The organism is Streptococcus sp. A69, assembly GCF_058556195.1.
On sequence record NZ_JBZUJU010000004.1, the window covers coordinates 1 to 57,671 of the forward strand.

Genomic DNA, 57,671 nt, shown 5'->3' on the forward strand with positions numbered 1-57,671 from the left:
TGGAAGGTGGTTAAGATCAGTCTTAAATTTGAATTTATGTAACTGACGAATGACTGTCGAAGTGGAGACAGATAAACTTTCGGAGATAGCTGTCATAGGGACTTTCTCAATCAATTTTTGAGTGATTTTCTGTTTGACGATGGTTGCGATCTGGTGATTCTTCTTGACTAAGGAAGTCTCCGCGACGGCTATTTTTCCACAGTCTTTACAGCGGAAACGGCGTTTTCTCAATCGAATGAGAGTCTTGTAGCCAGCACATTCGAGGTAGGGGATTTTGGATTCTATTTGAAAGTCATATTTAGCCATTTGTCCTTGACAGTTGAGACATTTAGAGGCAGGATAATCGAGCTTAGCAATGACTTCTTTATTCGTTCCAGTATCAAGATAATCTAAGATAATAATATTTTTGTCATTAATTCCAAGTATGTTTGTGATAAAATTTAATTGTTCCATAAGATTCTTTCTAATGAGGGTTTGGTCACTTTTTCATTATAGGTCTTATGGGCCTTTTTTCTACAACAAAATAGACTCCATAATTCCTACAGTGGTTTTACCCACTACAGAAATTATAGAGCCTAAATTTAGAGAGGTTCGACCTCTATTTTTTTGTTCTAAAGTGATGGCTACCGAGCGAATGTCTTGATAGTCGACCCTCCTCGAACGGGATTAGATGACAAGTTATTAGATGCCATCCTAACCTATGTACCGGAAAAAATGGTTTATGTTTCTTGCAATGTTTCGACCTTGGCGCGAGATTTGGTTAAACTGGTAAAAGTTTATGATCTCCAGTATATCCAGTCAGTTGATATGTTTCCCCACACTGCACGGACAGAAGCAGTCGTGAAGTTGATTAAGAAGAGTGTAAAATAAGGTATCCGGTTATAAAAGATAGATGCTAAAATAAAAAAATGAAGCTATTCTCAAAAAGTTCTTGACAAAGGGGAAAAAGTAGGTATAATAGAAAGAGTTGAAAAGCTCAGGTCCGTTGGTCAAGGGGTTAAGACACCGCCTTTTCACGGCGGTAACACGGGTTCGAATCCCGTACGGACTATGAGTGTATCACAGGGACGAAAAAAGTAAAAAAGTTTCAAAAAAAGTGTTGACATAGGTTAGCAGCTGTGATATACTAATATAGTTGTCGCTTGAGAGAGATTGAGTGACAAAGACCTTTGAAAACTGAACAAGACGAACCAATGTGCAGGGCACTACAACTAATGTTGTAGTACTGAACAATGAAAAAAACAATAAATCTGTCAGTGACAGAAATGAGTGAGAACTCAAACTTTTAATGAGAGTTTGATCCTGGCTCAGGACGAACGCTGGCGGCGTGCCTAATACATGCAAGTAGAACGCTGAAGCTTGGTGCTTGCACCGAGCGGATGAGTTGCGAACGGGTGAGTAACGCGTAGGTAACCTGCCTGGTAGCGGGGGATAACTATTGGAAACGATAGCTAATACCGCATAAAATGGATTATCGCATGATAATCGATTGAAAGGTGCAAATGCATCACTACCAGATGGACCTGCGTTGTATTAGCTAGTTGGTGGGGTAACGGCTCACCAAGGCGACGATACATAGCCGACCTGAGAGGGTGATCGGCCACACTGGGACTGAGACACGGCCCAGACTCCTACGGGAGGCAGCAGTAGGGAATCTTCGGCAATGGACGGAAGTCTGACCGAGCAACGCCGCGTGAGTGAAGAAGGTTTTCGGATCGTAAAGCTCTGTTGTAAGAGAAGAACGAGTGTGAGAGTGGAAAGTTCACACTGTGACGGTATCTTACCAGAAAGGGACGGCTAACTACGTGCCAGCAGCCGCGGTAATACGTAGGTCCCGAGCGTTGTCCGGATTTATTGGGCGTAAAGCGAGCGCAGGCGGTTAGATAAGTCTGAAGTTAAAGGCTGTGGCTTAACCATAGTACGCTTTGGAAACTGTTTAACTTGAGTGCAAGAGGGGAGAGTGGAATTCCATGTGTAGCGGTGAAATGCGTAGATATATGGAGGAACACCGGTGGCGAAAGCGGCTCTCTGGCTTGTAACTGACGCTGAGGCTCGAAAGCGTGGGGAGCAAACAGGATTAGATACCCTGGTAGTCCACGCCGTAAACGATGAGTGCTAGGTGTTAGACCCTTTCCGGGGTTTAGTGCCGCAGCTAACGCATTAAGCACTCCGCCTGGGGAGTACGACCGCAAGGTTGAAACTCAAAGGAATTGACGGGGGCCCGCACAAGCGGTGGAGCATGTGGTTTAATTCGAAGCAACGCGAAGAACCTTACCAGGTCTTGACATCCCTCTGATCGCTCTAGAGATAGAGTTTTCCTTCGGGACAGAGGTGACAGGTGGTGCATGGTTGTCGTCAGCTCGTGTCGTGAGATGTTGGGTTAAGTCCCGCAACGAGCGCAACCCCTATTGTTAGTTGCCATCATTTAGTTGGGCACTCTAGCGAGACTGCCGGTAATAAACCGGAGGAAGGTGGGGATGACGTCAAATCATCATGCCCCTTATGACCTGGGCTACACACGTGCTACAATGGCTGGTACAACGAGTCGCAAGCCGGTGACGGCAAGCTAATCTCTTAAAGCCAGTCTCAGTTCGGATTGTAGGCTGCAACTCGCCTACATGAAGTCGGAATCGCTAGTAATCGCGGATCAGCACGCCGCGGTGAATACGTTCCCGGGCCTTGTACACACCGCCCGTCACACCACGAGAGTTTGTAACACCCGAAGTCGGTGAGGTAACCTTTTAGGAGCCAGCCGCCTAAGGTGGGATAGATGATTGGGGTGAAGTCGTAACAAGGTAGCCGTATCGGAAGGTGCGGCTGGATCACCTCCTTTCTAAGGATAAGGAACTGCGCATTGGTCTTGTTTAGTCTTGAGAGGTCTTGTGGGGCCTTAGCTCAGCTGGGAGAGCGCCTGCTTTGCACGCAGGAGGTCAGCGGTTCGATCCCGCTAGGCTCCATTGGTGAGAGATCACCAAGTAATGCACATTGAAAATTGAATATCTATATCAAATAGTAACAAGAAAATAAACCGAAACGCTGTAGTATTAAAAGAGTTTATGACTGAAAGGTCAGAAAATAAGGTTAAGTTAATAAGGGCGCACGGTGGATGCCTTGGCACTAGGAGCCGAAGAAGGACGTGACAAACGACGATATGCCTTGGGTAGCTGTAAGTAAGCGATGATCCAGGGATTTCCGAATGGGGGAACCCAACAGGTACTACCTGTTACCCACATCTGTTAAGGATATGAGGAGGAAGACGCAGTGAACTGAAACATCTAAGTAGCTGCAGGAAGAGAAAGCAAAAGCGATTGCCTTAGTAGCGGCGAGCGAAACGGCAGAAGGGCAAACCGAAGAGTTTACTCTTCGGGGTTGTAGGACTGCAATGTGGACTCAAAGATTATAGAAGAATGATTTGGGAAGATCAGCCAAAGAGAGTAAGAGCCTCGTATTTAAAATAGTCTTTGTACCTAGCAGTATCCTGAGTACGGCGGGACACGCGAAATCCCGTCGGAATCTGGGAGGACCATCTCCCAACCCTAAATACTCCCTAGTGACCGATAGTGAACCAGTACCGTGAGGGAAAGGTGAAAAGCACCCCGGGAGGGGAGTGAAATAGAACCTGAAACCGTGTGCCTACAACAAGTTCGAGCCCGTTAATGGGTGAGAGCGTGCCTTTTGTAGAATGAACCGGCGAGTTACGATATGATGCGAGGTTAAGTTGAAGAGACGGAGCCGTAGGGAAACCGAGTCTGAATAGGGCGCATTAGTATCATGTCGTAGACCCGAAACCATGTGACCTACCCATGAGCAGGTTGAAGGTGCGGTAAGACGCACTGGAGGACCGAACCAGGGCACGTTGAAAAGTGCTTGGATGACTTGTGGGTAGCGGAGAAATTCCAAACGAACTTGGAGATAGCTGGTTCTCTCCGAAATAGCTTTAGGGCTAGCGTCGACATTAGAGATTCTTGGAGGTAGAGCACTGTTTGGGTGAGGGGTCCATCCCGGATTACCAATCTCAGATAAACTCCGAATGCCAAAGAATTATGGTCGGCAGTCAGACTGCGAGTGCTAAGATCCGTAGTCGAAAGGGAAACAGCCCAGACCACCAGCTAAGGTCCCAAAATAATTGTTAAGTGGAAAAGGATGTGGGGTTGCACAGACAACTAGGATGTTAGCTTAGAAGCAGCTATTCATTCAAAGAGTGCGTAATAGCTCACTAGTCGAGTGACCCTGCGCCGAAAATGTACCGGGGCTAAAACAATTTACCGAAGCTGTGGATACCTTTATAGGTATGGTAGGAGAGCGTTCTATGTGTGGAGAAGGTGTACCGTGAGGAGCGCTGGAACGCATAGAAGTGAGAATGCCGGTATGAGTAGCGAAAGACAGGTGAGAATCCTGTCCACCGTAAGACTAAGGTTTCCAGGGGAAGGCTCGTCCGCCCTGGGTTAGTCGGGACCTAAGGAGAGACCGAAAGGTGTATCCGATGGACAACAGGTTGATATTCCTGTACTAGAGTATGTAGTGATGGAGGGACGCAGTAGGCTAACTAAAGCAGACGAATGGAAGAGTCTGTCTAAGCAGTGAGGTGTGATATGAGTCAAATGCTTATATCTGTAACATTGAGCTGTGATGGGGAGCGAAGTTTAGTAGCGAAGTTAGTGACGTCACACTGCCAAGAAAAGCTTCTAGCGTTTAAACATACTCTACCCGTACCGCAAACCGACACAGGTAGTCGAGGCGAGTAGCCTCAGGTGAGCGAGAGAACTCTCGTTAAGGAACTCGGCAAAATGACCCCGTAACTTCGGGAGAAGGGGTGCTGACTTTACGTCAGCCGCAGTGAATAGGCCCAAGCAACTGTTTATCAAAAACACAGCTCTCTGCTAAATCGTAAGATGATGTATAGGGGGTGACGCCTGCCCGGTGCTGGAAGGTTAAGAGGAGTGCTTAGAGGTAACTCGAAGGTATGAATTGAAGCCCCAGTAAACGGCGGCCGTAACTATAACGGTCCTAAGGTAGCGAAATTCCTTGTCGGGTAAGTTCCGACCCGCACGAAAGGCGTAATGATTTGGGCACTGTCTCAACGAGAGACTCGGTGAAATTTTAGTACCTGTGAAGATGCAGGTTACCCGCGACAGGACGGAAAGACCCCATGGAGCTTTACTGCAGTTTGATATTGAGTGTCTGTACCACATGTACAGGATAGGTAGGAGTCTAAGAGATCGGGACGCCAGTTTCGAAGGAGACGTTGTTGGGATACTACCCTTGTGTTATGGCCACTCTAACCCGGATAGGTTATCCCTATCGGAGACAGTGTCTGACGGGCAGTTTGACTGGGGCGGTCGCCTCCTAAAAGGTAACGGAGGCGCCCAAAGGTTCCCTCAGAATGGTTGGAAATCATTCGCAGAGTGTAAAGGTATAAGGGAGCTTGACTGCGAGAGCAACAACTCGAGCAGGGACGAAAGTCGGGCTTAGTGATCCGGTGGTTCCGTATGGAAGGGCCATCGCTCAACGGATAAAAGCTACCCTGGGGATAACAGGCTTATCTCCCCCAAGAGTTCACATCGACGGGGAGGTTTGGCACCTCGATGTCGGCTCGTCGCATCCTGGGGCTGTAGTCGGTCCCAAGGGTTGGGCTGTTCGCCCATTAAAGCGGCACGCGAGCTGGGTTCAGAACGTCGTGAGACAGTTCGGTCCCTATCCGTCGCGGGCGTAGGAAATTTGAGAGGATCTGCTCCTAGTACGAGAGGACCAGAGTGGACTTACCGCTGGTGTACCAGTTGTCTTGCCAAAGGCATCGCTGGGTAGCTATGTAGGGAAGGGATAAACGCTGAAAGCATCTAAGTGTGAAACCCACCTCAAGATGAGATTTCCCATGATTATATATCAGTAAGAGCCCTGAGAGAAGATCAGGTAGATAGGTTAGAAGTGGAAGTGTGGCGACACATGTAGCGGACTAATACTAATAGCTCGAGGACTTATCCAAAGTAACTGAGGATACGAAGCGTGAGGTTTTCTAATTATTTGATAGATATTCAATTTTGAGTAGGTATTACTCAGAGTTAAGTGACGATAGCCTAGGAGATACACCTGTACCCATGCCGAACACAGCAGTTAAGCCCTAGAACGCCGGAAGTAGTTGGGGGTTGCCCCCTGTGAGATATGGAAGTCGCTTAGCTTTTATCCGCCATAGCTCAGTTGGTAGTAGCGCATGACTGTTAATCATGATGTCGTAGGTTCGAGTCCTACTGGCGGAGTACTATTAGAAACGTTCAATCGAACGTTTTTTATTTTATAAATAAAGTAAACTTCTCAAAATTCAAAACTTAATTTTTTCATCTATAAATGCCTCTATATTTTATTTTTAGTCCGTTTAGCTTTAAATTCTACTTTTATAGGATTTGAAGCTTTTTTAGTTCTTATTTTTGTTAGACTAGTGTTAATAATAAGAAAGGGATTTTTTATATGCTTCAAAATTTTTATGATAGAGCATTTGTCTTTTTGAAATTAGTTGAACAAGAATATGCTTCTTTAGGTCAGAGTCGTGCTGAGTGGGAATCACTTCATCTTCGTTTTTTACTTTATTACTTGATAAGATTTAGAATTACAAGTGTTAAAGACTTTTATTTATATCATTTTCAGACGGCCTATCGCTTGTATTTAGATAAATTCTTGCTAGAAGGCACTACTCTAAACTAGTGAGTTTCATATATATCATTTATCACGAACAATAATCAGCATTGAATTTGTGAATTTAAGGATTTTATTTAAAATTTAAGGTTAGGATTTTTATAATTTACAGAAATTCCAAATCTTTTCTAGTGTTTCTTCTTGATAAAATAGTGTTTTTTTCTTATAATAAATTGTAAGATATAATTGCAGGTGAGACTCCTGCCATGTATATGAGAAAGGAAGAGCCACACGGCTCAGACAAAGTTTTACTATGACTTCAGTTGTTGTTGTTGGTACCCAGTGGGGTGATGAAGGTAAAGGGAAAATTACAGATTTTCTTTCAGCTAATGCAGAAGTGATTGCTCGTTATCAAGGTGGTGACAATGCTGGTCACACAATTGTGATTGATGGCAAGAAATTTAAGTTACACTTGATTCCATCAGGTATTTTCTTCCCCGAAAAGATTTCTGTTATTGGGAACGGGATGGTTGTAAACCCTAAATCTCTAGTAAAAGAATTGACCTATCTTCATGATGAAGGTGTGACAACAGATAATTTACGCATTTCGGATCGTGCGCATGTCATTTTGCCATATCATATTGAATTAGACCGTCTACAAGAAGAAGCTAAGGGCGACAATAAAATTGGGACAACTATCAAGGGTATTGGTCCAGCCTATATGGATAAAGCTGCTCGTGTTGGGATTCGTATTGCTGATCTTTTGGATAAGGATATTTTCCGTGAACGTTTGGAACGCAATCTTGCGGAAAAGAATCGTCTGTTTGAAAAATTGTATGACAGTACTCCTATTTCAATTGATGATGTTTTTGAAGAGTACTATGAGTACGGCCAACAAATCAAGCAGTATGTGACAGATACGTCTGTTATCTTAAATGATGCGCTTGATAATGGCAAACGTGTGCTTTTTGAAGGTGCGCAAGGTGTTATGTTGGATATTGACCAAGGTACGTATCCATTTGTTACGTCGTCAAACCCTGTCGCTGGTGGTGTGACAATTGGGTCTGGTGTTGGTCCAAGTAAGATTGACAAGGTTGTAGGTGTATGTAAAGCCTACACAAGTCGTGTAGGAGATGGACCTTTCCCAACTGAATTATTTGATGAAGTAGGGGATCGCATTCGTGAAGTAGGTCATGAATACGGTACAACAACTGGCCGTCCACGTCGTGTGGGTTGGTTTGACTCAGTTGTGATGCGTCACAGCCGCCGTGTATCTGGGATTACCAATCTTTCATTGAACTCTATCGATGTTTTGAGTGGTTTGGATACTGTGAAAATCTGTGTGGCCTATGATCTTGATGGTCAACGTATTGATTACTATCCTGCTAGTCTTGAGCAGTTGAAACGTTGCAAGCCAATCTACGAGGAATTGCCAGGTTGGTCAGAAGACATCACTGGAGTCCGTAATTTAGAAGACCTTCCTGAGAATGCACGTAACTATGTTCGTCGTGTAAGCGAGTTGGTTGGTGTTCGTATCTCAACTTTCTCAGTAGGTCCCGGTCGTGAACAAACTAATATTTTAGAAAGTGTTTGGTCATAGGAGATTTTTAAGATTAGTTTAAGACAGGTTGGGTATACTATAGACAGTTACAAGAAGACCTCCTAACTTGTTGTAGCAAAATCCTAAACTTTTCTTTTTCATAATAATCTCCCTATTAAGTCACCCCATTGGGTGGCTTTTTTTGTCTTGGGAATCATGATATAATAATAGAATCGACAAGTAGGAAAAGGAAAAATTGATGCATTATACAGTTGAAGAAAAAGAAAACTTCATGAGAGAGGCCTTGAAGGAGGCAGAAATTGCTCTAGAACACGATGAAATTCCAATTGGCTGTGTGATTGTCAAGGATGGAGAAATCATTGGTAGGGGGCATAATGCACGCGAAGAGTTGCAACGGGCGGTTATGCATGCAGAAATCATGGCCATAGAGAATGCGAACGCGAGTGAAGAAAGTTGGCGTCTGCTGGATTGTACCCTTTTTGTGACCATTGAGCCCTGTGTGATGTGTAGTGGGGCAATCGGGCTTGCCCGTATTCCAAAGGTAGTCTACGGGGCTAAGAATCAGAAATTTGGTGCAGCTGGAAGCTTGTACGATATTTTGACAGATGAGCGTCTCAATCATCGTGTAGAGGTTGAAACGGGAGTTTTGGAGAGTGAGTGTGCAGCAATTATGCAGGATTTTTTCCGAAATCGACGGAAAAAATAATTTCTCTTTAAAAACAGAGGGGAATGTGGTATAATAAACAGTGGAGCAACAGTTCTGCGTGAAGCGGGTCAGGGGAGGAATCCAGCAGCCCTAAGCGAGTGTGAATTGTGTGCTCTTTTTTAGCGCTTTTTTCGAATAAATAAGATAAAATAGCCTAGAATAAATGATAATAGAAAAGAGAAAAATATGAAAATTCGTGGTTTTGAATTGGTTTCGAGTTTTACAGATGAAAATTTGTTGCCTAAGCGTGAGACAGCTCATGCAGCTGGCTATGATTTAAAGGTTGCCGAACGAACAGTGATTGCTCCAGGGGAGATTGTCCTCGTTCCAACTGGGGTCAAGGCTTATATGCAACCGACAGAAGTGCTCTATCTCTATGACCGTTCTTCAAATCCTCGTAAAAAGGGCTTGGTCTTGATTAACTCTGTGGGTGTCATTGACGGAGACTATTATGGCAATCCAGGGAATGAAGGACATATCTTTGCTCAGATGAAAAATATTACTCACCAGGAAGTTGTTCTTGAAGTTGGCGAACGTGTAGTTCAGGCTGTCTTTGCGCCTTTCTTAATTGCAGATGGAGATGAGGCGGATGGTGTTCGAACAGGTGGATTTGGATCGACAGGGAAATAGAGGGATAAAATGGCAGACTATTTATTAGTTGTAGACATGCAGTCAGATTATGTTGCTGTAGGAAAAGTATATCATGAAGAACTGACTGCAGCTGTAAATGACAAAATTGCTACTTATCCCAGCGACCGAGTTATCTATATTCTCAATCGTTTTTTCTGGGAGAGAAAAGATAGAAAGAAGAAATTTGCGACCAACTTGTTAGTTGTATCTTCTCGTATCTTTGAGAAGTGTCGAGCTTCTTGCTTTACTAATCCAGATTTAAAAGATTTTTTAGAGGGAAATGGTGCTAAGAGCTTAGAGTTTATAGGGGTAGATGGCAATTTCTGTGTCAAGGCTTCCGTCTTGGCAGCTGTCAAGGAGAATTATCAGGTTTCTGTCGATTTGTCTGCTGTCGGAGTTGCCAACCAGAATAAATTTCAAAATACATTGTATAAGTGGCATTCTTTCGGAGTAACCGTAAAAGGAGAATTATTATAGCTAAGAAAAAAGCGACATTTGTATGTCAAAATTGTGGGTATAATTCACCTAAGTATCTAGGACGCTGTCCCAACTGTGGATCTTGGTCTTCTTTTGTAGAAGAGGTAGAGATTGCAGAGGTCAAGAATGCACGTGTGTCCTTGGCAGGTGAGAAAACCAAGCCTATGAAACTGGCTGAGGTAACTTCCATCAATGTCAATCGAACCAAGACGGAGATGGAGGAATTCAACCGTGTACTTGGAGGCGGAGTGGTTCCAGGAAGTCTCGTACTAATTGGGGGAGATCCTGGAATCGGAAAATCAACTCTTCTCCTACAAGTTTCAACCCAGTTATCTCAAGTTGGTACGGTTCTCTATGTCAGTGGGGAGGAATCTGCCCAGCAGATTAAACTCCGTGCAGAGCGCTTGGGGGATATTGATAGCGAGTTTTATCTCTATGCAGAGACCAATATGCAGAGTGTTCGTGCAGAGGTGGAGCGTATCCAACCAGACTTTCTCATTATTGACTCTATCCAGACTATTATGTCTCCTGAGATTTCAGGGGTACAAGGGTCTGTTTCTCAGGTGCGTGAGGTGACAGCTGAGCTCATGCAGCTGGCCAAGACTAATAACATTGCCATCTTTATCGTAGGGCATGTGACCAAGGAAGGTACTCTGGCCGGCCCGCGTATGTTGGAGCATATGGTAGATACAGTGCTTTACTTTGAAGGGGAACGCCACCATACCTTCCGCATCTTGAGAGCAGTCAAAAACCGCTTTGGTTCCACTAATGAGATTGGCATCTTTGAGATGCAGTCAGGTGGGTTGGTTGAGGTGCTCAATCCGAGTCAAGTTTTCCTAGAAGAGCGTTTGGACGGGGCGACTGGTTCATCCATCGTGGTAACTATGGAAGGGACACGTCCAATTCTTGCTGAAGTGCAAGCCTTGGTGACACCGACTATGTTTGGGAATGCCAAGCGCACGACGACAGGGCTTGATTTCAATCGTGCTAGTTTGATTATGGCTGTTTTGGAAAAACGTGCAGGGCTTCTCTTGCAAAATCAGGATGCCTATCTCAAATCTGCTGGTGGTGTCAAATTAGATGAACCTGCTATTGATTTAGCTGTTGCGGTTGCTATTGCTTCGAGCTATAAAGACAAGCCAACCAATCCTCAGGAATGCTTTGTAGGAGAGTTAGGCTTGACTGGAGAGATTCGGCGTGTGAATCGTATCGAGCAGCGCATCAATGAAGCTGCTAAACTTGGATTTACAAAAATTTATGTACCTAAGAATTCCTTGACAGGCATTAAACCACCTCAAGAAATTCAGGTCATTGGGGTGACGACTATTCAGGAAGTTTTGAAAATGGTCTTTGCTTAATCTGTGACAAATCCTCTCAAAAATGATAAGATAGGAGAAATGTTTGATTATCAAATTTTTAAGGGGGAAAACGTGTCGTATTTTGAACAGTTTATGCAAGCCAATCAGGCTTATGTTGCCCTTCATGGGAAATTAAATCTGCCACTTAAACCGAAAACAAGAGTAGCAATTGTGACCTGCATGGACTCACGGCTACACGTCGCGCAAGCTTTAGGTTTAGCACTTGGGGATGCTCATATCTTGCGGAATGCTGGCGGCAGAGTAACAGAGGACATGATTCGTTCTCTGGTGATCTCCCAGCAACAAATGGGCACACGTGAAATTGTGGTGCTTCACCATACAGACTGTGGAGCTCAGACCTTTCAAAATGAGGCTTTTCAAGAGCATTTGAAGCACGAACTCGGGGTTGATGTGTTTGATCAAGATTTTTTACCATTCCAGGATGTTGAAGAGAGTGTGAGAGAGGATATGCAATTGCTTCGAGAATCTCCACTGATTCCTGATGATGTGGTTATTTCAGGTGCTGTCTATGATGTGGATACAGGGAGTATGAGAGAAGTATACTAACTTTATCTCGCAGAATTCTAATCCTAGCATAAGATTGCTACTTCAAATGTAGCAATTTTAATTTTAATGTAGCTAATATAAAGTAGCAAAAAACAAGGGTATAAATGTTTGCCCTTGTTTTATTTTTGATTGAAAAATAAAGGGAAAAGCGCTACAATGGTAGATGGAAAATGTTGTGAAAAACAAGTGATACATAAATACCGGAGGAAATCATGTCTTTTTCTGATTTAAAGCTGTTTGCCCTTTCTTCTAATAGAGAATTGGCAGAGCGTGTGGCACAAGAGATTGGGATAGAGTTGGGGAAATCGACTGTTCGCCAATTTTCAGATGGAGAGATTCAGGTCAACATCGAAGAATCAATCCGTGGAAAACACGTCTTTATCTTACAATCAACGAGCTCACCTGTAAATGACAATCTGCTTGAAATTTTGATCATGGTAGATGCCTTGAAGCGAGCTAGTGCAGAATCTGTCAACGTTGTCATGCCTTACTATGGTTACGCACGTCAGGATAGAAAAGCGAGAGCGCGTGAGCCAATCACTTCAAAACTCGTTGCAAATATGCTAGAAGTGGCTGGAGTGGATCGTTTGTTGACGATTGATTTGCACGCTGCACAGATTCAGGGATTCTTTGATATTCCTGTGGATCACTTGATGGGTGCTCCATTGATCGCGGATTATTTCGAACGTCGTGGAATGGTTGGGAAAGATTATGTTGTTGTCAGTCCAGACCATGGTGGTGTGACTCGTGCTCGCAAATTGGCAGAGTTTTTGAAAACTCCGATTGCGATTATTGATAAACGCCGTAGTGTAGACAAGATGAATACCAGTGAAGTGATGAATATCATTGGTAAGGTAGAAGGTAAGACTTGTATCTTGATTGATGATATGATTGATACGGCTGGAACGATTTGCCATGCGGCGGATGCTCTTGCTGAAGCAGGTGCTGTTGAAGTTTATGCAAGCTGTACGCACCCAGTTCTTTCAGGGCCAGCTATGGAGAATATCCAAAAATCAGCTATTAAAAAATTGGTTGTTTTGGATACTATATACCTACCAGAAGAGCGTTTGATTGATAAGATTGAACAGATTTCTATTGCCCACCTCTTAGGAGATGCCATCGTTCGTATCCACGAAAAACGCCCTCTTTCTCCTCTATTTTGTATTGAGAAAAAGATTTAAAACTTACAACTGAAAATATGTGAGTTATATAAGAATCTAATAGTAATGAAAACTTTGTTTTAGAATCTCTTATAAGAGATTCTAAACGTAGATTTAGTAAATCCATAAACCTAAAGAAGTTAGAACACATATTGTTCGCTTTTTGCACATATTTTATTAGTTGGCATAGATTAAAAACGCTTTCTTCTATTGTGTAACGAAATTTTTCTTTGCTTTATTAGATTTTTTTAAAAAAAATAAAAAAAACACTTGACAATCACCATATATATGATATACTTTAGGTAATAAGGCGAGGCCTTATAAATTAAATAAGAAATTAAAGAGGAGATGAAACAATGAAAAAAGTTTTATTGTCATCAGTAGTAGCTCTTGCAGTATTTTCTGCAGCAGCCCCAGCATTTGCAGATATCAATGGTGGAGCTAACACTCCTGGAGCATATGATTCACGCGAAGCATATGAAAACCAATCTGAATTTGTAAGTGCTCGTACAGTTGAAGAGTACCTTAACGGTCATATGGAAGACATCAAAGCTGAAGCAGCACAAGATCCTACTGTAGTTGCAGCTAAAGCTGAACTTGATGCTGTTGAAGGTGGTTCACACCTTTACGGTGAAAAGAAAGCAGCTTATGAAGCAGCATTCAACACTGCATTCTTGAATGTACGTAACAAATATGTACAACAATTCCAAACTGTTCAAAACACAGCTAAGAAAAAAGAAGGACGTTACTATATCTTGAACGAAACTCCAGAACAAAAGAATGCTCGTTACGAGAAAGAACATGGTAAAGCAGCAGCTGATCAAGCAGCAGCTGATCAAGCAGCAGCTGATAAACCATCTGCTAAACCAGAAGAAGGTAAACCAGGTGTAGCTGATCAAGCTAAAAAATCTGCTGAAGCAGCTAAAAAAGCTGGTGTAGATGCAAAAGCTGGTCAAAAAGCTCTTCCAAAAACACACGCTGCTAAATAATTCATTTATTTGGTGAAGTATCCTATCACTGAAACTTTGTTTCAGTGATTTTTTTGATAATAGTAGAATAGTTGAAGGAGAAAAAATGAGTAAACGCTCTAAAAAAACCAAAGGGTCCATTTGGAAAATTATTCTCTCCGCGCTTACAATAGCGCTTGTTGCAATAGGTGGCTATTTTGTATTTAATAGTTTTGCAACTCCAAAGGGAACAACTAACGAACCAGAAGTTACTCAAGAAGCATCGAAACCGTCCTATGTTGTTAGTGCAGAAGAAAAAGAATACCTTTCAAATAGATTTAAGGGCTTAACTGCAACTAATTCTGAAACAATTGCTTATGTCTATGCTCCCGGAACACAGTTAGACGAGCCTGTTGTTCAAACAAAGGATAATGAGACCTATCTAAATAAGACCTTTGAAGGAGAACAGGTACCTTATTTGGGTGCGGTATTCATGGATGCTGATAATAAGAAAGATTTTAGTGATCATTTAACTTGGCTATTTGGTCATGCTAGAGGTAGTAAGGTTGGTGATCATCGTATGTTTAATGATGTGAACTACTATAGTCGTCAAGAATATTTTAATGAGCACCCCTATGTTGTTATTGAAACACCCGATAGAAAGTATTACTACGAAGCTGTTGCGATGATTATTGTACCAGAAGAAACAGCCTTCTATCGTACCAGTTTTGAAGATGATAAAGATTTTGAAAAGCAGTTAACTACAATTTATGATACAGCAGAGGTTAAGAAACCAAATGTAAAAGTATCTGCTACAGATAAGTATCTTGTCCTCTCAACTTGTCGTGAAGAGGATGATACTATTCGTGCCAATCTTTACCTTCGCCAAATTCCTGATTCAGAGATCAATGAGTTTGTGAAGCAACATGGTGATCAACTTGCATATAAAGCAACAAGATAAACTAAAATAAAAAGAAATAATTTTTTAACTTCTTAAATCCTTTAAACAGATTTAAGAAGTTTTTTATATGATGAATTGTAAAATATAGTCAATATTAGTAAAATGTGCTATACTGATGAAAAAGGAGGATTTCTATGAGCCAAGAATTTATCAATCCAAGTGATGGTGTGATCCGTCAGTATCTGGCGACCAGTAAAACGTTAGCGGTAGTGGGCTTGTCCGATCGTGAGGAAACAACTAGCAATCGAGTGACCAAGGAAATGCAGGCTCGGGGCTATAAAATCATTCCAGTTAATCCCAAGGCTGCAGGTGGGGAAATCCTGGGAGAAAAGGCTTATACGAGTCTAGCTGAGATTCCTTTTCCTGTGGATATTGTCAATGTATACCGACGGAGCGAGTTTTTGCCAGATGTGGCGCGTGATTTTCTCAAGGCTGATGCCAAGATTTTTTGGGCGCAATTAGGACTTGAAAATCTAGAAGCGGAAGAAATCTTGCGTGCTGGAGGATGCGATGACATCGTGATGAATCGCTGTATCAAGAGAGAACATACTCGCTTAATTCTTGAGCAATAAAAAGGTAGCCATGGGCTACCTTTTGTATTATAAAGTACCAATCAATGCTTGCATACCAAGACTGGTGAGGATGATGGCAATCCAGCAAAGAGCTCCGAGGACAATAGATTTGCCACTGGATCTAACCATGGCAATTAGATTGGTTTTGAGACCGATAGCACTCATGGCCATGATGATGAGGAATTTAGAGAGTTGTTTGAGAGGGGTAAAGAAACTACTGGACACACCAAGAGAGGTAAGTAGAGTCGTTAAGAGAGAGGCCAGGATAAAATAAAGGATAAAAAGTGGGAAAACTTTTTTCAGTTGTACGCCTTGTTTATTTTCTTGTTGGCGACTTTGCCAGTAGGAGAGAAAGAGAGTGATGGGAATGATCGCTAAGGTGCGTGTGAGTTTAACAATGGTTGCAGACTCGAGGGTATTGCTTTGGTAGAGGCTGTCCCAGGCGCTAGCTGTGGCTGTTACAGAAGAAGTATCATTGACCGCAGTTCCTGCAAAGAGGGCGAAGCCGTCATTGGATAGATGAAGCCAAGTGCCTAGGGTTGGAAAGATGAGCGCAGCCAAGACATTGAAGAAAAAGATAACGGAAATGGCTTGGGCAACCTCCTTTTCTTTAGCATGGATAACGGGTGCTGTAGCAGCAATGGCAGAACCACCACAGATAGAAGAACCCACTCCAACCAAGGTAGCCAGTTTTGTATCCAGTGCAAAGAAGCGCTGGAAGAGGTAGGCAATAATCAGGGCTATTGAAATGGTGGACAGGATGACAGGGAGTGAAGATTGCCCAACTGCGAAGACCTGCGAGATATTGAGACCAAAACCAAGCAAGACAACGGCATATTGGAGCAATTTTTTAGAACTAAAGGTCAACCCAGCATCCAGTTGTTTATAGGACGAGAGAAAGGGATGTAGGAGCATGCCTATGAAAATGGCAAAAACGGGCGCGCCAATAACAGGGAAGAATCCTCCTAAGTACCAAGATACGATAGAAATGAGAAGGCAGGCCAAGATACCTGCTCCATTTTTTGATAGAAATGACATAAAAACCTCCAAATAAAATCTATTACCATTATAGACCTATAAACAGGAAAAGTAAAATAGAAAGTGGAAAGCTATTCTCTAATGTATTTTTGCGGTCGGGGGGCTTTTGTAGTATAATAGAGATACGTTTTGAAAGTAGGAGGTATCTATGGACTTAACTAAGCGCTTTAATAAACAGTTAGATAAGATTCAAGTGTCCTTGATTCGTCAGTTTGACCAGGCTATTTCGGAGATTCCTGGGGTCTTGCGTTTGACCTTGGGGGAACCTGATTTTACAACGCCAGATCATGTCAAGGAAGCGGCTAAGCGGGCCATCGACCAGAACCAATCCTACTATACAGGGATGAGTGGTCTGTTAACATTACGTCAGGCAGCCAGTGATTTTGTAAAAGAAAAATACCAGCTAGATTACAATCCTGAAAATGAAATCTTGGTTACAATTGGAGCGACAGAGGCTCTATCTGCTACTTTGACAGCTATTTTGGAAGAGGGAGATAAGGTGCTCTTGCCAGCTCCCGCCTATCCAGGCTATGAGCCGATTGTCAATCTAGTTGGGGCAGAGATTGTCGAGATTGATACAACTGAAAATGGCTTTGTCTTGACTTCTGAAATGTTGGAAAAGGCCATTTTGGATCAAGGCGACAAGCTCAAGGCTGTCATTTTCAACTATCCGGCTAATCCGACAGGAATTACCTATAGTCGGGAGCAGTTGGAAGCCTTGGCAGACGTTTTACGCAAGTATGAGATTTTTGTTGTCTGTGATGAGGTTTACTCGGAATTGACCTATACAGGGCAAGCCCACGTATCTCTGGGAACGATGCTGAGAGACCAGGCTATTATTATTAATGGCTTGTCTAAATCGCATGCTATGACTGGTTGGCGTTTAGGCTTCATCTTTGCTCCTGCAGCTTTCACAGCTCAGTTAATCAAGAGTCACCAATATTTGGTTACTGCCGCAAACACTATGGCTCAACATGCTGCGGTGGAGGCTTTGACCGCTGGTAAAAACGACGCAGAGCCTATGAAGAAGGAATACATCCAGCGTCGGGATTATATTATTGAGAAGATGACTAATCTTGGTTTTGAGATTATCAAACCAGACGGTGCCTTCTATATCTTTGCTAAGATTCCAGCAGGTTACAATCAAGACTCCTTTGCTTTTCTGAAGGATTTCGCCCAGAGGAAGGCTGTTGCCTTTATTCCGGGTGCTGCTTTTGGTCAGTATGGAGAAGGCTATGTGCGTCTGTCTTATGCAGCCAGCATGGAAACAATCAGAGAGGCTATGAAACGACTTGAGGAGTACATGAGAGAAGCATGATTCAGTCTATCACGAGTCAAGGCTTGGTGCTCTACAATCGTAACTTTCGTGAGGATGACAAGTTAGTCAAGATTTTTACCGAGCAAGCGGGCAAGCGCATGTTTTTCGTCAAACACGCTGGTCAGTCCAAACTGGCCCCTGTTATTCAGCCCTTGGTGTTGGCTCGGTTTCTCTTGCGAATCAATGATGATGGACTCAGCTATATCGAAGACTACCATGAGGTGATGACCTTTCCCAAGATTAATAGTGATCTCTTTGTTATGGCTTATGCGACCTATGTGGCTGCCCTTGCAGATGCTAGTTTGCAGGATAATCAGCAGGATGCTCCCTTGTTTGCTTTTTTGCAAAAGACTTTGGAGTTGATGGAAGCAGGATTGGATTATCAGGTTTTGACCAATATTTTTGAAATCCAAATCTTGACTCGATTTGGAATTAGTCTCAATTTTAATGAGTGTGTCTTTTGCCATCGGGTCGGTCAGGCTTTTGACTTTTCTTTCAAATATGGAGCCTGCCTCTGCCCAGAGCATTATCATGAAGATGAGAGACGTTGTCATCTGAATCCCAATATTCCTTATCTGCTCAATCAATTTCAAGCTATTGATTTTGAGACCTTGGAGACTATTTCGCTCAAGCCTGAAATCAAGCAAGACTTGCGCAAGTTTATAGACCAAATCTACGAAGAGTATGTTGGAATTCACCTAAAATCAAAGAAATTTATTGATTCCCTAGCAGACTGGGGACAATTACTAAAAGAGGAAGACAAATGAAAAAAATCGCAGTAGATGCTATGGGGGGCGATTATGCACCTCAAGCTATCGTTGAGGGTGTCAATCAAGCCCTTGCTGACTTTTCAGATATTGAGGTTCAACTCTATGGAGACGAAAGCAAAATCAAGCAATATCTAACAGAGACAGAACGCGTCAGCATTATCCATACGGATGAGAAGATTGATTTTGATGATGAGCCTACAAAAGCTATCCGTAAGAAGAAAAATGCCAGCATGGTATTAGCAGCCAAGGCAGTCAAGGAGGGAGAAGCAGACGCTGTCCTCTCAGCTGGGAACACAGGTGCCTTGTTGGCTGCAGGATTCTTTATTGTGGGTCGTATCAAAAATATCGATCGTCCTGGACTCATGTCGACCTTGCCGACCATCGATGGAAAAGGGTTTGACATGCTAGACCTTGGAGCCAATGCGGAAAATACAGCCCATCATCTGCACCAATACGCTGTTTTGGGTTCCTTTTATGCGAAAAATGTTCGTGGGATTTCGAAACCACGTGTTGGTTTGCTCAACAATGGAACAGAAAGTAGCAAGGGCGATCCCCTTCGTAAGGAAACCTACGCCTTGCTAGCAGCTGATGAAAGCTTGAATTTTGTCGGAAACGTGGAAGCGCGTGATTTGATGAATGGCGTTGCGGATGTTGTTGTGGCAGATGGTTTCACGGGAAACGCTGTGCTCAAATCTATTGAAGGGACAGCCATGGGTATCATGGGCTTGCTTAAGACAGCTATCACAGGTGGTGGTCTTCGAGCGAAACTAGGTGCTCTTCTTCTCAAGGATAGCCTTAAAGGTTTGAAAAAGCAACTCAACTATTCAGATGTTGGTGGAGCGGTCTTGTTTGGTGTTAAGGCACCGGTTGTCAAGACTCATGGCTCAAGTGATGCCAAGGCTGTGTATAGTACGATTCGCCAGATTCGTACCATGCTAGAAACAGACGTAGTCGCCCAGACTGCGCGTGAATTTTCAGGAGAATAAAAAGATGACAGAAAAAGAAATTTTTGACCGTATTGTAACCATTATCCAAGAGCGACAGGGAGAGGACTTTGTCGTAACAGAAGCCTTGAGTTTGAAAGATGACCTAGATGCGGACTCAGTGGACTTGATGGAGTTCGTCTTGACACTAGAAGATGAATTCGGAATTGAAATCAGTGATGAGGAAATTGACCAACTGCAAAGTGTAGGAGATGTTGTAGCAGTTGTCAAAAGTAAAGAATAGCAAAAAGCAACATGATTTGCATGTTGCTTTTTTATTTGTAGAAAAAAGAAAAATTTTTAGTAGAAATTGCGAATAAAGAGATGAGAAAGATAAAAGGAGGAACATTTATGTATGTGATTGGTCTTTATCCGTGGTTCATTAAGTGGTTTTTAAAATAAAAATGAATGAATTGTTCGTTTTTGAATTGTTTTTCGAATAGATAGGTAAGGAAAAAGGGAAGGAGACTATGTGATGTATTTACCAATCTTATTGCCATGGTTGATCAAATGGTATTTAAAATAAATGAAATTTACCTGTTCATTTTAAATTACTTCTCGAATAAAAAAGTGAGAAGAAAAGGAAGGAGAGAAGGAAATGATTTCAGTAATTTACCCAATCTGGCTATTTAAGTGGCTTAGAGGTTAAAGATTAAATATTATATAGAAAAAATAAGGAGAAAAAAGATGACAAATTTTGACAACATGGAACAGAACTTTGTAGCTCTTACAGAAGAAGAGTTGACGGATGTGAATGGGGGAGCATGGCCGATTGTAGCTTGGGTGATTGCTAATCCTGTGACAGCAGCTAAAATTGCTGGTGGAATTACTGCAGCAGGAATTGCAGGTTATAATTATGTGACGGGTAGATGGTAATAGAAGGAGGAGATGATATGGAAAAATCTATTTTAAAATTTGAAACAATGACTGATACGGACTTGCAGGAAATTCAAGGGGGAGCCTTTCCCCTTCTTATCCCTGTGGCAGTTGGTTTTGTAAAAGGTTTTGTATATACAGGTGGAGCTATTTTAACAACTCGAGCACTCTTTTCAGGTAAATAGGAGTCTGCTATGAAAAAAATCTTATTAGGATTTGCTGAGGGGTATTTTGTCGTATCGATTATTCTTTATATCGCAACGTATTTGATTATGAAAAATCCGATCAATACTCTGTTTTATCCAGAAACCTATCCTATTCTGCTTGGTCTGTTTTATGTAGGATACAAGTACAAAACAAAAGAAAGTACGATTGGAAATTGATGAACCATCAGATCGGAGTTTGAGATGAAAGTTGTTCAATTACTACAAAAAGCTTGGTCAGAGTTTATTGTATTGTTTAGCTCTATAGCTTATCTAATGATTAGAATTGTGGCTGATGTAAACAAAATAAATCTACCTACGTGGTTTGAATGTTTTGATATACCTACGATTTCATTATTTTTGATGACATTTATCTCACTTTATAGAAGTAAAGAGAATATCATTTCAGAATAGTTTATTTCTGGATGTTCATTTTTTTAACGGTTACTTTAAACAGGCAGAACTTTTGTTCTGCTTTTTTACATTTAAATGATAGTTTATGCTTTTTAAAGTGCGTTTTAGGCGCGAAAATGGTTTATTTGGGAATATTCTCCTGTTTTTATCCTTATTTGGTTAAAATAATCTTACAAATTTTTAAAGAGATTGTTAGAAAAAGGAGAAGATATGAAATTTAGGAAAAGGCACTATCGTCCCCAAGTGGATCAGATGGATTGTGGCGTGGCTTCTTTGGCTATGGTCTTTGGTTACTACGGTAGTTATTACTCCTTGGCTCATCTACGAGAGTTAGCCAAGACGACCATGGATGGGACGACGGCTTTAGGGCTTGTAAAGGTGGCAGAGGAGATTGGGTTTGAGACGCGGGCTATAAAGGCGGATATGACACTCTTTGATTTGTCCGATTTGACCTTTCCTTTTGTGGCCCATGTGCTCAAGGAAGGGAAGTTGCTCCACTACTATGTGGTGATAGGTCAGGATAAAAAGCACATTCATATCGCTGATCCAGATCCTAGTGTTAAGCTGACCAAGATTTCCCGTGAGCGATTTGCGCAAGAGTGGACAGGGATTAGTATTTTTATGGCGCCATCTCCAGGCTATAAACCTCATAAGGAGAAAAAACAGGGGCTCCTATCCTTCTTGCCGATTTTATTCAAACAGCGTGGCTTAATTACCAATATCATCCTAGCGACACTCTTGGTAACCCTGATCAACATTGTGGGCTCCTACTATCTTCAGTCCATCATTGATAGTTACGTGCCAGACCAGATGCGCTCAACGCTGGGCATCATCTCTATTGGGCTGGTCATCGTCTATATCCTCCAGCAGATTTTGTCCTACGCGCAGGAATATCTCCTACTAATCCTTGGGCAACGCTTGTCGATTGACGTGATTTTGTCCTATATCAAGCATGTTTTTCACCTGCCGATGTCCTTTTTCGCGACACGCAGGACAGGAGAAATCGTGTCTCGTTTCACGGATGCTAACAGTATCATTGACGCGCTAGCGTCGACCATTCTGTCTATCTTTTTGGATGTGTCGACGATTTTGATTATCTCACTTGTTTTATTTTCACAAAATACCAATCTCTTTTTCATGACTTTATTGGCACTTCCCATCTATACCGTGATCATCTTTGCCTTTATGAAGCCTTTTGAAAAGATGAATCGGGATACCATGGAAGCCAATGCGGTTCTGTCTTCCTCTATCATTGAGGACATCAATGGTATTGAGACGATTAAGTCCTTGACCAGTGAAAGCTCACGCTATCAAAAGATTGATAAGGAATTTGTAGCTTATCTGAAAAAATCCTTTACCTATAGTCGGGCAGAAAGTCAGCAAAAGGCTCTGAAAAAAGTTGCTCAGCTCCTGCTCAATGTTGCCGTTCTCTGGCTGGGAGCTATTCTGGTCATGGATGGGAAAATGAGTTTGGGCCAGCTGATTACCTATAACACCCTGCTTGTTTACTTTACCAATCCTTTGGAAAATATCATTAACCTACAAACCAAACTTCAGACAGCGCAGGTTGCCAATAATCGCTTAAATGAGGTTTATCTAGTAGCTTCGGAGTTTGAGGAGAAGAAAACGGTAGAAGATTTGAGCATGATGAAGGGAGAGATGACCTTCAAGCAGGTTCACTATAAGTATGGCTATGGTCGTGATGTCTTGTCGGATATCAATTTGACCATTCCGCAAGGGTCTAAGGTAGCTTTTGTGGGGATTTCAGGGTCAGGTAAGACGACCTTAGCCAAGATGATGGTTAATTTCTATGACCCTAGTCAGGGAGAGATTAGCCTGGGTGGTGTCAATCTCAATCAGATTGATAAAAAATCCTTGCGTCAGTATATCAACTACCTACCTCAACAGCCCTATGTCTTTAATGGGACGATTTTGGAGAATCTGCTCCTTGGAGCCAAGGAAGGGACGACTCAGGAAGATATCTTACGAGCGGTTGAATTGGCTGAGATTCGAGAAGATATCGAGCGGATGCCGCTGAATTATCAGACAGAATTGACTTCGGATGGGGCAGGTATTTCTGGGGGGCAACGGCAGAGAATTGCTTTGGCGCGTGCTCTTTTAACGGATGCGCCTGTTCTGATATTGGACGAGGCGACCAGCAGTCTGGATATCTTGACAGAGAAGCGGATCGTGGATAATCTCATGGCTTTAGACAAGACCTTGATTTTCATTGCTCACCGCTTGACCATTGCTGAGCGGACAGAGAAGGTTGTTGTCTTGGATCAGGGCAAGATTGTCGAAGAAGGCAACCATGCAGACTTGCTTGCCCGAGGTGAATTTTACGCCCATTTGGTCAATAGCTAGAAAGAGGAGAAGATGAAACCAGAATTTTTAGAAAGCGCAGAGTTTTACCATCGTCGTTACCATAATTTTTCCAGTCGCGTGATTGTACCCATGTCGCTTTTGCTCGTGTTTCTGTTTGGATTTGCAGTCTTTGCAGAGAAGGAGATTAGTTTGTCTACTAGAGCTACTATCGAACCTAGTCGAATCATTTCCAACATCCAGTCGACTAGCAATCAACGTATTGTGGCCAATTATCTAGAAGAGAACAAACTTGTCAAGCAGGGTGATCTACTCGTTCAGTACCAGCAAGGGGCGGAAGCTGTCCAAGCGGAGGCCTATGCTAGTCAGTTGGACATTCTCAAGGATCAAAAAAAGCAGTTGGAGTATTTGCAGAAGAGCCTGCAAGAAGGGGGGAACCACTTTCCAGAGGAGGATAAGTTTGGATATCAGGAGATGTTTCGAGACTATCTCAGCCAAGCTAGTAGTCTTAGGAGCAATGTTTCGCAGCAAAATGCCAACATCTCCTCGCAGAATGCGGCAGCTAGTCAAACCCAAGCCGAAATCGGCAACCTCATTAGTCAAACAGAGGCTAAAATTCGCGATTACCAGACAGCTAAGTCGGCGATTGAAACAGGAGATCAACTGGATAGTCAAAATGTAGCCTACTCATTTTATCAGACCTATAAAAATCAAGGTGCAGAAGATCCACGAGCTAAATCGCAAGTTATTGCTCAGGTGGATGTACAAATCGCCCAGCTAGAGTCTGGTTTAGCTACTTATCGTGTGCAGTATGCGGGTTCTGGAGCTCAACAAGCCTACGCAAGTGGACTGGATAGTCAGCTTGAATCCCTCAAGTCTCAGCACCTAGTCAAAGTCGGTCAAGAATTAACCCTTTTGGATCAGAAAATTTTGGAGGCAGAGTCGGGTAAGAAAGTCCAAGGAGGTCTGCTGGACAAGGGGAAAATTATAGCAAGCGAGGACGGTGTGCTTCACCTTAATCCTGAAACCAGTGATTCTACCATGGTTGCAGAAGGCACCTTGCTCGCTCAACTCTACCCAGCCTTGGAACGAGAAGGTAAAACTAAACTCACAGCTTATCTCAGTTCAAAAGATGTTGCAAGGCTCAAGGTCGGTGATTCTGTTCGTTTCACTACAAGCAAAGATGCCAACAAAGAGCTCGTTCTTGTTTCTGCCATTACGAATATTGATGCGACAGCTACCAAGACTGAAAAGGGAAATTTCTTTAAAATAGAGGCGGAGACCAGTCTGACTCCTGAGCAGGCAGAACAACTTCGCTATGGGGTGGAAGGTCGCCTGCAGATGATTACAGGCAGGAAAAGTTATCTACGTTATTATTTGGATCAATTTTTGAACCAAGAGTAATGTTCGTGTTTTTAGAGTTAAATGATTTTAAAACTGTAAGAGAAGCTTATCTTGCAGTTTTTCTTTATGCTTAAAATAGGAAAACGTTATTTATTCGTAAAAATCTTGAATTTTTCATACTTTTGTGGTAGAATGTGCTCAAGTAAAACGAAAGGCGAACTTTAAAATGTCAAAACAACTAATCTATTCGGGAAAAGCTAAAGACATCTATACAACAGAGGATGAAAATCTCATTATTTCAACTTACAAGGACCAGGCGACTGCCTTCAACGGTATCAAGAAGGAGCAGATTGCGGGCAAGGGAGTCTTGAATAATCAGATTTCATCTTTTATTTTTGAGAAATTAAATGCGGCTGGTGTGGCGACTCACTTTGTGGAGAAAATTTCGGACACGGAACAACTCAATAAAAAGGTGGAGATTATTCCTTTGGAAGTTGTGCTCCGCAACTACACGGCTGGTTCCTTTTCAAAACGTTTTGGCGTAGAAGAAGGTATCGCATTTGAGACTCCAATTGTCGAATTTTACTATAAAAATGATGATTTGGATGATCCCTTTATCAATGACGAGCATGTGAAATTCCTTAAAATTGCGGATGACCAGCAGATTGTTTACTTGAAGGAAGAAACCCGTCGTATCAATGAGCTCTTGAAGGCTTGGTTTGCTGAGATTGGCCTCAAATTGATTGACTTTAAGCTAGAGTTTGGTTTTGACAAGGATGGCAAGATTATCTTGGCAGACGAATTTTCGCCAGATAACTGCCGTTTATGGGATGCGGATGGTAACCACATGGACAAGGATGTTTTCCGTAGAGGTCTAGGTGAACTAACAGACGTTTACGAAGTTGTTTGGGAAAAATTGCAAGAGCTGAAATAAAGGAATAAGAATTGATGGATAAACGTATTTTTGTTGAAAAAAAGGCTGATTTTCAGGTCAAGTCAGAGAGTTTGGTAAGAGAACTCCAGCACAACTTGGGACTGTCAACTTTGAAAAGTATTCGCATTGTGCAAGTTTATGATGTTTTTGACTTGTCAGAGGACTTGTTTGCACCTGCAGAAAAACATATCTTCTCTGAGCAGGTGACAGACCATGTCTTGGATGAAGCGGTTGTGCAGGCTGATCTTTCCAATTATGCTTTCTTTGCCATCGAAAGCTTGCCGGGGCAGTTTGACCAGCGTGCGGCATCTTCACAGGAAGCCTTGCTTTTGCTGGGAAGTTCTAGTGACGTAACGGTCAATACAGCTCAACTTTACTTGGTTAATAAAGATATTGATGCGACTGAATTGGACGCGGTCAAGAACTACCTGCTCAATCCAGTGGATTCACGTTTCAAGGACATCAAAACAGGGATTGCCAAACAGGAATTTTCAGAGTCAGACAAGACCATTCCAAAATTGACTTTCTTTGAAAGCTATACAGCAGAAGACTTTGCCCGCTACAAGGCCGAGCAAGGGATGGCTATGGAAGTGGATGATTTGCTCTTTATCCAAGACTATTTCAAGTCAATCGGGCGCGTGCCAACTGAGACTGAACTCAAGGTTTTGGATACTTACTGGTCTGACCATTGTCGTCACACGACTTTTGAGACTGAGTTGAAGAACATTGATTTCTCAGCTTCTAAATTTCAAAAACAATTACAGGCAACCTATGACAAATATATCGCTATGCGCGAGGAATTAGGTCGTTCTGAAAAACCGCAAACCTTGATGGATATGGCGACTATTTTTGGTCGTTATGAGCGTGCTAATGGACGTTTGGATGATATGGAAGTGTCAGACGAAATCAATGCTTGCTCAGTAGAAATCGAAGTGGATGTGAATGGAGTGAAAGAGCCATGGCTCCTCATGTTCAAGAATGAAACCCACAACCACCCAACGGAAATTGAACCATTTGGTGGAGCGGCTACTTGTATCGGTGGTGCTATTCGTGACCCATTGTCAGGTCGCTCATATGTCTACCAAGCCATGCGTATCTCAGGTGCTGGTGATATTACAGCACCGATTTCGGAAACTCGTGCTGGTAAATTGCCACAACAAGTGATTTCTAAAACAGCGGCCCATGGTTATTCTTCATACGGGAATCAGATTGGTCTTGCAACGACCTACGTTCGTGAGTACTTCCACCCAGGATTTGTAGCCAAACGCATGGAGCTGGGTGCTGTTGTTGGGGCTGCTCCAAAAGAGAATGTTGTCCGTGAAAAACCGGAAGCGGGAGATGTGATTATCCTTCTTGGTGGTAAGACAGGACGTGATGGTGTCGGTGGTGCGACAGGGTCTTCTAAGGTTCAAACGGTTGAGTCTGTGGAGACTGCTGGTGCCGAGGTTCAAAAAGGAAATGCCATCGAAGAACGCAAGATTCAGCGCCTCTTCCGCAATGGCGATGTCACTCGTCTCATCAAGAAATCTAACGACTTTGGTGCGGGTGGTGTCTGTGTGGCTATCGGTGAATTGGCAGATGGTCTTGAAATCGACCTCAACAAGGTTCCTCTTAAATACCAAGGCTTGAATGGAACAGAAATTGCGATCTCTGAATCACAAGAACGGATGGCAGTTGTGGTGCGTCCTGAGGATGTAGATGCCTTCGTTGCAGAATGTAATAAAGAAAATATTGACGCTGTTGTTGTGGCAACAGTGACTGAAAAACCAAATCTTGTCATGCACTGGAATGGGGAAACCATCGTCGACTTGGAACGTCGTTTCCTTGATACAAACGGTGTGCGTGTAGTCGTTGATGCAAAGGTGGTGGACAAGGATGTCGAACTTCCAGAAGAACGTCAAACATCTGCTGACACACTTGAAGCTGATACCCTTGCGGTTCTATCTGATCTCAACCATGCGAGTCAAAAAGGATTGCAAACTATCTTTGACTGTTCGGTCGGTCGTTCTACAGTCAATCACCCGCTTGGTGGTCGTTACCAACTCACACCGACTGAGGCATCTGTACAAAAATTGCCAGTTCAACATGGTGTGACTCATACTGCGTCTGTTATGGCTCAAGGATTCAATCCTTATGTAGCAGAATGGTCTCCATACCACGGTGCTGCCTATGCAGTGATCGAAGCAACCGCTCGTTTGGTTGCGACTGGTGCAAACTGGTCCAAGGCTCGCTTCTCTTACCAAGAGTACTTCGAGCGTATGGACAAGCAAGCCGAGCGTTTCGGTCAGCCAGTAGCGGCTCTTCTAGGTTCTATCGAAGCACAAATTCAACTTGGTTTGCCATCTATCGGTGGTAAGGACTCTATGTCCGGTACCTTTGAAGAATTGACAGTACCGCCAACCTTGGTTGCCTTTGGGGTAACGACAGCAGATAGCCGTAAGGTGCTTTCGCCTGAATTCAAGACTGCTGGTGAAAACATCTACTACATCCCAGGTCAAGCCCTCTCAGCAGAGATTGATTTTGACTTGATTAAGTCTAATTTTGCTCAGTTTGAAGCCCTTCAAAAGGATCACAAAGTGACATCTGCATCAGCTGTTAAATATGGTGGTATCCTTGAAAGTTTGGCTCTTGCTACCTTTGGGAACCATATCGGTGCAGAGGTGACCTTGCCTGAATTTGAAAGTTCTTTGACAGCTCAATTAGGCGGATTTGTCTTCACATCTCTTGAAGAGATTACTGGAGTAGAGAAAATTGGACAAACAAAAGCAGACTTTACACTGATTGTCAACGGTGTGAAGCTAGATGGACAGAAACTTGACAGTGCCTTCCAAGGAAAACTGGAAGAAGTTTACCCAACAGAATTTGCCCAAGCTAAAGAACTGGAAGAAGTTCCAGCTGTCGATTCTAACGAAGTTATCAAAGCTAAAGAAACCATTGAAAAACCTGTGGTTTACATCCCAGTCTTCCCAGGAACCAACTCAGAATATGATTCAGCAAAGGCCTTCGAAAAAGAAGGTGCAGAGGTCAACTTGGTGCCATTTGTGACCTTGAATGAAGAGGCTATTGTCAAGTCGGTTGAAACCATGGTTGACAATATCGGCAAGGCAAACATTCTCTTCTTTGCAGGTGGTTTCTCAGCTGCGGATGAGCCGGATGGATCAGCTAAGTTTATTGTCAATATCCTGCTCAATGAAAAAGTGCGTGTAGCGATTGATAGCTTTATCGCTCGTGGTGGCTTGATTATTGGTATCTGTAATGGATTCCAAGCTCTTGTCAAATCAGGTCTTCTTCCATACGGTAACTTCGAGGATGCAAGCAGCACTAGTCCAACCCTCTTCTACAATGATGCCAACCAGCACGTGGCCAAGATGGTGGAAACTCGGATTGCCAATACCAACTCACCATGGTTGGCTGGAGTGCAAGTGGGCGATATCCACGCCATTCCAGTATCGCACGGTGAAGGGAAGTTTGTCGTGACGGCTGAGGAATTCGCTGAGCTCCGTGACAATGGACAAATTTTCAGCCAATACGTTGATTTTGACGGCAAACCAAGCATGGACTCTAAGTACAATCCAAATGGTTCTGTAAATGCCATCGAAGGAATTACTAGCAAGAATGGTCAAATCATCGGTAAAATGGGACACTCAGAACGTTATGAAGATGGTCTTTTCCAAAATATTCCAGGAAATAAAGACCAGCACCTGTTCGCGTCGGCGGTTAAATACTTTACTGGAAAATAAGACTTACAGATTTTCTAATAGATAGTATCAGTAATGTAAAAGTCATGTAGATTTAGCTCTTGGTGCTACACAAATAAAAATTAGGTATAAAAAATGACATACGAAGTAAAATCTCTTAATGAAGAATGTGGTGTTTTCGGTATCTGGGGGCATCCAGATGCTGCTAAATTGACCTATTTTGGTCTCCATAGTCTTCAGCACCGTGGTCAGGAAGGGGCAGGAATCCTCTCCAATGATCAGGGGCAATTGAAGCGTCATCGTGATATGGGGCTTTTATCAGAAGTGTTTAGAAATCCAGCTAATTTGGATAAACTGACTGGAACGAGCGCGATTGGGCATGTTCGTTATGCGACTGCTGGCGAAGCTTCTGTAGATAATATCCAGCCCTTCCTCTTCCGCTTTCACGATATGCAGTTTGGATTGGCTCATAACGGAAACTTGACCAATGCCGAATCGCTCAAGAAAGAATTGGAACAAAGAGGAGCTATTTTCAGTTCAACTTCGGACTCGGAAATCTTGGCTCACCTCATTCGTCGAAGTCACAATCCGAACTTGATGGGCAAAATCAAAGAGGCGCTCAGCCTTGTCAAAGGTGGATTTGCTTATATCCTGCTGTTTGAAGACAAGTTGATTGCTGCGCTTGATCCTAATGGCTTTCGTCCGCTTTCAATCGGGAAAATGGCCAATGGAGCGGTGGTGGTTTCGTCTGAAACCTGTGCCTTTGAGGTCATCGGTGCCGAGTGGATTCGTGATGTAAAACCAGGAGAAATTGTGATTGTGGATGACAATGGCATCCAGTACGATAGCTATACGAATGATACCCAATTGGCGATTTGCTCTATGGAGTATATCTATTTTGCTCGTCCTGACTCTAATATCCATGGTGTCAACGTCCATACAGCTCGCAAACGTATGGGGGCCCAATTAGCGCGTGAGTTCAAGCACGAAGCGGATATCGTGGTCGGTGTGCCAAATTCCTCGCTCAGCGCAGCTATGGGATTTGCAGAAGAATCTGGTCTGCCAAATGAAATGGGTCTCATCAAGAACCAATACACGCAACGCACCTTTATCCAACCGACTCAAGAATTGCGGGAGCAAGGGGTGCGGATGAAACTGTCTGCTGTTTCGGGTGTTGTCAAAGGCAAACGTGTGGTGATGATTGATGATTCCATTGTTCGTGGGACGACCTCTCGTCGTATCGTTCAGCTTTTGAAAGAAGCAGGTGCGTCTGAGGTTCATGTTGCTATTGGCAGTCCAGCGCTAGCTTATCCATGTTTTTACGGGATTGATATCCAGACGCGTCAGGAGCTGATTGCGGCCAATCATACGGTCGAAGAAACTCGCCAAATCATTGGTGCGGATAGCCTGACCTATCTTTCGATTGATGGCTTGATTGATTCTATCGGCATCGAAACAGATGCGCCAAACGGTGGTCTTTGTGTCGCCTATTTTGATGGCGACTACCCAACTCCTCTCTACGACTATGAGGAAGACTATCAAAGAAGCTTGGGTGACAAGACCAGTTTTTACAAACAGACGGCTAAAGATTCTCCATTAAAGGAAAGGAAGAGGAGACAAAATGGCAAATAAAAATGCTTATGCCTCACGTCTCACTACTGACTAAAAGCTAAAGCATTTGTCAGTAGACGCTTTCCCCTATGGGACCAAAGCTAGAGCCCTGACTAGTATTTTTAGATAAAATAACTGTTTATCTAAAAATACTTCGCACTCTTCTCAAAGAAAAGGAATATAAAAATGACAAATAAGAATGCTTATGCTCAATCTGGAGTGGATGTTGAAGCGGGTTATGAAGTTGTTGAACGGATCAAAAAGCACGTGACTCGTACGGAGCGTGCAGGTGTCATGGGAGCTCTTGGTGGCTTTGGTGGCATGTTTGACCTTTCAAAGATAGGGGTAAAAGAGCCTGTCTTGATCTCAGGGACTGACGGTGTCGGAACCAAGCTCATGCTGGCTATCAAGTACGACAAGCATGACACGATTGGGCAGGACTGTGTAGCCATGTGTGTCAATGATATCATCGCTGCAGGTGCGGAGCCTCTTTACTTCCTTGACTATGTGGCGACAGGGAAGAATGAACCAGCTAAACTAGAACAAGTCGTTGCTGGTGTGGCAGAAGGTTGTGTGCAGGCAGGCTCTGCTCTCATCGGTGGGGAAACGGCTGAAATGCCTGGTATGTATGGCGAAGATGACTACGACTTGGCTGGTTTTGCAGTCGGTGTGGCTGAAAAATCTCAAATCATAGACGGCTCAAAAGTAGCTGAAGGTGATGTCCTTCTCGGGCTTGCTTCAAGTGGGATTCACTCAAATGGTTATTCACTCGTGCGTCGTGTTTTTGCGGACTACACAGGTGAGGAAGTTTTGCCAGAATTAGAAGGCAAGCAACTCAAGGAAGTGCTGCTTGAGCCGACTCGTATCTATGTCAAGGATGTATTACCACTCATCAAGGAAGGCTTGGTCAACGGTATTGCCCACATCACAGGTGGTGGATTTATCGAGAATGTCCCTCGTATGTTTGCGGCTGACCTAGCTGCGGAGATTGAAGAAGACAAGGTCCCAGTGCTTCCGATTTTCAAGGCTCTTGAAAAATACGGTGAAATCAAGCACCAAGAAATGTTTGAAATCTTTAATATGGGAGTTGGACTCATGTTGGCAGTTAGCCCTGAAAATGTAGGTCGTGTCAAAGAATTGCTGGATGAACCAGTCTATGAAATTGGTCGCATCGTTAAGAAAGAAAACGAAAGTGTCATCATCAAATGAAAAAAATAGCGGTTTTTGCCTCTGGTAATGGCTCGAATTTTCAGGTGATTGCCGAAGAATTTCCGGTAGAGTTTGTCTTTTCAGACCATCGTGACGCCTATGTGCTCGAGCGTGCAGAAAAGCTCGGCGTCCTGTCCTATGCTTTTGAACTCAAGGAGTTTGAGAACAAGGCGGACTACGAAGCTGCTCTTGTCGAACTCTTGGAAGAACACCAGATTGACTTGGTTTGCCTCGCTGGCTACATGAAAATCGTTGGGCCAACCTTATTGGCAGCTTATGAGGGCCGAATTATCAACATTCATCCAGCCTACCTGCCCGAATTTCCAGGAGCTCATGGGATTGAGGACGCTTGGAATGCTGGGGGTGCTGAGAGCGGCGTGACCATTCACTGGGTGGATTCCGGAGTGGATACAGGAAAGGTTATCAAACAAGTGCGTGTACCACGTCTAGCTGGTGATACGATTGAAAACTTTGAAGCTCGCATTCATGAAGCGGAGTACAAGTTGTATCCAGAGGCTATTAGAGAATTGTTGGACAAGTAAATGAAAGGAAAAAACATGACTAAACGCGCTTTAATCAGCGTCTCAGACAAAGCGGGCATTGTTGAATTTGCCCAAGAACTAAAAAAACTTGGTTGGGACATTATCTCAACAGGTGGGACCAAGGTTGTCCTTGACAATGCTGGGGTGGACACGGTTGCCATCGATGATGTGACTGGTTTCCCAGAAATGATGGACGGTCGTGTTAAGACCCTCCATCCAAATATCCATGGTGGGCTCCTCGCTCGTCGTGACTTGGATAGCCACCTTCAAGCGGCTAAGGACAATAATATCGAATTGATTGACCTCGTTGTAGTAAATCTTTACCCATTCAAGGAAACGATTCTCAAACCAGATGTGACCTACGCTGATGCGGTGGAGAACATCGATATTGGTGGGCCGTCTATGCTTCGTTCAGCAGCTAAAAACCATGCCAGCGTGACGGTTGTGGTAGACCCTGCTGACTATGCAGTGGTGCTTGATGAATTGGCAGCAAATGGTGAAACGACTTATGAAACTCGCCAACGTTTAGCAGCCAAGGTTTTTCGTCACACAGCGGCTTATGACGCCTTGATTGCAGAGTATTTCACAGCTCAAGTGGGTGAAAGCAAACCTGAAAAACTCACTTTGACCTATGACCTCAAGCAACCCATGCGTTACGGTGAAAACCCTCAACAAGATGCAGACTTCTACCAAAAAGCTCTTCCTACGGAATACTCCATTGCATCCGCTAAACAGCTTAACGGTAAGGAATTGTCATTCAACAATATTCGTGACGCTGATGCGGCGATTCGTATCATTCGTGATTTCAAAGACCGTCCAACCGTTGTGGCTCTCAAACACATGAACCCATGTGGAATTGGTCAAGCTGATGACATCGAAACAGCTTGGGATTATGCTTATGAGTCTGACCCAGTGTCTATCTTTGGTGGAATTGTCGTCCTTAACCGTGAGGTGGATGCTGCGACAGCTGAGAAGATGCACGGCGTTTTCCTCGAGATCATCATCGCACCGAGCTATACGGATGAAGCGCTAGCCATTTTGACCAATAAAAAGAAAAACTTGCGCATCCTTGCCTTGCCATTTGATGCTCAAGATGCTAGTGAGGTAGAGGCAGAATACACAGGTGTTGTTGGTGGTCTCCTTGTTCAAAATCAAGACGTTGTCAAAGAAAGCCCAGCTGACTGGCAAGTGGTGACCAAACGTCAACCAACCGAGACAGAGGCGACTGCTCTTGAGTTTGCTTGGAAGGCTATTAAGTACGTCAAATCAAACGGAATTATCGTGACCAATGATCACATGACACTTGGCGTTGGGCCAGGTCAAACCAACCGTGTGGCTTCAGTCCGTATTGCTATTGACCAAGCTAAAGACCGTCTTGACGGCGCTGTTCTTGCTTCAGATGCCTTCTTCCCATTTGCAGATAACGTGGAAGAAATCGCCAAAGCAGGCATTAAAGCCATCATCCAACCAGGTGGATCTGTCCGTGACCAAGAATCCATCGAAGCAGCGGATAAATATGGCTTGACCATGGTCTTCACAGGAGTAAGACATTTTAGACATTGATGGGTATTTAAAAATTAGCTCATTATCAACTATGATGAATGATTTATCACTAACAACGAGAGAAGACGTAAGTTGTCTTCTCTTTTTGTATGTCTAAAACAATAAGCATTTTAGTATTAGAAATTATTAAAATGATTTGTTAGAGCTGTTCATGACTAATCTCGAAAAACTCAGTTTCTCACTTAACTATTTTTCATACGTTTTATGGTGTTTAAGGTTGTTGTGACTAGCTCGTTAACAGGCATTGTCTGGTAATCTGTTTTTAACCATTCATCAAAAATATTGTAGAGACCTCCAACGATGAATCTACTATCATAAGTGATTTGTCTTTGATTACTGTTTGTGACATGCCAAGGTGCCATGACAGTGGTATAAGCAGCAGAAAGCTTATCATAAGACCTTTGCAAGATAAGCACGAGCAAGTTTGCGTCCTGCAAAATTTTTAATGGCTCAGTGTACTGGCTCCAATACTGAAAGAAAAGGTTCACCAAATCTTCAAAATTAGTCAGTTTTGCTGTTTGAAGTTCGATAATATAGTCTTGAATTAAGCGGTCTAAATAGTTCGTAAGAACTTCCTCTTTTGAATGGTAATAACGATAAAACGTTCGTCTAGCAATCTGAGCATGCTCACTGAGTTCTGCAATGCTGATATTATGAAGGGATTTCTTAGTTGCTAATAAATCGAACAAGGCTTCCTCCAGCCATTGTCGCGTTTGATATTCCATGGTATTTTTCCTTTCCTGTCACACTTTTGGTCAAACTGTGCCAATTTCTCTTAACCTCTTGTTTTTGTAACAGTTTATCTTTATACTAAAAGTGTTACGCGTGATATATGATTATCATTTATTCTTAACATTGTACAATTGTTAGTTGTTATTAAGGAGGTAAAGATATGAGCATTCTTTTTAATGTTTGGATGCTACCTATTTTATTTATTTTACACGATTTTGAAGAAATGATTTTTATGCCCTTGTGGAAAACACGGTATCATCAAAAATTAGAAACTTTTAAGAAACCGTTCTTTGGTTCCGTTACGCAAGGCTCCGCTTTTGCAGTAGGTGTGTTGGAGGAATTTATCATCCTGATGTTTATTTCTGGATTCTGCCAAATAACTCACAACACTTTACTCTATTTATCTTTTGTAATAGCTTATACATCTCATTTCATAATCCATTATATCATGTGCATGCAATTTAGGGGTTATGTTCCTGGAGTCGTCACAGTAACCCTAGAATTGCCAATAGTTCTAATGATTATTTCCCACTATTGGTCTTCTGACGTTCCTTTGTTATCAGTCTTTGTCTATCTTTTATTAGCCATGATAATAGCTTTTACGAATCTTAAAATAATGCATCTCATCATGCCAAAAATCCAAACACATCTAGAAAAATATGCGAAATGAAAAACGATTAAATGAGAGCTACTTTTTAACCTTTCTGATATAACTGGTTAATGAGTGGCCAAGAATCCATCGAATCGGCGGACAAATACGGCTTGACTATGGTCTTCACAGGAGTAAGACATTTTAGACATTAAGAAAACAAAAGGGAAGAAAACAGTTTCTTTCCTTTTTTGGCTTAAAATGCTAAGTAAAACAAGATTAAAACGAACGTTTATGATATAATATTAGTAAATAATTCGCAAAAGAGGTTGAGAGATGAAGCTGTTAGTTGTCGGTTCGGGTGGTCGTGAACATGCAATTGCTAAGAAGTTGCTTGAGTCAAAAGACGTTGAAAAGGTTTTTGTAGCTCCTGGGAATGACGGAATGACTCTGGATGGTCTGGAATTGGTAAATATCTCTATTTCCGAACATTCTAAGTTAATTGACTTCGCAAAGGTCAACAATATTGCTTGGACCTTCATCGGTCCAGATGATGCCCTGGCTGCAGGTATCGTGGATGACTTTAATCAAGTTGGGCTCAAAGCCTTTGGCCCGACCAAAGCTGCAGCGGAGCTGGAGTGGTCCAAGGATTTTGCTAAGGAAATCATGGTCAAATATGACGTTCCGACAGCAGCCTATGGCACATTTTCAGATTTTGAGGAGGCCAAGGCTTATATCGAGGAGAAAGGCGCTCCTATCGTTGTCAAGGCAGATGGTTTAGCACTTGGAAAAGGTGTCGTCGTTGCTGAGACGGTTGAGCAAGCGGTCGAAGCCGCTCATGAGATGCTCTTAGACAATAAATTCGGTGACTCTGGTGCGCGTGTGGTTATCGAGGAATTCCTTGACGGAGAAGAGTTCTCTCTCTTTGCCTTTGTCAATGGGGACAAGTTCTACATCATGCCAACGGCTCAGGACCACAAACGTGCCTATGATGGTGACAAGGGGCCTAACACGGGCGGTATGGGAGCTTATGCGCCAGTTCCCCACTTGCCAGAGAGCGTGGTTGATACGGCGGTTGACACCATTGTCAAGCCTGTCCTTGAGGGCATGATCCAAGAAGGGTGTCCTTATCTGGGCATCCTTTACGCAGGGCTTATCCTGACAGCAGATGGTCCTAAAGTCATCGAGTTCAACGCTCGGTTCGGAGATCCCGAAACTCAGATTATCTTGCCTCGTCTGACCTCCGATTTTGCACAAAATATCACGGATATCCTCGATAGCAAGGAGCCCAACATCACTTGGACGGATAAGGGTGTGACTCTGGGCGTGGTTGTCGCGTCAAACGGCTACCCGCTGGACTATGAAAAAGGCAAGCCTCTGCCGGAGAAGACAGCTGGCGACATCATAACCTACTATGCTGGGGCTAAGTTTGTGGAAAATAGCAGAGCACTGCTGTCGAATGGTGGACGAGTGTACATGCTGGTCACCACAGCAGATACCGTCTCAGCTGCGCAGGAAAAAATCTACGACCAACTCAAAAGGCAAGACACCACAGGCCTCTTTTATAGGCATGACATTGGTGGTAAGGCTTTGTAAATCAATGAAACTTTTAGCCGTGAGACTTAAATATAGAATTCAGGTGTTTGAAAAATGAAAAATAGGCTGCTATTTTTAGAAGGTTCAAGCTTGACCTCACGAGAAACTTTGACAGTTTTGTTGAAAGAAGGCTATAAAATTGATGTATTATCTCCTAGAAGATTTTCCATTGCACACTTCAGTCGTCTAACCCATAGAGTTCCGATAGTTGATGTGAACCGTTTTCCTGTAGATTATTTGAGACAGGTTAGTCAGTTGCTTCGTAAAACCAATTACAAGGCCATTTTGCCAACACATGAGGAAGGCTGGTTATTAGCAAATGGAAAGCAATTTTTACCTCAATCGCTACCAATCGCCCTTGCTGATAAAGAGCAGTTTGAAAAGTTAGCTGGGAAGATTGCTTTTGCTGAAACTGCGGATTTGTTAGGACTCCCCACACCTAAGTGGGAGCACGTGAAAGATGCAGACTCCATCCGGCTAGACTATCCTTATTGGCTGAAAGCAGATTATGGTACTGCCGGTCGCTCGGTTTATAAGATTTCAAGTAAGAAAGATTTGGCTGAAGTGACGAGCAGATTAACAGCGAGTGATGAGGAATGGATGGTTCAGCAAGACATAGTTGGAGACTATGGTCAGGTTCAAGCAGTGTTTGATCATGGAGAATTACTCGCAGTGCATTCTAGTGTAAAAGTAGGTTCTGGCGCGGGTGGTTCTGCTGCGGCAAGATTAAGCATAGAATCTCAAAGAACGAGAGAGCATGTTGAAAAATTAGGACAATATATACAATGGCATGGTTGTCTAACTTTAGATTTTATACATAGGGGAGACCAATTTTACTATATAGAGTGTAATCCTAGAATGGTAGAGCCTGCTAACGCCTATAAAGCAGGAGTTAATTTTCCAAAAATCATGATAGAACTAGCCAGTCACAGCTACGCTAAATCTGAGGTCATTCTTGGTCAAGCAGGTGTTGAGACGCATAGTCTGATGGCTTTGATTATTGGAACTGCTGAGAAGACGAAAAGTAGAAGAAAAATATTGCAGACAATAAAGTACTGGCTTTTAAGACGTGATAGTGAAGAAGTGTTGACACCTGTTTGGAAGGACTTGCCGAGCATTATACCTCTTGTGACAATTATACTTCGTTTATTGCTAAAACCTAAGAGCGTTGAAAATCTGGTTAATCAGACTGTTAAACATTATAGTGTTGAATCAGCCACTGTAAAAAATATTGAGCAAAAGAATTAGTTTATTCAGAGGAGAAAATATGAAACCAATTATTTCCATTATCATGGGCTCAAAATCCGACTGGGCAACCATGCAAAAAACCGCCGAGGTCCTGGACCGCTTCGGCGTGGCCTACGAAAAGAAAGTTGTCTCTGCCCACCGTACACCTGACCTCATGTTCAAACATGCGGAGGAAGCCCGTAGCCGTGGCATCAAGGTTATCATCGCAGGCGCTGGAGGCGCAGCCCATTTGCCAGGTATGGTAGCTGCCAAAACAACCCTTCCAGTCATTGGTGTACCAGTCAAATCACGTGCCCTTAGCGGTGTGGACTCGCTCTACTCTATCGTACAGATGCCGGGTGGCGTGCCTGTGGCGACAATGGCTATCGGTGAAGCAGGGGCGACAAACGCGGCTCTCTTTGCCCTCCGTCTACTGTCAGTAGAGGATCAGGCTATCGCGACAGCTTTGGCAGATTTTGCAGAAGAACAAGGAAAAATCGCAGAGGAGTCTACAAATGAGCTCATCTAAAACAATCGGAATTATCGGTGGCGGTCAGCTGGGTCAGATGATGGCCATTTCTGCTATCTACATGGGGCACAAGGTTATAGCGCTGGATCCTGCGGCGGATTGTCCTGCCTCTCGCGTGGCTGAGGTCATCGTGGCGCCTTATAATGACGTGGACGCCCTGCGCCAGTTGGCTGATCGTTGCGATGTTCTGACCTATGAGTTTGAAAATGTCGATGCTGACAGTTTGGATGCCGTTATCAAGGAGGGACAACTCCCTCAAGGAACGGACCTGCTCCGCATTTCTCAAAATCGCATCTTTGAAAAGGACTTTCTCGCAAACAAGGCTCAAGTCACTGTTGCCCCTTACAAGGTCGTGACTTCTAGTCAAGATTTGGCAGATATTGACCTTTCTAAAAATTATGTCCTAAAGACTGCGACTGGTGGCTACGACGGGCATGGGCAAAAGGTTATTCGCTCGGAAGCAGACTTGGAAGAAGCTTATGCACTAGCGGATTCAGCAGACTGTGTTTTGGAAGAATTCGTCAACTTTGACCTTGAAATTTCTGTCATCGTGTCAGGTAATGGCAAGGAAGTTACGGTTTTCCCAGTTCAGGAAAATATTCACCGAAACAACATTCTTTCAAAAACCATTGTGCCTGCTCGCATTTCTGAAAGTTTAGCTGAGAAAGCCAAAGCTATGGCAGTGAGAATCGCTGAGCAACTCAATTTGTCTGGAACTCTCTGCGTGGAAATGTTTGCGGCGGCTGATGATATTATTGTCAACGAGATTGCCCCACGACCACACAACTCTGGGCACTACTCTATCGAAGCTTGCGACTTCTCCCAGTTTGATACCCACATTTTAGGTGTTCTGGGAGCATCATTGCCGGAAATTAAATTACATGCACCTGCCGTCATGCTCAATGTTCTCGGCCAGCATGTCGAGGTTGCTGAAACATATGTGACAGAAAATCCAAGCGCCCACCTACATATGTATGGTAAAATAGAAGCGAAGTACAACCGCAAAATGGGACATGTGACTTTGTTTAGTGATGAACCGGATAAGGTTGAGGAGTTTGGGAAAGAAGAATTTGGAAACTAGAATATAAAATATAAATGTTGTTATATTAACCAAAAAATCGTAAGGAGAGTGCGAAAGTGTCAAAAAAGGAAACAGGAATAGAACAAGTTGATATGCAATCTGATGAACTATCTAGTATTGATGAAAGTGTATTTAAAATTAGGTATTGGAATACGACATATACATTTGATAGAATATCTCAACTTTATAAAAAAAGAAAGTTTGTTATTCCTGACTTACAGAGGGCATACGTTTGGACACAAGATATGGCTTCACGATTAATCGATTCTATTTTACTTGGAATACCTCTACCAAATTTTTTTATTTACAAAAATGAAGATGATACAAATGATATTATAGATGGTTTACAGAGAATTATTACAATTTCAACATTCATAAATGAAGAAAATCTCCCCGATAAAAAAGTCGTTTTTAGATTAAGTAATAATAACTCAGTGAGTTCTAAATGGCGAGGAAAATCATTTGATGAATTAACATCAGAAGAGCAGGATCGATTGAGAGATGGTGAAGCAAATATTGTTTTTTTTGAACAACGTTTTCCATCAACAAGAAAGAATGATATAAAAAAACATGTATTTGAAAGAATCAATACTGGTGGAGTTAAGCTGACTTCTCAAGAAATAAGAAATGCCCTATATCCAGGTGATTTGATGGAAAAAATAAAAGAATTATCTGCTAGATGGAGTAAACTTGAAAGACGTTTTACTGAAAAAGATTATAAAAAGTATAAAATAGATGAATTGATTCTACGAATAATTACTGTCGATAGTATTGTTAGTAATAATTATGAAGGATTAGTAAGGAATAATGCCGGGAAGATTATCCGTTCTCCAATCTCAACATCCATCATATTGAAAAATCAACTTGATTGTTTTATGGAAAAATATCAAAGCGGTTATAAGGATATAGATATTTTTGATAAGGCATTGACTACATATTATTCAGATGAATATCAGAATTTTCTAGGTCGAAATAAAAATAATATAAATGCAGTGTATGCTGAAACTGTATTTATACTTCTAATGTCGGCGATTAGAAGCGGTGAAAGAATTAACTTTACTGAAAAAAGTTACGATAAAATTAAGAATTTAGACTCAGATAAAAAGCTTCCCTTTACTCGTAGAACAACAAATATAAGTAATTTACGAATGCGCATTGAAATTTTTAAAGAAATATTGAGTGGGGATTGAAATGAGGCGTTTTTTTGTAAGCTTGCCAAACTATCTTGAAGAAGATATTTGTTATATACAGTCGGAGTTAGATAGATTGGAAGAAAAGTTAGTAACAAAAGATGAGGAGAATAATATTGAGAAACGTCATCTAATTCTTCTTATAGCAACATTTACTGAGCAAGCTTTAAAATTGTTCAGAGATGATATTGTAAATGCTAATGAAGAAATTCCTGCACATATTAAAAAATATTTTGAATTGAAAAATGAAAAGGAGCCTCTTTATGTAAAGAAAAATAGTGGAGATTCTATTTTTACAAGCTTTGGTATAGATGTAGATAGTATTACATCTCAAAAAATCAACCAAAATAAACGTATAATGTTTTTTGAAGGGAATTCAGATTTAATTGAGTTTGAAAAAATAATCAATAAAAATAGAAATATGGCGGCACACGAAACTCAGCCAAATTTCACATTGAATTTTTCTAAGATAAAAAAATTTTATGATTATTGTTTGTTATTTTTAGAACATTATTATCAACAGTTGAAGTCAATTATAAATGATAGAAATGAAAGAAGTATTTTCTTTTCTATAGATAGATATACGGAATACTTTGTGAAGGAATTTTCCGAGGGGATTGAAATGTTTTATTTAAAAAACAAACCTTCGACAAATATCAATTCAAAGGTTAAGGAACAATTTTCAAAAGATGAGTGGGAGATAGTTTTTAAACAATTTCTTATGATGGATGACTCAAAAAAGGAAGATAATAACTTCCTAAAGTCAGGTATCCCAGAATCGGAGTTTACAATATTATCTCAAGACTTAATGAGGCCTAGAAGGGAATGGAGAGGATTAGGTGGTCAAGTTGCTATGGAGTCAAAGTGTTCTCGGTTAGCAGATATAGCAAAGGATAACAGAACATTTATAAAATTTCCGATAAAAATAAAAGATAAAGAAATATTTTTTGGTAGAATAAGATAAGAAATATTTTGTAGAATATTAAGGAGAAACAACATGATCAACCGTTACTCTCGCCCCGAAATGGCGAATATTTGGAGTGAAGAAAATAAATACCGTGCTTGGCTTGAGGTGGAAATCTTGGCTGACGAGGCATGGGCTGAGTTGGGGGAAATCCCTAAGGAAGATGTGGCTTTGATTCGCGAGAAAGCGGACTTTGACATCGACCGTATTTTGGAAATCGAGCAGAAGACTCGCCATGATGTGGTGGCTTTCACGCGTGCGGTTTCTGAGACTCTTGGTGAAGAGCGCAAGTGGGTCCACTATGGTTTGACTTCTACTGACGTGGTGGATACGGCCTACGGTTACCTTTACAAACAAGCCAACGACATCATCCGTCGTGACCTTGAAAACTTCACCAACATCATCGCTGACAAGGCTAAGGAACACAAGTTCACCATCATGATGGGGCGTACCCACGGTGTGCACGCAGAGCCTACAACTTTTGGTCTTAAATTGGCGACCTGGTACAGTGAAATGAAGCGTAACATCGAGCGTTTCGAGCATGCGGCTGCTGGTGTGGAAGCTGGTAAGATTTCTGGTGCGGTGGGTAACTTTGCCAACATCCCACCATTTGTTGAGCAATATGTTTGCGATAAACTTGGTATCCGTGCTCAAGAAATTTCTACACAAGTCCTTCCTCGTGACCTTCACGCTGAGTACTTTGCAGTTCTTGCCAGCATTGCGACTTCAATCGAACGTATGGCGACTGAGATTCGTGGTCTTCAAAAATCGGAACAACGTGAAGTGGAAGAGTTCTTTGCTAAAGGTCAAAAAGGATCTTCAGCAATGCCACACAAACGTAACCCTATCGGTTCTGAAAACATGACTGGTCTGGCGCGTGTTATCCGTGGCCACATGGTGACAGCCTATGAAAACGTCGCTCTCTGGCACGAACGTGATATTTCCCACTCATCAGCTGAGCGTATTATCACACCAGATACAACTATCTTGATTGACTACATGCTCAATCGTTTTGGAAATATCGTCAAGAACTTGACGGTCTTCCCAGAAAATATGATCCGCAACATGAACTCAACTTTCGGTCTTATCTTTAGCCAACGTGCCATGTTGACCTTGATTGAAAAAGGCATGACACGTGAGCAAGCCTATGACTTGGTGCAACCAAAAACAGCCTACTCTTGGGATAACCAAGTAGACTTTAAACCGCTTCTCGAAGCAGATCCAGAAGTGACATCACGCCTGACTCAAGAGGAAATCGACGAAATCTTCAACCCTGCATACTACACCAAACGAGTGGATGATATCTTTGAACGTATCGGACTTGGTGATTAATCCTAACAATAAAAAGCGAGATTCAATCTCGCTTTTTTGTATTCTTGTCGAAGGGGTTTAATCTTCTTTTCTCTTAGTGAGTCCGTAGGCTGCTAGTGTGGCCATGAGTCCTACTGCGACCAAGCTTGCAGAGTCTTGACTTCCTGTTGCAGGGAGTTGTTTTTCATCTGCTTTGCTAGTAGTTGGTTCAGATTGCTCAGCTTTCTCAACGGCAGTTCCGACTTCGACAACTTGAGCGACCGCTTCCTGAGATACCGCACTATTGACAAGGGTTCTTTCTTCCTTGCCGTCAGCAGTGGTGCTAACAGAGTAGAAAATCGTACGGCGGCCATTTACTCCGGAAACGACGACTTGACTTTGTCCTTTTGGCAATTGCGGATTTTCACGTGTCACGGTAGTGAAAGGAATCTCTTCTTCTTGGATGTCTAGTCTAGGTTTTGCTTCTGCAGCTGGGGCAAGACCGTGTTCATCCCCTTTGTGAGTAATAGGGGCGCCGATTTCAACCACTTGGGTCACAGGTTCTTTGGTTACTTGGCTATCTAGAACAGTTTCTGTTTGTTTCCCATTTTCAGTAAGGACAGATATGTAATGAGTGCGTTCGCCCTCTACACCTGGTGTGATGATCTTTTCCTGACCAGCTGGGAGATTTGGATTTTCCTTCTTGATGACCCCAAATGGAATCTTTTCTGCTCTTGTGATGAGTTCCGGTTTGGTTTCAACATTGGCAGCTAGTTCGTTTTCATCGAGGCTTCCTGAGTGGGTTGCTGCTGGTTTGAGGTCTAGGCGGGCTGCTTTGAGCTTGGCTACGAGAGCGTCTAACTCGGCTTGTTTGCTCCGGTTGAGGTTGTAGTTGAGAGCTTCTTTAGCTGCATTTAGGGCATCCAAGCTTTCCTTGCTGTATCCATCCAAGTTTGCAGGGATTTGAGCAAGTTCCTCACGGAGTGCATTGTAGTTAGCGCGGAAGTAGTCTTTGTTATGGTCTGCAAAGGCAGTCATGAGTTCAAAGATTTCTTCTTCCTTGTACTCAGCACTTGGTTTATCTGCCCAGATAGCAAGCATGCTTCCAACGGTTGGAAGGTCTACTTCTGGATACTTGGTAGATGCAAGCTGGTTAAATGGTGTTTTTTTAGTGTTTTCAATTGCTTTTTTGAGGAAACCGCCACCATCTTCAGGTTTTTGGCCGAGAATATAGTACCAGTCTCCGTTAGTATTAAGGAATTTGTAGCCTTTGCTTGCCAGGTACTGAGGAGATGCAAGGTTGTAACCCCACCATCCCTTAGACCAGTAAGAGATGATGACATCCTTGTCAAACTCAACATCATCCTTGTCTTCATAGTAGAAACCATCGTTGAAGGCCATTGGTTGAAGGCCTCTTTCTTTGGCCATGGCAGCAAGAGTGTTAGAGTACTCAGCAAACTTGCCATAGAGTCCATACCATTTGAGGTAGTACCAGCCTTGAGCGTTGGTGGCATCATTGGCATATTCGTCTGTACCGTAGTTGAAGATCTTCGTTTTGCCTGCAAAGAAGTCCATGTACTTACCGATGAGGGCTTTAACAAAGTTCATCGCCTCTTCGTTTTCGAGATCCATGGTTGTTTTGGAGACTTTATCAAAATTAGCTTGAGGGTTTGCGATGCCTAATTTTTCCATAGCAACGAGCATGGCATCCATGTGACCTGGGCTGTTGATCGCTGGGATGAGTCCGATACCTTTTGATTTTGCGTACTCGATCAATTCAGTGATTTCAGCTTGGCTAAGAGTGGTTCCGTTTGGATCATCGTAGTAAGCTTTTGTTCCTTCGATGATGGCCTTTTTGACATCGTCACTTGCATAAGTTTTTCCGTTAGCTGTGATGGTCATGTCATCAAGGAGGAAGCGAAGTCCATCATTTCCAAGGAGAAGATGCACATCAGAGTAGCCGAGCTCGCTCGCCTTGTCTACGATGCGTTTGAGTTGGTCGAGCGTGAAGTACTTACGTCCAGCATCGATGGAGATTACCTTGTTTTTGGCAAGTTTCTCAACTTCGCGTTTCGCGTCTTCTTCTTTTTGAGCTTCTGGTGTGAAGGTCAAATTGCTTACAGCTTCTTGGAGTTTTGCGATTGCTTGATCAATAGTGTCTTGTTGGGCACGGCTGAGGTTGCTATCGATTGAGCGAATGGCTTTTTCAGCTTCTTTGACAGCTGCTACACTTTCTGCAGTATAGCGGTTAAGGTCTGTTGGTACTTCTTTCAGAGCTTGCTCAGCAGACTCATAGTCAGCTGCGAAGTATTCAGCATTGGCATTTGCGAAGCTACGCATGAGTTTGAAGAGGCGTGATGGTGAATAGCGTGCAGATGGGGTATCTGCCCAAGCAGCTACCATACCACCGATGAACGGGATAGTAGCCCCATCAGATTTTGGTATAGAAGTGATTGGAGTGTTCTTGATACCATTGAGTCCTTGGTCGAGGTTGTACCAGCCTTGTCCATCGGCATTTCGTCCGAGAACGTAGTACCAAGCATCGTTGGTATTAAGGATTTGGTGGCCTTTTTCAACTAGAAGTTTAGAAGAAGCGACGTCGTATCCGCCCCATCCACCAGTCCACATAGAAACGATGATGTCTTTGTCAAAGGTTCCAAAGCTAGTGTCGCTATTGTAGTAGATACCGTCGTTAAAGGCCATTGGTTTGAGACCATGAGATTTGACGATGCGAGCAAGGTCATTGGCGTAGGCGATAAATTTCTCGTATCCTCCTACAGGGTACCCTTCATTTGGATAGTATTTATCAGCCTGGAGAACGCTCCAACCTTTGGCATCTGTAGCATCGTTAGCATACTCATCCAGTCCGATATTGAAGATGTCAGTTTTGCCAGCGAAGTAAGCAGCATACTTGTCGACTAGAGCTTTGGTAAATGCAACCGCTTCTTTGTTATCAAGGTCAACGGTACGAGCAGATTCCTTACCAAAGTAGTTGAAGTTCGGTTTTTGGATACCTAATACTTTCATGGCATGCAAAATCGCATCCATGTGACCAGGGCTGTTTACAGTTGGGATGAGACCAATGCCTTTGTTTTTAGCATAGTTAATCAAGTCCGTCATCTGACTCTCTGTCAAATGGTTGCCGTTTGGATCCTTGTAGTAGGCATCGGTTCCGTTTTCGAGTGCACGTTTGACATCATCACTTGCATAGGTTTTGCCATTGGCTTTGATCGTCATGTCGTCCAACATAAAACGCATGCCATCATTTCCAACTAGTAGATGAAGATCAGTATAACCGTAGTGTTTGGCTTTGTCGATGATTTCTTTGAGTTGATCTGGAGAAAAGTACTTGCGTCCAGCATCAATTGAGATCATTTTTCTTTTAGCCAGTTTTTCATTTACCTGAGGTGCTCGTTCAGTGTTAGGAGTGGATACTGCAGGTGTGACGGCTTCATTTTTCTTTTCTGAAGAAGTGCTTTCAGCAGGAGTTTCAGCTGGGGCGGGGCTTTCTTTCTCGGTAGTAGGAGTTGGACTAGCATTTTCTGTCACAACTGGTGCGCTTGACTCTTCTGTTTTTGGAGCAACTGTTCGAGGAGCCTCCTGGTCTTCTTTGACCTCCTCTTTTACAGGTTTGTCAGCCTTTTCTTCCAGTTTTTCTGGAACCTTGGAGTCTACAGCTTCCTTGACTGCCTGAGGATTCTCCTGAATAGTTTGAACAGTTTCCTCAGCTGTTGGAGCTGGAGTAATTCCGTCGGCAGCTACGACTTGTGCGCTAAAAGCAAATCCTATAAGTACAGAAGCTGCCCCAGCCGCGTATTTACGAATGGAGAAGCGCTGTTTCTTTTCTAGTTTCATGACAAAACCTCCTTGTTATTATTATGTATGATAGCGTTTACATAAAACCGATTTTATTTTATTATCTAAGGAGTAAAATGTCAAGTGGGTTTATATAAGAACTATAATAAATAGAGGAAATCATAAGATTTAGAAGAAAATTATTTCCAGAAATAAGAAAGAGAAAGCTAATATTTAACTTGTTTTTAGTAAAAACGCTACTAATTAAATAAGAACCCTTCATAGCGTTCTCACAACCTCTTTCTCGTGCTATAATGAATATAGAAAAAGCCTGAGCTGGGCTCAAGCTTTCTCTTAATGACCTCGATTACATGAGAGGAATTTAATTTTGTAGTAGTCTGCTCGCTTATACGTTTCACTATAGGCGAGGACTTGGCCAGTAGCCTCAAGTTTAGTAGTCTTCGTTTGGAAGACAGTTGGAAATTGCGTATCGATTCCAAGTACAGAAGCAACATGCTCTGGTGTTGGGAATGCGATTTCATTGATTTCCTCAAAATGTTCATCGTTCATGTGAATGCGGTAATCCAATTTGAAGCGTTTATAGATAGAACTATAATAGTCAAGATTTGGATAGTTGGCATTGATGTATTGTTCAGGAATATAAGATGTGTGGTAGATGTAAGTTACGCCATTTGTTTGACGGGTACGTTCAATTTTGTAGTAGAACTGATCTCCACGTAATCCAAGCTTCTCTAAGTATTCAAGCTTGTTTCCGCGCTCGATAGAAAGGACAGTAACTTTATCGTCTTTGGTTTCAAAGATTTCAACATCTGAAAACTCAACGAGTTTGTGCTTACGTGCACGTGAAACGAAAGTCCCTTTCCCTTGTTGGCGGACAATATAGCCGTCTTTTGCAAGGTCATTCAAAGCACGCACAACAGTGATTGAACTAACATCATACATCGCGATCAATTCTGCTTCTGTATAAAATTTATCCCCACTTGCAAATTGACCTGAAATGATTTTGTTTTTTAATTCATCTTTAATATATTGGTATTTTGGAATAGCCATAATTTCACCTCGATTCTCTTTCTCCAGTCTTGATTTTACCATAAATACAGACAAAATAGTAGTATTTAGGTAAAAAAATTAAAATAATAGACTAAAATGTTATGTTGCATGTAAAAAATTCCATTTAATAACCTTGTGAATTATCATACATTAAAATATCGCTTTCATGCTATTTTTAGATAATTTTGGTAAATGGTAAGTAAAAAAATAGAAAAATTTTAAAGAATTTTCTAAAACCTATTGACAAATGCAAAAGATTTGATTATATTTAATATTATAATAAATGAAAGCGCAAACTTAATTCGTCAGAGGTGGTAACATGACAAGATTTAAAATTGAGGACGATTTCTATTTAGATGGAAAACCGTTCAAGATTTTGTCTGGCGCCATTCATTATTTTAGAATTCCAGCGGAGGATTGGTATCATTCTCTCTATAACTTAAAGGCACTTGGCTTTAATACAGTCGAGACCTATGTGGCTTGGAATTTACATGAACCCGTTGAAGGGGAATTTGATTTTGAAGGTGCCAGAAATTTGGAGAGGTTTCTTCAAATAGCACAAGATTTGGGTCTCTATGCCATTGTACGCCCGTCTCCATTTATCTGTGCAGAATGGGAATTTGGTGGCTTGCCGGCTTGGCTCTTGACCAAGGACATGCGAATCCGCTCGTCCGACCCGGCCTACATCGAGGCGGTTGCTCGCTATTATGACCAATTATTGCCAAGGCTTGTGCCTCGCTTGTTGGATAATAGTGGAAACATTCTTATGATGCAAGTCGAAAATGAATATGGCTCTTATGGAGAAGATAAGTCTTATCTACGAGCAATTCGGAAATTGATGGAAGACAGAGGGATTGATTGCCCACTATTTACTTCAGATGGCCCATGGAGGGCTACTCTGAAAGCCGGAACCTTGATCGAAGACGACCTCTTTGTGACAGGAAACTTCGGTTCTAAGGCTCCTTACAACTTTTCACAGATGCAGGAATTCTTCGATGAGTATGGCAAGAAATGGCCACTCATGTGTATGGAGTTTTGGGATGGTTGGTTCAACCGTTGGAAAGAACCCATCATCACGCGTGATCCAAAAGAGTTGGCAGAAGCTGTTCGAGAGGTGTTAGAGCAAGGCTCCATCAACCTTTATATGTTCCATGGCGGAACAAACTTTGGTTTCATGAATGGTTGCTCGGCTCGAGGAACTCTGGATTTGCCACAAGTTACATCTTACGATTATGATGCCCTTCTCGATGAAGAAGGAAATCCAACTGCTAAATACCTAGCAGTCAAGAAGATGATGGCAACACACTTCCCAGAGTATCCACAGTTGGAACCACTCTATAAGGAAAGCATGGAGATACAGGCCGTTCCATTGAACGAAAAAGTTTCCTTGTTTGAAACCCTGGATAGTCTCTCTAGTCCTACTGAAAGTCTCTATCCAAAAGCGATGGAAGAACTTGGTCAAAGTTATGGCTACCTTCTTTATCGTACTGAAGCAAGTTGGGATGCAGAAGAGGAACGTCTCCGTATCATCGATGGACGTGACCGAGCTCAACTCTATGTAGATGGTCAATGGATTGCTACTCAATACCAGACAGAGATTGGTGAAGACATCTACTGTCAGGGAAACCGAGAAGGCTTTTCAGAGATTGACATCTTGATTGAAAATATGGGGCGTGTCAACTATGGACATAAGTTCTTGGCAGATACGCAACGTAAAGGAATTCGCACAGGTGTCTGCAAGGATCTACACTTCATGTTAAATTGGAAACAATATCCACTTCCATTGGATAATCCTGAGAAAATTGATTTTTTAAAAGGATGGACAGAAGGACAACCAGCCTTTTACGCTTATGACTTTACAGTCGAAGAGCCAAAAGATACTTATCTAGACATGTCTGAGTTTGGTAAGGGAGTTGCCTTTGTCAACGGGCGTCACCTAGGACGTTTCTGGAACGTCGGCCCGACCCTCTCACTTTATATCCCTCATAGTTATCTCAAGAAAGGTGCTAACCGCATCATTATCTTTGAAACTGAGGGCGAATATAAAGAAGAGATTCATTTAACTCGTAAACCTACACTAAAACACATAAAGGGGGAAAACTTATGACAATTGTAGGATGCCGTATCGATGGACGTTTGATCCACGGTCAAGTAGCCAATCTTTGGGCTGGAAAACTAAATGTTTCACGCATTATGGTTGTAGACGACGAAGTTGTTAACAACGATATTGAAAAGAGTGGTTTGAAACTTGCGACACCACCAGGTGTGAAACTCAGTATCTTGCCAGTTGAGAAAGCAGCAGCAAATATCCTTGCTGGTAAATACGATAGCCAACGTCTCTTTATCGTTGCACGTAAACCAGACCGTTTCCTTGGTTTGGTCGAAGCAGGTGTTCCGCTTGAAACACTCAACGTCGGCAATATGTCTCAAACACCAGAAACTCGCTCTATCACACGTTCTATCAACGTGGTAGACAAGGATGTGGAAGATTTCCACAAACTAGCAGAAAAAGGTGTGAAACTCACTGCTCAAATGGTTCCAAATGATCCAGTTTCAGACTTTTTGAGCTTATTAAAATAGGAAAAAATTTTTAGGAGGTCATTGTTATGATACAATGGTGGCAAATTTTACTTCTCACTTTGTACTCAGCTTATCAAATCTGTGATGAGTTGACAATCGTTTCATCTGCAGGTTCCCCTGTATTCGCTGGTTTCATTACTGGTTTGATCATGGGAGATGTGACAACTGGTTTGTTTATCGGTGGTAGCTTGCAGTTGTTCGTTCTCGGGGTTGGTACCTTCGGTGGTGCTTCTCGTATTGACGCAACTTCTGGTGCGGTTCTTGCAACAGCATTCTCTATCTCTCAAGGTATTGATACAGATCTTGCAATCACAACAATCGCTGTACCAGTAGCAGCACTTTTGACATACTTCGACGTTCTTGGACGTATGACAACTACTTTCTTTGCACACCGTATTGATGCTGCGATCGAACGCTTTGACTACAAAGGTATCGAACGCAACTACCTACTTGGTGCAGTGCCTTGGGCTCTTTCTCGTGCCCTTCCAGTATTCTTTGCTCTTGCTTTTGGTGGTGCTTTTGTACAATCAGTAGTAGACCTTGTTAAAGAATATCAATGGATTGCAGATGGTTTGACACTTGCAGGTCGTATGCTTCCAGGTCTTGGATTTGCAATCTTACTTCGTTACCTTCCAGTTAAACGTAACCTTCACTACCTTGCAATGGGATTTGGTTTGACAGCTATGTTGACTGTTCTTTACTCATATGTAACAGGTCTTGGTGGAGCTGTTGCGGGTATCCTTGGTACTCTTCCTGCTGATGTTGCTGAAAAGATTGGCTTTGCTAACAACTTCAAAGGTTTGTCTATGATCGGTGTTTCTATCGTAGGTATCTTCCTTGCAGTTGTTCACTTTAAGAACAGCCAAAAAGTAGCTGTAGCAACACCTTCTACACCATCAGAAAGTGGGGAAATTGAAGATGACGAATTCTAATTATAAACTTACAAAAGAAGATTTTAATCAAATCAACAAACGTAGCTTGTTTACTTTCCAATTAGGTTGGAACTACGAACGTATGCAAGCTTCTGGTTACCTTTACATGATCTTGCCTCAATTGCGTAAAATGTATGGGGATGGAACTCCTGAATTGAAAGAAATGATGAAAGTTCATACTCAATTCTTCAATACGTCTCCATTCTTCCACACAATTATCGCTGGTTTTGACCTTGCCATGGAAGAAAAAGATGGTGTAGGTTCAAAAGATGCCGTTAACGGTATCAAGACAGGTTTGATGGGACCATTCGCTCCTCTTGGAGACACAATCTTTGGTTCACTTGTACCTGCTATCATGGGATCTATCGCAGCAACTATGGCGATCGCTGGCCAACCATGGGGTATCTTCCTTTGGATCGCAGTTGCAGTTGCTTATGATATCTTCCGTTGGAAACAATTGGAATTTGCCTACAAAGAAGGGGTTAACCTTATCAACAACATGCAAAGTACTTTAACAGCTTTGATTGACGCTGCATCTGTACTTGGTGTCTTCATGATGGGTGCTCTTGTAGCAACAATGATCAACTTTGACATTTCTTATAAATTGCCAATTGGTGAAAAATTGATTGACTTCCAAGATATCTTGAACTCAATCTTCCCACGCTTGCTTCCAGCAATCTTCACTGCCTTCATCTTCTGGTTGCTTGGTAAGAAAGGTATGAACTCTACAAAAGCTATCGGTATCATTATCGTGCTTGCCTTGGCTCTTTCTGCCCTTGGTAAATTTGCACTTGGAATGGGCGCATAATTTATGAGTAAATCATTAATTTTAGTGAGTCACGGCCGTTTCTGTGAAGAACTTAAAGGTAGCACTGAAATGATCATGGGTCCACAGGACAACATTCATGCAGTGGCTCTTCTTCCAGAAGATGGTCCCGAAGAATTTACTGCTAAATTTGAAGCTGCTATCGAAGGATTGGATGATTTCCTAGTCTTTGCGGACCTTCTCGGTGGTACACCATGTAACGTGGTAAGCCGTTTGATTATGGAAGGTCGCGACATTGAACTCTACGCAGGGATGAATCTTCCAATGGTGATTGAATTTATCAATGCCAGCCTTACAGGTGCAGATGCGGATTATAAGAGCCGTGCTGTAGAAAGCATTGTAAAAGTCAATGATCTGTTAGCGGGCTTCGATGATGACGAAGATGAATAATACTCTTCGAAAATCAAATTCAAACTACGTCAGCGTCGCCTTGCCGTACTCAAGTACAGCCTGCGGCTAGCTTCCTAGTTTGCTCTTTGATTTTCATTGAGTATAAGATGTAACTTAGAGCATCTTATATAGAATATACATGGGAATGGGAGTCACTCCCATTCCCATATTTTCAATAGGAATGAAACAACAATAGATTAGAGGAACTCTATGCTAAATTACACAAAAGAAGAATTACTTGAACTGGGTGCAGAAATCACGACTCGTGAGATCTACCAACAGCCTGACGTATGGAAAGAGGCTTTTGAAGCTTATCAAGTGAAACGGGAAGAAATTGCAGCCTTTCTGCAAGGGATCGCTGATAAACATGACTATATTAAGGTTATCTTGACGGGTGCTGGTACTTCTGCTTATGTGGGAGATACCTTGGTGCCTTACTTTAAGGAAGTCTATGACGAACGCAAATGGAATTTCAATGCCATTGCGACAACAGATATCGTAGCCAATCCAGAAACCTATCTGAAAAAAGATGTGGCAACTGTCCTTGTATCCTTTGCTCGTAGTGGGAATTCGCCTGAAAGTGTGGCGACGGTTGATTTGGCCAAAGCCTTGGTTGATGACCTCTATCAAGTGACCATTACATGTGCTGCAGATGGGGAATTGGCTCTTCAAGCGCATGGTGATGACCGCAATCTTTTACTCTTGCAACCAGCTGCATCTAATGATGCTGGATTTGCCATGACTTCTAGCTTTACATCTATGATGTTGACAGCACTCTTGGTGTTTGACCCAACAGAATTTGCTGTTAAAGCTGAACGTTTTGAAGTTGTATCTAGCCTTGCCCGTAAAGTCCTAGACAATGCAGCAGATGTCAAAGAATTGGTTGACCTTGACTTTAACCGTGTCATCTATCTGGGTGCAGGTCCTTTCTTCGGTCTTGCTCATGAAGCTCAGTTGAAGATTTTGGAATTAACAGCTGGTCAAGTGGCAACTATGTATGAAAGCCCAGTTGGCTTCCGTCATGGTCCAAAATCATTGATTAACCAAGATACAGTTGTTTTAGTATTTGGTACAACGACAGATTACACTCGCAAGTATGATTTGGACTTGGTTCGTGAAGTTGCTGGTGATCAGATTGCCCGTCGTGTCGTGCTTTTGAGTGATCAAGCCTTTGGTCTTGAAAATGTCAAAGAAGTAGCTCTTGGCTGTGGTGGAGTCTTGAATGATATTTACCGTGTCTTCCCTTACATTATTTATGCCCAACTCTTTGCCCTATTGACTTCACTCAAGGTAAAAAATAAACCAGATACACCGTCTCCTACAGGTACAGTAAACCGTGTGGTACAAGGTGTGATCATTCATGACTATCAAAAATAAGGAAGTGTCTATGAGTAAATTACAATTAAGTCCCAATAAAGTTGCCTGCTTGCAAAAACTCTCTGACGAGAACGGCATTATCTCAGCCCTTGCCTTTGACCAACGTGGTGCTTTGAAACGCCTCATGGCTCAATACCAAACAGAAGAGCCAACAGTGGCTCAAATGGAAGAACTTAAAGTCTTGGTGGCTGATGAATTGACAAAATATGCTTCATCTATGCTCCTTGACCCTGAGTATGGACTTCCAGCTACAAAAGCCCTTGATGCCAATGCTGGTCTTCTCCTTGCTTATGAGAAAATTGGCTACGACACAACAAGCACTAAACGCTTGCCAGACTGCTTGGATGTTTGGTCTGCCAAACGTATCAAGGAACAAGGCGCTGATGCTGTCAAATTCTTGCTTTACTATGACGTAGATAGTTCTGATGAACTCAACCAACAAAAACAAGCCTACATTGAACGAATTGGTTCTGAGTGTGTGGCGGAAGATATTCCATTCTTCCTTGAAATCTTGGCTTACGATGAAAAAATCGCTGACGCAGGTTCTGCAGAATACGCCAAAGTGAAACCACACAAGGTTATCGGTGCCATGAAGGTCTTCTCAGACCCACGCTTTAACATCGATGTTTTGAAAGTGGAAGTTCCAGTCAACGTCAAATATGTTGAAGGCTTTGGCGATGGTGAAATCGTTCATACACGTGAAGAAGCAGCAGCCTTCTTTAAAGCTCAAGACGAAGCTACTAACTTGCCATACATCTACTTGAGTGCAGGTGTATCAGCTAAACTCTTCCAAGAAACGCTAGTATTTGCCCACGAATCAGGCGCAAACTTCAACGGAGTTCTTTGCGGCCGTGCAACATGGGCTGGATCAGTCGAAGCCTACATCAAACATGGCGAAGCAGCAGCTCGTGAGTGGTTGCGTACAACAGGTTTTGAGAACATTGACGAACTCAACAAGGTTCTTAAAACAACAGCGACTTCATGGAAAGAACGTGTGGAAGCATAAAACAAGAATAGAAGAATCTTCTTTTGTTAAGAAGAGACTTAAGGTTTCCTGACAAAGGATTCTGAAAATAGGAACTACAACCATAGATGGTGAATATGCTTTCTATAGTTTGTTTACTTAATAGAAATAGAAAACAGGAGATGAAAATGAAAGCATACACAGAGCGTGTATTTGGAAATCATGAGGGCAAGGATGTCTTGGCCTATCGCTTTGAGACTGATGGTGGTTATCAGCTTGAAGTTATGACTTATGGTGCGACCATTTTGCGCTATGTCACACCTGACAAGGCTGGAAATTTTGCCAATGTTATCTTAGACTTTGATGATTTTGCTAGCTATGTAGGCAATAGTCCCAAGCATGGAGCTAGTGTGGGCCCAGTAGCAGGCCGTATCGCTGGTGCGACATTTGAGCTCAATGGCAAGACCTATGATCTTGAAGTCAACAATGCTAGCAACTGTAACCACAGTGGTTCAACAGGTTGGGATTCCAGCTTGTTTGAATTGGTAGAAGTGAGCGACCATGGCTTGACTCTCTACACCGAGCGTACAGACGGGACAGGAGGATTTCCTGGCAATCTCAAGATTTGGATTAGCTACCACTTGGAAGAAACTGGTGCCTACGAAGTCAGCTATAAGGTGACGACAGATCAGGATACGCTGGTCAATCCAACTAATCACAGCTACTTCAACTTGTCTGGTGATTTCACGCAGACAGTTGACCGCCATGTCTTTCAGCTAAATACGGAGGGCATTTACCCAATCGCTCCAGACGGTGTTCCAGCTAAGACTCCAGATGCCACTCGTGATGTTGTTAAACACATCTACAATGGTGCTTTGTTGAAGGATATCTTTGCAGAGAAAGATGAGCAAATCCAGCTGGTATCTGGTTTGGATCACCCATTTGCCCTTCCTGCAGGTCATGACAATGCTGGTTTCCTTTATGACCAAAACTCAGGTCGTTTCCTACTTTTCAAGACAGAGGCTCCTTGCTTTGTGGTCTACTCAGCAAACTTTGTAGATGAGAGTGTCATCATAGCTGGTCAGCCAATGATTCAGCACAATGGGATTGCCCTTGAAGCGCAAGCTTTACCAGATGCCATTCACAGTGACCTCAAAGACCAAGTTATTCTCAAAGCAGGGGAAACCTTTACCAGCAAAACTCGCTACGAGCTTGTTGTCAAATAAAAAGAAGAGCTGGTTTCCAGCTCTTTTGAGTTGACTTCGTTGACATTTTATCTCAATAGTGTATAATTGATGTAACGGATAAAGTTACAACAAACAAAAGGAGACACCCTATGACTTATGCATACCAGAGCCACATTTACCTAGCCGAGGTGGTTTTAAATGTCAAGGATTTGAAGAGTCAAACGGCTTTTTATCACCAGATTATTGGTTTGGAGATTTTATCTCAAACAGAGACAGAAGCAATTTTGGGACTTGGTAGAAAAGCCTTGGTCCACTTGATTCAGACAGAAAAAGCTGGGGAAGTAAGGGAGCATTATGGGCTCTACCATCTGGCAATTTTGTTGCCGACACGAAAAGCCTTGGCTGATGTCCTGAAACACCTAAGTGATTTGCGCATTCCTCTGGTCGGAGGTGCGGATCATGGATACAGTGAGGCCCTTTATCTGGAGGATTTGGAAGGAAATGGCATTGAACTCTACCGTGATAAGCCAGTGTCTTCATGGGATATTCGAGAAGACGGCCGCATTATCGGTGTGACAGAGGCCCTTGCGGCACAGGACATTTATGAGTTAGGGGAAAAGGTAGATCCCTTTCTCCTAGCTGAAGGGACGAGAATGGGGCATATCCATCTATCGGTTAAGGATAGCCGTGCGGCGAGTCAGTTTTATCAAACAGTGTTAGGGCTAGAGGATAAATTTACTATTCCTAGTGCCAGTTGGATAGCAGCCGGGAAGTACCATCACCATCTGGCTGTCAACGAATGGGCTGGAAAAGGTCTAGCTCCGCGTAAATCGGGCTTGCCTGGCTTGTTCTACTACGTCCTTGAGGTCGAAAGCAAGGAAGAACTCTTAGCCATCGTTGAGCAAGCACAAGAGGTGGAAGCTCCGATCAAGTGGTTACATTCGAGTGAGTTGGATCTTA

The 57,671-nt window shown here is 42.6% G+C and carries 49 protein-coding genes, 3 tRNA genes, 3 rRNA genes, 1 other RNA gene and 2 pseudogenes (1 of these 58 running past the window's edge); 53 read left to right on the forward strand and 5 right to left on the reverse strand.

Annotated features, from left to right (window positions below):
* Nucleotides 1–453: transposase family protein (locus tag AC4ME5_RS08155; protein ID WP_491800484.1), on the reverse strand; the 453-nt coding region annotated here is incomplete at its 3' end.
* Nucleotides 454–618: 165 nt separating this feature from the next.
* Here AC4ME5_RS08155 and AC4ME5_RS08160 point away from each other — a divergent pair.
* The 19 genes and pseudogenes from AC4ME5_RS08160 to AC4ME5_RS08250 all read left to right on the forward strand — a co-directional run.
* A pseudogene (locus tag AC4ME5_RS08160) lies at nucleotides 619–870 on the forward strand (23S rRNA (uracil(1939)-C(5))-methyltransferase RlmD); the annotation flags it as partial.
* A 109-nt stretch (nucleotides 871–979) separates the two neighbouring features.
* Nucleotides 980–1,051, forward strand: a tRNA-Glu gene (locus AC4ME5_RS08165).
* Between the two features lie 233 nt (nucleotides 1,052–1,284).
* Nucleotides 1,285–2,833, forward strand: a 16S ribosomal RNA gene (locus AC4ME5_RS08170).
* Between the two features lie 51 nt (nucleotides 2,834–2,884).
* Nucleotides 2,885–2,957, forward strand: a tRNA-Ala gene (locus tag AC4ME5_RS08175).
* Nucleotides 2,958–3,079: 122 nt separating this feature from the next.
* Nucleotides 3,080–5,983: ribosomal RNA gene (locus tag AC4ME5_RS08180) — 23S ribosomal RNA — on the forward strand.
* Nucleotides 5,984–6,059: 76 nt separating this feature from the next.
* Nucleotides 6,060–6,175, forward strand: a 5S ribosomal RNA gene (gene rrf / locus AC4ME5_RS08185).
* The 16S, 23S and 5S rRNA genes sit together here with 3 tRNA genes alongside, the layout of an rRNA operon.
* A gap of 5 nt (nucleotides 6,176–6,180) precedes the next feature.
* A tRNA-Asn gene (locus AC4ME5_RS08190) sits at nucleotides 6,181–6,254 on the forward strand.
* A 208-nt stretch (nucleotides 6,255–6,462) separates the two neighbouring features.
* Nucleotides 6,463–6,696 carry a sigma(X)-activator ComW gene (comW, locus tag AC4ME5_RS08195; protein ID WP_045616591.1) on the forward strand — a complete coding sequence of 78 codons (234 nt, stop codon included), beginning with the start codon at nucleotides 6,463–6,465 and terminating at the stop codon, nucleotides 6,694–6,696.
* Between the two features lie 244 nt (nucleotides 6,697–6,940).
* A complete protein-coding gene (locus tag AC4ME5_RS08200; RefSeq protein ID WP_045616593.1) occupies nucleotides 6,941–8,227 on the forward strand; it encodes an adenylosuccinate synthase in 1,287 nt (428 codons plus the stop codon).
* A 199-nt stretch (nucleotides 8,228–8,426) separates the two neighbouring features.
* A complete protein-coding gene (gene tadA, locus AC4ME5_RS08205; RefSeq protein WP_061588462.1) occupies nucleotides 8,427–8,894 on the forward strand; it encodes a tRNA adenosine(34) deaminase TadA in 468 nt (155 codons plus the stop codon).
* 39 nt (nucleotides 8,895–8,933) lie between these two features.
* Nucleotides 8,934–9,015: signal recognition particle sRNA small type (gene ffs, locus AC4ME5_RS08210), an RNA gene on the forward strand.
* A 65-nt stretch (nucleotides 9,016–9,080) separates the two neighbouring features.
* Nucleotides 9,081–9,524 (forward strand): dUTP diphosphatase, encoded by a 444-nt coding sequence (locus AC4ME5_RS08215; protein ID WP_061588463.1) that lies wholly within the window; start codon nucleotides 9,081–9,083, stop codon nucleotides 9,522–9,524.
* 9 nt (nucleotides 9,525–9,533) lie between these two features.
* Complete coding sequence (locus tag AC4ME5_RS08220) at nucleotides 9,534–10,001, forward strand: cysteine hydrolase family protein (protein WP_061588464.1); 468 nt, start codon at nucleotides 9,534–9,536, stop codon at nucleotides 9,999–10,001.
* On the forward strand, nucleotides 9,998–11,359 hold the full coding sequence (gene radA, locus AC4ME5_RS08225; protein WP_071788303.1) for a DNA repair protein RadA: 1,362 nt from the start codon (nucleotides 9,998–10,000) through the stop codon (nucleotides 11,357–11,359). The genes AC4ME5_RS08220 and radA overlap by 4 nt, the downstream gene beginning before the upstream one ends.
* A gap of 72 nt (nucleotides 11,360–11,431) precedes the next feature.
* The gene (locus AC4ME5_RS08230) at nucleotides 11,432–11,926 is read left to right on the forward strand and encodes a beta-class carbonic anhydrase (protein ID WP_045616598.1); all 495 of its coding nucleotides are present in this window, start codon (nucleotides 11,432–11,434) and stop codon (nucleotides 11,924–11,926) included.
* A 212-nt stretch (nucleotides 11,927–12,138) separates the two neighbouring features.
* A complete protein-coding gene (locus tag AC4ME5_RS08235; protein ID WP_414344987.1) occupies nucleotides 12,139–13,107 on the forward strand; it encodes a ribose-phosphate diphosphokinase in 969 nt (322 codons plus the stop codon).
* Between the two features lie 335 nt (nucleotides 13,108–13,442).
* On the forward strand, nucleotides 13,443–14,075 hold the full coding sequence (gene abpA, locus AC4ME5_RS08240) for an amylase-binding adhesin AbpA (RefSeq protein ID WP_491800485.1): 633 nt from the start codon (nucleotides 13,443–13,445) through the stop codon (nucleotides 14,073–14,075).
* Between the two features lie 85 nt (nucleotides 14,076–14,160).
* Nucleotides 14,161–14,994, forward strand: coding sequence for a class B sortase, LPKTxAVK-specific (gene srtB / locus AC4ME5_RS08245; protein ID WP_007522541.1), 834 nt, complete (start codon nucleotides 14,161–14,163; stop codon nucleotides 14,992–14,994).
* A gap of 134 nt (nucleotides 14,995–15,128) precedes the next feature.
* Nucleotides 15,129–15,566: a CoA-binding protein gene (locus AC4ME5_RS08250; protein WP_061599058.1), complete on the forward strand. Its 438-nt coding sequence runs from the start codon at nucleotides 15,129–15,131 to the stop codon at nucleotides 15,564–15,566.
* A 27-nt stretch (nucleotides 15,567–15,593) separates the two neighbouring features.
* On the opposite strand, the gene AC4ME5_RS08255 is transcribed toward AC4ME5_RS08250, so the two are convergent.
* On the reverse strand, nucleotides 15,594–16,604 hold the full coding sequence (locus AC4ME5_RS08255) for a YeiH family protein (protein WP_491800486.1): 1,011 nt from the start codon (nucleotides 16,602–16,604) through the stop codon (nucleotides 15,594–15,596).
* A gap of 148 nt (nucleotides 16,605–16,752) precedes the next feature.
* Here AC4ME5_RS08255 and AC4ME5_RS08260 point away from each other — a divergent pair, with 148 nt between their 5' ends.
* The 16 genes from AC4ME5_RS08260 (at nucleotide 16,753) to purH (ending at nucleotide 34,391) form a co-directional block, all read left to right on the forward strand.
* The gene (locus AC4ME5_RS08260; protein ID WP_491800487.1) at nucleotides 16,753–17,922 is read left to right on the forward strand and encodes a pyridoxal phosphate-dependent aminotransferase; all 1,170 of its coding nucleotides are present in this window, start codon (nucleotides 16,753–16,755) and stop codon (nucleotides 17,920–17,922) included.
* Complete coding sequence (gene recO, locus AC4ME5_RS08265; protein WP_000616134.1) at nucleotides 17,919–18,689, forward strand: DNA repair protein RecO; 771 nt, start codon at nucleotides 17,919–17,921, stop codon at nucleotides 18,687–18,689. The genes AC4ME5_RS08260 and recO overlap by 4 nt, the downstream gene beginning before the upstream one ends.
* The gene (gene plsX, locus AC4ME5_RS08270; protein WP_491800488.1) at nucleotides 18,686–19,678 is read left to right on the forward strand and encodes a phosphate acyltransferase PlsX; all 993 of its coding nucleotides are present in this window, start codon (nucleotides 18,686–18,688) and stop codon (nucleotides 19,676–19,678) included. The genes recO and plsX overlap by 4 nt, the downstream gene beginning before the upstream one ends.
* A 4-nt stretch (nucleotides 19,679–19,682) precedes the next feature.
* A complete protein-coding gene (locus tag AC4ME5_RS08275) occupies nucleotides 19,683–19,919 on the forward strand; it encodes an acyl carrier protein (protein ID WP_000136441.1) in 237 nt (78 codons plus the stop codon).
* A 443-nt stretch (nucleotides 19,920–20,362) separates the two neighbouring features.
* Nucleotides 20,363–20,551, forward strand: a complete 189-nt coding sequence (locus AC4ME5_RS08280; RefSeq protein ID WP_049501355.1) for a class IIb bacteriocin, lactobin A/cerein 7B family — start codon at nucleotides 20,363–20,365, stop codon at nucleotides 20,549–20,551.
* Between the two features lie 17 nt (nucleotides 20,552–20,568).
* The gene (locus AC4ME5_RS08285) at nucleotides 20,569–20,736 is read left to right on the forward strand and encodes a bacteriocin (RefSeq protein ID WP_000415691.1); all 168 of its coding nucleotides are present in this window, start codon (nucleotides 20,569–20,571) and stop codon (nucleotides 20,734–20,736) included.
* A 9-nt stretch (nucleotides 20,737–20,745) separates the two neighbouring features.
* Entirely contained in the window at nucleotides 20,746–20,934 is a 189-nt protein-coding gene (locus AC4ME5_RS08290) for a hypothetical protein (protein ID WP_000722238.1), read from the forward strand.
* 24 nt (nucleotides 20,935–20,958) lie between these two features.
* Complete coding sequence (locus tag AC4ME5_RS08295; RefSeq protein WP_000869801.1) at nucleotides 20,959–21,168, forward strand: hypothetical protein; 210 nt, start codon at nucleotides 20,959–20,961, stop codon at nucleotides 21,166–21,168.
* Nucleotides 21,169–21,378: 210 nt separating this feature from the next.
* Nucleotides 21,379–23,532: a peptide cleavage/export ABC transporter ComA gene (comA, locus tag AC4ME5_RS08300; protein WP_491800489.1), complete on the forward strand. Its 2,154-nt coding sequence runs from the start codon at nucleotides 21,379–21,381 to the stop codon at nucleotides 23,530–23,532.
* 12 nt (nucleotides 23,533–23,544) lie between these two features.
* Entirely contained in the window at nucleotides 23,545–24,894 is a 1,350-nt protein-coding gene (gene comB, locus AC4ME5_RS08305; protein ID WP_491800490.1) for a competence pheromone export protein ComB, read from the forward strand.
* A gap of 166 nt (nucleotides 24,895–25,060) precedes the next feature.
* Nucleotides 25,061–25,768: a phosphoribosylaminoimidazolesuccinocarboxamide synthase gene (purC, locus tag AC4ME5_RS08310; RefSeq protein WP_033583550.1), complete on the forward strand. Its 708-nt coding sequence runs from the start codon at nucleotides 25,061–25,063 to the stop codon at nucleotides 25,766–25,768.
* A gap of 14 nt (nucleotides 25,769–25,782) precedes the next feature.
* Complete coding sequence (locus AC4ME5_RS08315) at nucleotides 25,783–29,508, forward strand: phosphoribosylformylglycinamidine synthase (RefSeq protein WP_061588476.1); 3,726 nt, start codon at nucleotides 25,783–25,785, stop codon at nucleotides 29,506–29,508.
* A gap of 93 nt (nucleotides 29,509–29,601) precedes the next feature.
* On the forward strand, nucleotides 29,602–31,098 hold the full coding sequence (gene purF / locus AC4ME5_RS08320) for an amidophosphoribosyltransferase (protein WP_007522567.1): 1,497 nt from the start codon (nucleotides 29,602–29,604) through the stop codon (nucleotides 31,096–31,098).
* Between the two features lie 165 nt (nucleotides 31,099–31,263).
* Nucleotides 31,264–32,286 carry a phosphoribosylformylglycinamidine cyclo-ligase gene (purM, locus tag AC4ME5_RS08325; RefSeq protein ID WP_491800491.1) on the forward strand — a complete coding sequence of 341 codons (1,023 nt, stop codon included), beginning with the start codon at nucleotides 31,264–31,266 and terminating at the stop codon, nucleotides 32,284–32,286.
* Complete coding sequence (purN, locus tag AC4ME5_RS08330) at nucleotides 32,283–32,828, forward strand: phosphoribosylglycinamide formyltransferase (RefSeq protein WP_007522571.1); 546 nt, start codon at nucleotides 32,283–32,285, stop codon at nucleotides 32,826–32,828. The genes purM and purN overlap by 4 nt, the downstream gene beginning before the upstream one ends.
* 15 nt (nucleotides 32,829–32,843) lie before the next feature.
* Complete coding sequence (gene purH, locus AC4ME5_RS08335; RefSeq protein ID WP_000166543.1) at nucleotides 32,844–34,391, forward strand: bifunctional phosphoribosylaminoimidazolecarboxamide formyltransferase/IMP cyclohydrolase; 1,548 nt, start codon at nucleotides 32,844–32,846, stop codon at nucleotides 34,389–34,391.
* A 182-nt stretch (nucleotides 34,392–34,573) separates the two neighbouring features.
* On the opposite strand, the gene AC4ME5_RS08340 is transcribed toward purH, so the two are convergent.
* Complete coding sequence (locus tag AC4ME5_RS08340) at nucleotides 34,574–35,116, reverse strand: TetR/AcrR family transcriptional regulator (RefSeq protein ID WP_000456532.1); 543 nt, start codon at nucleotides 35,114–35,116, stop codon at nucleotides 34,574–34,576.
* A gap of 167 nt (nucleotides 35,117–35,283) precedes the next feature.
* On the opposite strand from AC4ME5_RS08340, the gene AC4ME5_RS08345 reads away from it, so the two are divergent.
* The 9 genes and pseudogenes from AC4ME5_RS08345 (at nucleotide 35,284) to purB (ending at nucleotide 43,631) form a co-directional block, all read left to right on the forward strand.
* On the forward strand, nucleotides 35,284–35,793 hold the full coding sequence (locus AC4ME5_RS08345; protein ID WP_007522577.1) for an HXXEE domain-containing protein: 510 nt from the start codon (nucleotides 35,284–35,286) through the stop codon (nucleotides 35,791–35,793).
* Nucleotides 35,794–35,852: 59 nt separating this feature from the next.
* Nucleotides 35,853–35,927 (forward strand): annotated as a pseudogene (locus tag AC4ME5_RS08350) (IMP cyclohydrolase); the annotation flags it as partial.
* A gap of 121 nt (nucleotides 35,928–36,048) precedes the next feature.
* Nucleotides 36,049–37,308, forward strand: coding sequence for a phosphoribosylamine--glycine ligase (gene purD, locus AC4ME5_RS08355; RefSeq protein ID WP_033583556.1), 1,260 nt, complete (start codon nucleotides 36,049–36,051; stop codon nucleotides 37,306–37,308).
* Nucleotides 37,309–37,362: 54 nt separating this feature from the next.
* On the forward strand, nucleotides 37,363–38,556 hold the full coding sequence (locus tag AC4ME5_RS08360) for an ATP-grasp domain-containing protein (RefSeq protein WP_491800492.1): 1,194 nt from the start codon (nucleotides 37,363–37,365) through the stop codon (nucleotides 38,554–38,556).
* Between the two features lie 19 nt (nucleotides 38,557–38,575).
* Nucleotides 38,576–39,064: a 5-(carboxyamino)imidazole ribonucleotide mutase gene (gene purE / locus AC4ME5_RS08365; protein ID WP_000802563.1), complete on the forward strand. Its 489-nt coding sequence runs from the start codon at nucleotides 38,576–38,578 to the stop codon at nucleotides 39,062–39,064.
* Complete coding sequence (gene purK / locus AC4ME5_RS08370; RefSeq protein ID WP_491800493.1) at nucleotides 39,051–40,145, forward strand: 5-(carboxyamino)imidazole ribonucleotide synthase; 1,095 nt, start codon at nucleotides 39,051–39,053, stop codon at nucleotides 40,143–40,145. The genes purE and purK overlap by 14 nt, the downstream gene beginning before the upstream one ends.
* 56 nt (nucleotides 40,146–40,201) lie before the next feature.
* On the forward strand, nucleotides 40,202–41,335 hold the full coding sequence (locus AC4ME5_RS08375) for a GmrSD restriction endonuclease domain-containing protein (RefSeq protein ID WP_491800494.1): 1,134 nt from the start codon (nucleotides 40,202–40,204) through the stop codon (nucleotides 41,333–41,335).
* A complete protein-coding gene (locus AC4ME5_RS08380; protein WP_491800495.1) occupies nucleotides 41,325–42,299 on the forward strand; it encodes a hypothetical protein in 975 nt (324 codons plus the stop codon). Before AC4ME5_RS08375 ends, AC4ME5_RS08380 begins: the two co-directional genes overlap by 11 nt.
* Before the next feature lie 33 nt (nucleotides 42,300–42,332).
* Entirely contained in the window at nucleotides 42,333–43,631 is a 1,299-nt protein-coding gene (purB, locus tag AC4ME5_RS08385; protein WP_491800496.1) for an adenylosuccinate lyase, read from the forward strand.
* 57 nt (nucleotides 43,632–43,688) lie between these two features.
* On the opposite strand, the gene strH is transcribed toward purB, so the two are convergent.
* Nucleotides 43,689–47,444: an LPXTG-anchored beta-N-acetylhexosaminidase StrH gene (gene strH / locus AC4ME5_RS08390; protein ID WP_491800497.1), complete on the reverse strand. Its 3,756-nt coding sequence runs from the start codon at nucleotides 47,442–47,444 to the stop codon at nucleotides 43,689–43,691.
* A 294-nt stretch (nucleotides 47,445–47,738) separates the two neighbouring features.
* Nucleotides 47,739–48,497 carry a GntR family transcriptional regulator gene (locus AC4ME5_RS08395; protein WP_162278992.1) on the reverse strand — a complete coding sequence of 253 codons (759 nt, stop codon included), beginning with the start codon at nucleotides 48,495–48,497 and terminating at the stop codon, nucleotides 47,739–47,741.
* Between the two features lie 277 nt (nucleotides 48,498–48,774).
* Between AC4ME5_RS08395 and AC4ME5_RS08400 the strand changes: the two genes are divergently transcribed.
* The 9 genes from AC4ME5_RS08400 to AC4ME5_RS08440 all read left to right on the forward strand — a co-directional run.
* Complete coding sequence (locus tag AC4ME5_RS08400; protein WP_491800498.1) at nucleotides 48,775–50,562, forward strand: glycoside hydrolase family 35 protein; 1,788 nt, start codon at nucleotides 48,775–48,777, stop codon at nucleotides 50,560–50,562.
* The gene (locus AC4ME5_RS08405; RefSeq protein WP_000156968.1) at nucleotides 50,559–51,035 is read left to right on the forward strand and encodes a PTS sugar transporter subunit IIB; all 477 of its coding nucleotides are present in this window, start codon (nucleotides 50,559–50,561) and stop codon (nucleotides 51,033–51,035) included. The genes AC4ME5_RS08400 and AC4ME5_RS08405 overlap by 4 nt, the downstream gene beginning before the upstream one ends.
* A 26-nt stretch (nucleotides 51,036–51,061) precedes the next feature.
* Nucleotides 51,062–51,967: a PTS mannose/fructose/sorbose/N-acetylgalactosamine transporter subunit IIC gene (locus AC4ME5_RS08410; protein WP_007522595.1), complete on the forward strand. Its 906-nt coding sequence runs from the start codon at nucleotides 51,062–51,064 to the stop codon at nucleotides 51,965–51,967.
* Complete coding sequence (locus AC4ME5_RS08415; protein ID WP_007522597.1) at nucleotides 51,954–52,775, forward strand: PTS system mannose/fructose/sorbose family transporter subunit IID; 822 nt, start codon at nucleotides 51,954–51,956, stop codon at nucleotides 52,773–52,775. Before AC4ME5_RS08410 ends, AC4ME5_RS08415 begins: the two co-directional genes overlap by 14 nt.
* A gap of 3 nt (nucleotides 52,776–52,778) precedes the next feature.
* A complete protein-coding gene (locus AC4ME5_RS08420) occupies nucleotides 52,779–53,183 on the forward strand; it encodes a PTS sugar transporter subunit IIA (RefSeq protein WP_007522599.1) in 405 nt (134 codons plus the stop codon).
* Nucleotides 53,184–53,393: 210 nt separating this feature from the next.
* Nucleotides 53,394–54,560, forward strand: coding sequence for an SIS domain-containing protein (locus AC4ME5_RS08425; protein ID WP_491800499.1), 1,167 nt, complete (start codon nucleotides 53,394–53,396; stop codon nucleotides 54,558–54,560).
* A 10-nt stretch (nucleotides 54,561–54,570) separates the two neighbouring features.
* Entirely contained in the window at nucleotides 54,571–55,566 is a 996-nt protein-coding gene (gene lacD, locus AC4ME5_RS08430) for a tagatose-bisphosphate aldolase (protein ID WP_491800500.1), read from the forward strand.
* A gap of 146 nt (nucleotides 55,567–55,712) precedes the next feature.
* Nucleotides 55,713–56,750 carry an aldose epimerase family protein gene (locus tag AC4ME5_RS08435; protein ID WP_000649395.1) on the forward strand — a complete coding sequence of 346 codons (1,038 nt, stop codon included), beginning with the start codon at nucleotides 55,713–55,715 and terminating at the stop codon, nucleotides 56,748–56,750.
* Between the two features lie 110 nt (nucleotides 56,751–56,860).
* Nucleotides 56,861–57,671, forward strand: the 5' portion of a protein-coding gene (locus AC4ME5_RS08440; RefSeq protein ID WP_491800501.1) for a VOC family protein. 44 nt of this gene lie beyond the right edge of the window; the window shows 811 of its 855 coding nt (coding positions 1–811); the start codon lies at nucleotides 56,861–56,863; its stop codon lies beyond the right edge, outside the window.

What these genes read in the sequence shown, in the direction of transcription:
- comW (WP_045616591.1), top strand. Translation starts at nt 6,463, where the DNA reads ATGCTTCAAAATTTTTATGATAGAGCATTTGTCTTTTTGAAATTAGTT.
- AC4ME5_RS08200 (WP_045616593.1), top strand. Translation starts at nt 6,941, where the DNA reads ATGACTTCAGTTGTTGTTGTTGGTACCCAGTGGGGTGATGAAGGTAAA.
- tadA (WP_061588462.1), top strand. Translation starts at nt 8,427, where the DNA reads ATGCATTATACAGTTGAAGAAAAAGAAAACTTCATGAGAGAGGCCTTG.
- AC4ME5_RS08215 (WP_061588463.1), top strand. Translation starts at nt 9,081, where the DNA reads ATGAAAATTCGTGGTTTTGAATTGGTTTCGAGTTTTACAGATGAAAAT.
- AC4ME5_RS08220 (WP_061588464.1), top strand. Translation starts at nt 9,534, where the DNA reads ATGGCAGACTATTTATTAGTTGTAGACATGCAGTCAGATTATGTTGCT.
- AC4ME5_RS08235 (WP_414344987.1), top strand. Translation starts at nt 12,139, where the DNA reads ATGTCTTTTTCTGATTTAAAGCTGTTTGCCCTTTCTTCTAATAGAGAA.
- abpA (WP_491800485.1), top strand. Translation starts at nt 13,443, where the DNA reads ATGAAAAAAGTTTTATTGTCATCAGTAGTAGCTCTTGCAGTATTTTCT.
- srtB (WP_007522541.1), top strand. Translation starts at nt 14,161, where the DNA reads ATGAGTAAACGCTCTAAAAAAACCAAAGGGTCCATTTGGAAAATTATT.
- AC4ME5_RS08250 (WP_061599058.1), top strand. Translation starts at nt 15,129, where the DNA reads ATGAGCCAAGAATTTATCAATCCAAGTGATGGTGTGATCCGTCAGTAT.
- AC4ME5_RS08255 (WP_491800486.1), bottom strand. Translation starts at nt 16,604, where the DNA reads ATGTCATTTCTATCAAAAAATGGAGCAGGTATCTTGGCCTGCCTTCTC.
- AC4ME5_RS08260 (WP_491800487.1), top strand. Translation starts at nt 16,753, where the DNA reads ATGGACTTAACTAAGCGCTTTAATAAACAGTTAGATAAGATTCAAGTG.
- recO (WP_000616134.1), top strand. Translation starts at nt 17,919, where the DNA reads ATGATTCAGTCTATCACGAGTCAAGGCTTGGTGCTCTACAATCGTAAC.
- plsX (WP_491800488.1), top strand. Translation starts at nt 18,686, where the DNA reads ATGAAAAAAATCGCAGTAGATGCTATGGGGGGCGATTATGCACCTCAA.
- AC4ME5_RS08275 (WP_000136441.1), top strand. Translation starts at nt 19,683, where the DNA reads ATGACAGAAAAAGAAATTTTTGACCGTATTGTAACCATTATCCAAGAG.
- AC4ME5_RS08280 (WP_049501355.1), top strand. Translation starts at nt 20,363, where the DNA reads ATGACAAATTTTGACAACATGGAACAGAACTTTGTAGCTCTTACAGAA.
- AC4ME5_RS08285 (WP_000415691.1), top strand. Translation starts at nt 20,569, where the DNA reads ATGGAAAAATCTATTTTAAAATTTGAAACAATGACTGATACGGACTTG.
- AC4ME5_RS08290 (WP_000722238.1), top strand. Translation starts at nt 20,746, where the DNA reads ATGAAAAAAATCTTATTAGGATTTGCTGAGGGGTATTTTGTCGTATCG.
- AC4ME5_RS08295 (WP_000869801.1), top strand. Translation starts at nt 20,959, where the DNA reads ATGAAAGTTGTTCAATTACTACAAAAAGCTTGGTCAGAGTTTATTGTA.
- comA (WP_491800489.1), top strand. Translation starts at nt 21,379, where the DNA reads ATGAAATTTAGGAAAAGGCACTATCGTCCCCAAGTGGATCAGATGGAT.
- comB (WP_491800490.1), top strand. Translation starts at nt 23,545, where the DNA reads ATGAAACCAGAATTTTTAGAAAGCGCAGAGTTTTACCATCGTCGTTAC.
- purC (WP_033583550.1), top strand. Translation starts at nt 25,061, where the DNA reads ATGTCAAAACAACTAATCTATTCGGGAAAAGCTAAAGACATCTATACA.
- AC4ME5_RS08315 (WP_061588476.1), top strand. Translation starts at nt 25,783, where the DNA reads ATGGATAAACGTATTTTTGTTGAAAAAAAGGCTGATTTTCAGGTCAAG.
- purF (WP_007522567.1), top strand. Translation starts at nt 29,602, where the DNA reads ATGACATACGAAGTAAAATCTCTTAATGAAGAATGTGGTGTTTTCGGT.
- purM (WP_491800491.1), top strand. Translation starts at nt 31,264, where the DNA reads ATGACAAATAAGAATGCTTATGCTCAATCTGGAGTGGATGTTGAAGCG.
- purN (WP_007522571.1), top strand. Translation starts at nt 32,283, where the DNA reads ATGAAAAAAATAGCGGTTTTTGCCTCTGGTAATGGCTCGAATTTTCAG.
- purH (WP_000166543.1), top strand. Translation starts at nt 32,844, where the DNA reads ATGACTAAACGCGCTTTAATCAGCGTCTCAGACAAAGCGGGCATTGTT.
- AC4ME5_RS08340 (WP_000456532.1), bottom strand. Translation starts at nt 35,116, where the DNA reads ATGGAATATCAAACGCGACAATGGCTGGAGGAAGCCTTGTTCGATTTA.
- AC4ME5_RS08345 (WP_007522577.1), top strand. Translation starts at nt 35,284, where the DNA reads ATGAGCATTCTTTTTAATGTTTGGATGCTACCTATTTTATTTATTTTA.
- purD (WP_033583556.1), top strand. Translation starts at nt 36,049, where the DNA reads ATGAAGCTGTTAGTTGTCGGTTCGGGTGGTCGTGAACATGCAATTGCT.
- AC4ME5_RS08360 (WP_491800492.1), top strand. Translation starts at nt 37,363, where the DNA reads ATGAAAAATAGGCTGCTATTTTTAGAAGGTTCAAGCTTGACCTCACGA.
- purE (WP_000802563.1), top strand. Translation starts at nt 38,576, where the DNA reads ATGAAACCAATTATTTCCATTATCATGGGCTCAAAATCCGACTGGGCA.
- purK (WP_491800493.1), top strand. Translation starts at nt 39,051, where the DNA reads ATGAGCTCATCTAAAACAATCGGAATTATCGGTGGCGGTCAGCTGGGT.
- purB (WP_491800496.1), top strand. Translation starts at nt 42,333, where the DNA reads ATGATCAACCGTTACTCTCGCCCCGAAATGGCGAATATTTGGAGTGAA.
- strH (WP_491800497.1), bottom strand. Translation starts at nt 47,444, where the DNA reads ATGAAACTAGAAAAGAAACAGCGCTTCTCCATTCGTAAATACGCGGCT.
- AC4ME5_RS08395 (WP_162278992.1), bottom strand. Translation starts at nt 48,497, where the DNA reads ATGGTAAAATCAAGACTGGAGAAAGAGAATCGAGGTGAAATTATGGCT.
- AC4ME5_RS08400 (WP_491800498.1), top strand. Translation starts at nt 48,775, where the DNA reads ATGACAAGATTTAAAATTGAGGACGATTTCTATTTAGATGGAAAACCG.
- AC4ME5_RS08405 (WP_000156968.1), top strand. Translation starts at nt 50,559, where the DNA reads ATGACAATTGTAGGATGCCGTATCGATGGACGTTTGATCCACGGTCAA.
- AC4ME5_RS08410 (WP_007522595.1), top strand. Translation starts at nt 51,062, where the DNA reads ATGATACAATGGTGGCAAATTTTACTTCTCACTTTGTACTCAGCTTAT.
- AC4ME5_RS08415 (WP_007522597.1), top strand. Translation starts at nt 51,954, where the DNA reads ATGACGAATTCTAATTATAAACTTACAAAAGAAGATTTTAATCAAATC.
- AC4ME5_RS08420 (WP_007522599.1), top strand. Translation starts at nt 52,779, where the DNA reads ATGAGTAAATCATTAATTTTAGTGAGTCACGGCCGTTTCTGTGAAGAA.
- AC4ME5_RS08425 (WP_491800499.1), top strand. Translation starts at nt 53,394, where the DNA reads ATGCTAAATTACACAAAAGAAGAATTACTTGAACTGGGTGCAGAAATC.
- lacD (WP_491800500.1), top strand. Translation starts at nt 54,571, where the DNA reads ATGAGTAAATTACAATTAAGTCCCAATAAAGTTGCCTGCTTGCAAAAA.
- AC4ME5_RS08435 (WP_000649395.1), top strand. Translation starts at nt 55,713, where the DNA reads ATGAAAGCATACACAGAGCGTGTATTTGGAAATCATGAGGGCAAGGAT.